The 57,671-nt window shown below is 75.6% G+C and carries 22 protein-coding genes (1 of these 22 running past the window's edge); 10 read left to right on the top strand and 12 right to left on the bottom strand.

What is annotated here, in order from left to right:
* Positions 1-10,920, bottom strand: partial view of an amino acid adenylation domain-containing protein gene (locus AB0E83_RS15470; protein ID WP_362110710.1) — the 5' portion only. It extends 1,908 nt beyond the left edge of the window; 10,920 of the gene's 12,828 nt are visible here — the first part of the coding sequence; the start codon lies at positions 10,918-10,920; its stop codon lies beyond the left edge, outside the window.
* 2 nt (positions 10,921-10,922) lie between these two features.
* Positions 10,923-18,749: an amino acid adenylation domain-containing protein gene (locus AB0E83_RS15465; RefSeq protein WP_362110707.1), complete on the bottom strand. Its 7,827-nt coding sequence runs from the start codon at positions 18,747-18,749 to the stop codon at positions 10,923-10,925.
* 452 nt (positions 18,750-19,201) lie between these two features.
* On the opposite strand from AB0E83_RS15465, the gene AB0E83_RS15460 reads away from it, so the two are divergent.
* From AB0E83_RS15460 to AB0E83_RS15445, 4 genes are all read left to right on the top strand, one after another.
* Complete coding sequence (locus tag AB0E83_RS15460; RefSeq protein ID WP_362110704.1) at positions 19,202-20,152, top strand: chlorinating enzyme; 951 nt, start codon at positions 19,202-19,204, stop codon at positions 20,150-20,152.
* 85 nt (positions 20,153-20,237) lie between these two features.
* Positions 20,238-21,473, top strand: a complete 1,236-nt coding sequence (locus tag AB0E83_RS15455) for a cytochrome P450 (protein ID WP_362110701.1) — start codon at positions 20,238-20,240, stop codon at positions 21,471-21,473.
* A 63-nt stretch (positions 21,474-21,536) separates the two neighbouring features.
* Positions 21,537-22,280, top strand: coding sequence for a glucose 1-dehydrogenase (locus tag AB0E83_RS15450; protein WP_362110698.1), 744 nt, complete (start codon positions 21,537-21,539; stop codon positions 22,278-22,280).
* 34 nt (positions 22,281-22,314) lie between these two features.
* Positions 22,315-23,430: an SIS domain-containing protein gene (locus AB0E83_RS15445; RefSeq protein ID WP_362110695.1), complete on the top strand. Its 1,116-nt coding sequence runs from the start codon at positions 22,315-22,317 to the stop codon at positions 23,428-23,430.
* 62 nt (positions 23,431-23,492) lie between these two features.
* Here AB0E83_RS15445 and AB0E83_RS15440 read toward each other — a convergent pair whose 3' ends face one another.
* From AB0E83_RS15440 to AB0E83_RS15420, 5 genes are all read right to left on the bottom strand, one after another.
* A complete protein-coding gene (locus AB0E83_RS15440) occupies positions 23,493-24,308 on the bottom strand; it encodes a TetR/AcrR family transcriptional regulator (protein WP_362110744.1) in 816 nt (271 codons plus the stop codon).
* A gap of 112 nt (positions 24,309-24,420) precedes the next feature.
* Complete coding sequence (locus tag AB0E83_RS15435) at positions 24,421-25,269, bottom strand: ABC transporter permease (protein ID WP_362110692.1); 849 nt, start codon at positions 25,267-25,269, stop codon at positions 24,421-24,423.
* Positions 25,266-26,183, bottom strand: a complete 918-nt coding sequence (locus AB0E83_RS15430; protein ID WP_362110741.1) for an ABC transporter ATP-binding protein — start codon at positions 26,181-26,183, stop codon at positions 25,266-25,268. Before AB0E83_RS15430 ends, AB0E83_RS15435 begins: the two co-directional genes overlap by 4 nt.
* 163 nt (positions 26,184-26,346) lie before the next feature.
* A complete protein-coding gene (locus AB0E83_RS15425) occupies positions 26,347-26,592 on the bottom strand; it encodes an acyl carrier protein (protein ID WP_362110689.1) in 246 nt (81 codons plus the stop codon).
* A gap of 44 nt (positions 26,593-26,636) precedes the next feature.
* Entirely contained in the window at positions 26,637-28,004 is a 1,368-nt protein-coding gene (locus tag AB0E83_RS15420) for a class I adenylate-forming enzyme family protein (RefSeq protein WP_362110687.1), read from the bottom strand.
* 252 nt (positions 28,005-28,256) lie between these two features.
* Between AB0E83_RS15420 and AB0E83_RS15415 the strand changes: the two genes are divergently transcribed.
* From AB0E83_RS15415 to AB0E83_RS15400, 4 genes are all read left to right on the top strand, one after another.
* The gene (locus AB0E83_RS15415) at positions 28,257-36,113 is read left to right on the top strand and encodes an amino acid adenylation domain-containing protein (RefSeq protein ID WP_362110684.1); all 7,857 of its coding nucleotides are present in this window, start codon (positions 28,257-28,259) and stop codon (positions 36,111-36,113) included.
* A complete protein-coding gene (locus AB0E83_RS15410) occupies positions 36,113-48,859 on the top strand; it encodes an amino acid adenylation domain-containing protein (protein WP_362110681.1) in 12,747 nt (4,248 codons plus the stop codon). Before AB0E83_RS15415 ends, AB0E83_RS15410 begins: the two co-directional genes overlap by 1 nt.
* Before the next feature lie 146 nt (positions 48,860-49,005).
* The gene (locus AB0E83_RS15405; RefSeq protein ID WP_362110678.1) at positions 49,006-49,887 is read left to right on the top strand and encodes a siderophore-interacting protein; all 882 of its coding nucleotides are present in this window, start codon (positions 49,006-49,008) and stop codon (positions 49,885-49,887) included.
* A gap of 559 nt (positions 49,888-50,446) precedes the next feature.
* Positions 50,447-51,082, top strand: a complete 636-nt coding sequence (locus AB0E83_RS15400; protein WP_362110675.1) for an LmbU family transcriptional regulator — start codon at positions 50,447-50,449, stop codon at positions 51,080-51,082.
* 57 nt (positions 51,083-51,139) lie between these two features.
* Here the strand turns inward: AB0E83_RS15400 and AB0E83_RS15395 are convergent, their stop codons facing one another.
* Genes AB0E83_RS15395 through AB0E83_RS15385 form a run of 3 tightly spaced genes read right to left on the bottom strand, consistent with a single transcriptional unit; the run spans position 51,140 to position 53,721 of the window.
* The gene (locus AB0E83_RS15395; protein WP_362110672.1) at positions 51,140-52,180 is read right to left on the bottom strand and encodes a methyltransferase; all 1,041 of its coding nucleotides are present in this window, start codon (positions 52,178-52,180) and stop codon (positions 51,140-51,142) included.
* A 54-nt stretch (positions 52,181-52,234) separates the two neighbouring features.
* The gene (locus AB0E83_RS15390; protein WP_362110669.1) at positions 52,235-53,086 is read right to left on the bottom strand and encodes a tryptophan 2,3-dioxygenase family protein; all 852 of its coding nucleotides are present in this window, start codon (positions 53,084-53,086) and stop codon (positions 52,235-52,237) included.
* The gene (locus AB0E83_RS15385; RefSeq protein ID WP_362110666.1) at positions 53,083-53,721 is read right to left on the bottom strand and encodes a DUF6875 domain-containing protein; all 639 of its coding nucleotides are present in this window, start codon (positions 53,719-53,721) and stop codon (positions 53,083-53,085) included. Before AB0E83_RS15385 ends, AB0E83_RS15390 begins: the two co-directional genes overlap by 4 nt.
* Positions 53,722-54,165: 444 nt before the next feature.
* On the opposite strand from AB0E83_RS15385, the gene AB0E83_RS15380 reads away from it, so the two are divergent.
* Positions 54,166-54,924, top strand: a complete 759-nt coding sequence (locus AB0E83_RS15380) for an alpha/beta fold hydrolase (RefSeq protein WP_362110663.1) — start codon at positions 54,166-54,168, stop codon at positions 54,922-54,924.
* Between the two features lie 25 nt (positions 54,925-54,949).
* Here the strand turns inward: AB0E83_RS15380 and ligD are convergent, their stop codons facing one another.
* On the bottom strand, positions 54,950-55,852 hold the full coding sequence (ligD, locus tag AB0E83_RS15375; RefSeq protein WP_362110660.1) for a non-homologous end-joining DNA ligase: 903 nt from the start codon (positions 55,850-55,852) through the stop codon (positions 54,950-54,952).
* Between the two features lie 281 nt (positions 55,853-56,133).
* Between ligD and AB0E83_RS15370 the strand changes: the two genes are divergently transcribed.
* Positions 56,134-56,772: an endonuclease gene (locus AB0E83_RS15370; protein WP_362110657.1), complete on the top strand. Its 639-nt coding sequence runs from the start codon at positions 56,134-56,136 to the stop codon at positions 56,770-56,772.
* 384 nt (positions 56,773-57,156) lie between these two features.
* On the opposite strand, the gene AB0E83_RS15365 is transcribed toward AB0E83_RS15370, so the two are convergent.
* A partial coding sequence (locus AB0E83_RS15365) for a helix-turn-helix domain-containing protein (protein ID WP_362110654.1) occupies positions 57,157-57,671 on the bottom strand: 515 nt, incomplete at its 5' end.

Raw genomic sequence — 57,671 nt, 5'->3', positions numbered from 1 at the left:
GTCGCCGACGAAGACGGAACCGCCGGGGGCGAGCAGCCGCAGGGCCGTGCCGAGGACGTCGGTCAGGTAGTCGGCGTTGGGGAAGTACTGGACCACCGAGTTGACGACGACCGTGTCGAAGCGGCCCTCGGGCAGACCGTCGAGTTCGTGCGCGGCGCGGGTCAGCAGCCGCACCCGAGGAGCCAGGGCGGGGTCGGCCGTCACCCGGCGGCGCAGCTCCTCGACGACGGTGGGCGAGAAGTCGGTGGCCACGTACTCCTCGGCGTCGGGGGCCAGGCGGGCGAGGAGCAGGCCGGTGCCGGCGCCGATCTCCAGGATCCGGCGGGGGTTCAGCTCGCGGACGCGCTCGACGGTCCGGTCGCGCCACTCGCGCATGGCGTGGCCGGCGATCTGCTGTCCGTCGTAGCTGCTGACCCAGCCGGTGAAGTCCTCGCCGAGGGCCGTGTCCCGCTCCTCGCTCCCTCCGCCCGCTCCGTCCCCTCCGCTCCCGGAGGCGTACAGGGAGTCGTGGACCTGGAGCCATTCGCCGACCTGTTCGGCCTCGGTGCGGCGGTCCCGTTCGGTGGCGCCGGGCACGACGTAGGCGACGAGCTGCGCCTCCTCGGCGAGGTCGCGGCGGAGCACCGCCGCGGCCTGCGCCACGCCGGGGTGGTCGAGCAGGACGGCCTCGACCTCCCCGGGTTCGATGCGGAAGCCGCGGAGCTTGACCTGCTGGTCGGCGCGGCCGGCGTACTCCAGGAGGTGGTCCGGCGTCCAGCGGGCGAGGTCGCCGGTGCGGTACATGCGCAGGCCGGGCGGGCCGAAGGGGCAGGCGACGAACCGTTCGGCGGTCGGTCCGGGGCGGTCCAGGTAGCCGCGGGCGACGCCGGTCCCGGCCAGGTACAGCTCGCCGACCACGCCGGGCGGTACGGGCCGCAGCGCGGCGTCGAGCACGTAGGTGCCCATGTTCCCCATCGGGCGTCCGATCGGCACCGAGGTGCCGAGGGACGCGGCGTCGGCGGCGGGCACGGGGTGGTAGCTGGCGAAGGTGGTCGCCTCGGTGGGGCCGTACCCGTCGACCACGAGGAGCCGGGGGTGCGCCTCCAGGAGCCGGCGCACGGCGGTGACGGAGACCGGTTCGCCGCCGGCCCAGACCTGTTCGACGCCGGCGAAGCACTCCGGCTCCAGGTCGGCCATCAGGTGGAAGAGCGAGCCGGTCAGCCACAGGGAGGTGATCCGCCGGCGGGTGATGACGTCGGCGAGGGTGTGGGCGTCGAGGTCGCCCGGCGGCGCCAGTTCGATCCGTCCGCCGGTGAGCAGCGGCACCCACAGTTCGTACGTCGACAGGTCGAAGGCGAGCGGCGAGTGGAGCAGCACCCGGCGCTGGGCCCCGCCGCGCCAGCAGGGGTCGGCGGCGAAGTCGGCGATGTTGCGGTGGGTGACGACCACGCCCTTGGGGCGTCCCGTCGAGCCGGAGGTGTACATGATGTACGCCGCGTCGTCGCCGTCGGTCCGCGCCCCGGGCGTCCCGGCCGCGGCGGGTGCGGCGCGCCGGTCCGGCCGCGGGTCGAGCACGAGCAGCGGGACGCCGTGGTCCTCCAGGCCCGCCCGGGAGGCGGGGTCCGTCAGGAGCAGCGTGCTGCCGGTCTCCGCGAGGACGAGGCGCTGCCGGGAGGCGGGGTAGCGGGAGTCGAGCGGGACGTAGGCCGCGCCCGCGCGCAGCACCGCCAGGAGGGCGGCGACCAGGGCGGGCGAGCGCTGCATGAGCAGGGCGACCGCGCTGCCGCGGGTGACGCCCCGGGCGGTCAGGTCGGCGGCCAGCCGGGCGGACCAGGCGTCGAGTTCGGCGTAGGTGAGGGTGGTGGTGTCGTCGGCGACGGCGACGGCGTCGGGGGTCGCGGCCGCCTGGGCGGCGAACAGGCCGGGCAGTCCGGCCGGCCGGGCGGGCAGGGCGGGGCCGGAGGCGGCGGCGAGCATCTCGTGCCGTTCGTGCTCGGCGAGCAGGTCGAGGCCGCTCACCGGCCGGTGCGGGCCGGCCACCGCCGCTTCCAGGAGCCGCACCCAGCGGGCGAAGAGGTCGCGGACGGTGGCGGCGTCGTAGAGGTCGTCGGCGAATTCGACGACGCCGGCGATGCCGTCGGCCGTCCCGTCCGCGCCGCGCTGTTCGGCGAGGCTGAAGAACAGGTCGAACTTGGCGGTCCCGGTGCGGCCCTGGGCGATCTCCGCGGTGAGGCCGGGGAGCCGGAAGGTGCCCCCGGAGGCGTTCTGGAGGGCGAACATCACGCCGAAGAAGGGGTGCCGGCCCAGGGAGCGGGGCGGGTTCAGCTTCTCGACCAGGTACTCGAACGGCACGTCCTGGTGGGCGTAGGCGGCCAGCGCGGTCTCGCGGACCCGGGCCACGACCTCCTCGAAGGCGGGGTCGTCGGACAGGTCGGTGCGCAGGACCAGCGTGTTGACGAAGAAGCCGATCAGTTCGTCCAGGGTCTGGTCGGTGCGTCCGGCGATGGGGCTGCCGGTGACGATGTCGGTTCCGGCGCCGAGCCGGTGCAGCAGGGCGGCCAGGCCGGCCTGGAGCACCATGAACAGGGTCGCGCCGGTCCGCCGCGCGAGGTCGGCGAGCCGTTCGTGGAGCGCGGCCGGGATCCGTACGGTGACGTAGTCGCCCCGGTAGGAGGCGACCGGCGGCCGGGGCCGGTCGGTGGGCAGTTCCAGGGCCGCCGGGGCGCCTGCCAGCTGGCGCGTCCAGTAGGCGAGCTGGCGGGCGAGGAGGCTGTCGGGGTCGTCGGGGTCGCCGAGCAGCTCCTTCTGCCACAGCGTGTAGTCGGCGTACTGGACGGGCAGTTCCGGCCAGTCGGGTTCGGTCCCGGCCGTGCGGGCCGCGTAGGCGCGGGCCAGGTCGGCGGCGAGCGGGCGGAGCGACCAGCCGTCCCCCGCGATGTGGTGCACCACCAGCAGCAGGACGTGCTCGTCGGGGGCGAGCCGGAACAGGTCGGCGCGGACCGGGGGTTCGGTGGCGAGGTCGAACGGGTGCCGCGCGGCCCGTTCGAGCGCGGCCGGCAGCTCCCGTTCGGTGACCGTCCGGTCGTGCAGGACGAGCTTCGCCGACTCGGGGGCGAGGACCGCCTGGCGGGGCACTCCCCCGTCGTCCGGGAAGACGGTGCGCAGGCTCTCGTGGCGGGCGACGACGTCGGTCAGCGCGGTCTGGAGGGCGGGGCGGTCCAGGGCGCCGGTCAGCCGCAGGCCGAGCGGGATGTTGTACATCCCGCCCATGCCCTCCATCTGGTGGATGAACCACAGGCGGCGCTGGGCGTACGAGAGCGGCAGCACGTCCGGGCGCGGCCGGCGCGTGAGGGCCGGGCGCGCCGCGCCGCCCTCGTCGAGCCGGGCGGCCACGCCGGCCGGGGTGGAGGCCTCGAACAGGACGCGGAGGGGCAGTTCGACGCCGAACATGGCGCGCAGCCGGGCGATGAGCCGGGTGGCGAGCAGCGAGTGGCCGCCGAGGTCGAAGAAGCCGTCGTGCACGCCGACCCGCGCGAGGCCGAGGACCTGGGCGAACAGATCGCACACGATGTGCTCCTGCGGGGTGCGCGCCTCGCGGGAGGAGCCGCTGACGACGACGTCCGGCGCGGGCAGCGCGGCGCGGTCCAGTTTGCGGTTGGGGGTCAGCGGGAGGGCGTTCAGGGGGACGAACGCCGACGGCACCATGGAGGCGGGGAGCCGTTCGCGCAGGTGCTCGCGGAGCCGGGCGACGAGGGCGCCGGGGTCGCGCGCGGTCAGCGGGCTGTTGGTGAAGGAGGACAGGGCGGCCCGGGAGGACGGGGCGACGGCGGGGCGGTAGAGGCCGGCCGGCGGCCCGGCCCCGGGGCGCGCGGCGGGGACGGCGGCGGGGTCGGCGAAGACGGCCTCCAGGGCGTGCGGGTCGGAGGCCGAGCAGGTGACCCACGCCCGGTAGCCGTGGGCGGCCGCCAGGTCGTACAGGTCCTCCGGCTCGACGCCCCCGGCTCCCCCGGTGTCCTCGGGGGCCGAGGCGGCGGGCGGGAGGGTGCCGTCCCGCAGGGCGCGGGCGAGGGCCGCCTCGGCGGCGGTCCTGGCGTTGGGGACGGCGGTGACGCGGACGGCCGCGGGCCGTTCGCCGGCGAGCAGCGCGGCCAGTCCGGCCGTGCCGTCGGCCGGCCAGGGCAGCCGCGCGGTCTCGGTGACGCCGTGGTCCGGGGCGCCCCGCTTGCGCAGGACGACGTCGTAGCGGTAGCGGGTCATCTCGTTGTGGGACCGGCCCCGTTTGACCTGGACGGTGTGGGCGGCCAGGTCGGGCAGCCGGTCCTGGAGCACCGTGAAGAAGTCGGGGTCGACCAGGAGCTCCTTCTCCAGGAGCACCGCGTGCTCGACGGCCCGGCGCAGTTCGTCGGGGTGGGTGCCGGCGCGTCCGCGGGCGGCCTGCACGCCGGTGGCGAAGGTGCGCTGCAGGCGCAGGTCGCGCACGTCGCCGAGGAAGACCGCGCCGCCGGGGGCGAGCAGCCGCAGGGCGCCGGCGAGGACGCGTTCGAGGTAGCCGGCGTGCGGGAAGTACTGGACCACCGAGTTGAGGACGACGACGTCGAAGTGGTCCTCGGGCAGTCCGTCGGTGTCGTGAGCCGGCCGCACCGACAGGCGGACCCGGCCGGCGAGTTCCGGGTCGGCGGCCACGTGGCCGCGCAGGGTGCCGATGACGGACGGGGAGATGTCCGTGCCCCAGTAGGTCTCGCAGCCGGCGGCGAGCCGGGACAGCAGCAGGCCGGTGCCGACGCCGATCTCCAGGACGCGCCGGGGCCGCAGTTCGCGGATGCGCTCCACCGTGCGGTCGCGCCACTCGCGCATCTGGTCGAGGGGCAGGGGCCGGCCGTCGTAGCTGCTGTTCCAGCTCGCGAAGTCCTCGCCGAAGGGCACCGGTTCCGAGGCGGCGTAGACCGAGTCGTACAGGTCGCGCCAGGCGTCGATCCGGTCGTTCTCGCGGCCGGTGTCCGGCGAGGCGCCGTCGGCGTCGGGGACGACGTAGGCCACCAGGCGGCGGTCGCCCGGCCGGTCCTCGCGGACGACGGCCGCCGCCCGGGCGACCTCGGGGTGGGCGGCGAGCACCGCCTCGACCTCGCCGAGTTCGATGCGGAAGCCGCGGAGCTTGACCTGGTGGTCGGCCCGGCCGGCGAACTCCAGGTGGCCGTCGGCGGTCCAGCGCACCAGGTCGCCGGTGCGGTACATGCGGGTGCCGGCGGGGCCGTACGGGTCCGCGGTGAAGCGTCCGGCGGTCAGGGACGGCCGGCCGAGGTAGCCGCGGGCCAGTCCGTCGCCGGCGAGGTACAGCTCGCCGAGCGTGCCGGGGGGCACCGGGCGCAGCTCCGCGTCCAGCACGTAGACGCGGGTGTTGCGGATCGGGCGGCCGATGACGGTGTCGGTCCGGTCGGTCAGGTCGGCCGCGGTGGACCAGATCGTCGTCTCGGTCGGGCCGTAGACGTCGAGGACCTGGCGGCCGGTCCCGCGCAGGCGGTCGGCGAGCGGGCCGGGCAGCGGTTCGCCGCCGACCAGCATGCGCAGGCCGCGCAGTGCTTCGAGGTCGTGCGCGGCGACCATCTCCCACCAGGACGGCGTCGCCTGGACGACGGTGACCCCGGTCCGCCGGATCAGTTCGGCCACGGCGGCGGGCCGGGAGACGGTCTCCTCGGGCGCGAGCACCACGCGCGCTCCGGAGGTCAGCGGCAGGAACAGCTCCAGGGCGGCGATGTCGAAGGCGATCGTGGTCACCGCGAGCAGGGCGTCCTCGGGGCCCGTCGGTACGAGGGCGCCCATGCCGAGCAGCAGGTTGGTCAGCGCGCCGTGCTCCACGACGACGCCCTTGGGGCGGCCGGTGGAGCCGGAGGTGAAGATGACGTAGGCCGCGTCCGCCGGTCCGGGCCGTGCGCCGGGGGCCCCGTCGGGCGCCTCGGCGACGGCGGCCCGCACCCGCGGGTCGTCCAGGGCCAGCCGGGTGCCGTCCCCGTCGGGCAGGTCCGCCAGCGTCGCCGTGGTGCCGACGACCAGCGCGGGCCGGGCCTCTCCCAGGATCAGGGCCGTCCGCGCGGGAGGGTGGGCCGGGTCGAGGGGGACGTGGGCGGCGCCGGTCTTGGCGATCGCCAGCAGCGTGACGACCAGGTCGGCCGTGCGCGGGAGGGTGACGGCGACCAGCCGGCCGGGCCCGGCGCCGTGCCGGGCGAGGACCCGGGCCAGCCGGTCCGACCGCTCGTGGAGCGCGCCGTAGGTCAGTTCCGTGTCGTCGGCGACGACCGCCGGGGCGTGCGGGGTGCGGGCGGCCTGTCGGGCGAACAGCTCGGTGAACGGGGGCCGTTCGCCGTCCGCGCGGGTCGCGTTGCGGTCGTGCAGCAGGGTGCGCCGCTCGGCCGCGTCGAGGACGTCGATCCGGCCGATCCGCTGGGAGGGGTCGGCGGCGGCCCGGGTGAGCAGCCGGGTCCACCGCTCGAACAGGACGCGCACGGTGTCCGGGTCGTACAGGTCGGTGGCGTACTCGACGGCGCCCTCGACGCCGGCCGGCGCGCCGGTGGCGTCCCGGTGCTCGGCCATGCTGAAGAACAGGTCGAACTTGGCGGTGCCGGTCCGGCCGGAGGAGACCTCGACCTCCAGGCCGGGGAGCCGGAAGTGCGCCTCGGGCGCGTTCTGGAGGGCGAACATCACCTGGAACAGGGGGTGGCGGCCCAGGGAGCGGGCCGGGTTCAGCACCTCCACCAGGTACTCGAAGGGCACGTCCTGGTGGGCGTAGGCGTCCAGCGCGGTGTCCCGCACCCGGCGGACCAGTTCCTCGAAGGTCGGCTCGCCGGAGGTGTCGGTGCGCAGCACCAGGGTGTTGACGAAGAAGCCCGCGAGGTCGTCGAGCGCCTGGTCGGTGCGGCCGGCGACGGGGCTGCCGACGGGGATGTCGTGGCCGGCGCCGAGCCGGGACAGCAGGGCCGCGAGGCCGGCCTGGAGCACCATGAAGAGGGTGGCGCCGCAGCGCCGGGCCAGGTCGTCCAGGGCGCGGTGCAGGTCGGCGTCCCATTCCACCGTCAGGTAGTCGCCCCGGTAGGAGGCGACGTCGGGGCGCGGCCGGTCGGCGGGGAGCGCCAGTTCGTCGGGGAGGCCGGCCAGCCGGTCGGTCCAGTGGGCGACCTGGCGGGCGAGGAGGCTGTCGGGGTCGTGCTGCTCGCCGAGGAGCTCGTTCTGCCACAGGGTGTAGTCGGCGTACTGGACCGGCAGTTCGTCCCGGTCGGGCGCGGTCCCGGCGGTGCGGGCGGCGTAGGCCCGGGCCAGGTCGGTGGCGACCGGGGCGAGCGACCAGCCGTCGCCGGCGATGTGGTGGACCACCAGCTGGAGCACGTGGTCGCGGGGGCCGGTGCGGAACAGGTGGGCGCGCAGCGGGGGTTCGGTCGTCAGGTCGATGGCGCAGCGGGCGCCGCGGCGCAGTGCTTCGGGCAGTTCGCCGTCGGTGACGGTGGTGGTGGTCAGCCGGGGCGCCGCCTCGTGCGGCGGCAGGATCCGCTGGCAGGGCACTCCGGCGGTCTCCGGGAAGACGGTCCGCAGGCTCTCGTGGCGGGCCACCAGGTCGGCGAGCGCCTGTTCGAGGGCCGCGTGGTCGAGTTCTCCGGTCAGCCGCAGCTGCATGGGGATGTTGTAGGTGGCGCCGGGCCCCTCCATCCGGTGGAGGAACCACAGCCTGCGCTGGGCGTGGGAGAGCGGCAGCACGTCCGGGCGCGGGCGGCGGGTCAGGGCGGGGCGGGCCGGGCCCGCCGTGCCGAGGAGGGCGGCCACCGCCTCGGGGGTGGAGGCCTCGAAGAGGTCGCGCAGGCCCAGCTCGACGTCGAAGGTGTGGCGCAGGCGGGCGGCCAGCCGGGTGGCGGTCAGCGAGTGGCCGCCGAGGTCGAAGAAGCTCTCGGTCACGCCGACCCGGGGCACTCCGAGGACCTGGGCGAACAGCTCGCAGACGATCTGCTCCTGCGGGGTGCGTCCGGTGCGCGCCAGGGCGGCGGTCCGCTCGGGGGCGGGCAGGGCGGCGCGGTCGAGCTTCCCGTTCGGGGTGAGCGGCAGCGCGTCCAGCGGGACGAACGCCGACGGCACCATGTACTCGGGGAGTTCGTCCTGGACGTGGCGGCGCAGTTCCTCCGCCGGCACGGTGGCCCCGGGGGCCGGGACGACGTATCCCACGAGGTGCTGTCGTCCGCCGTCCGTGCGGGGGACGACGGCCGCGCCGGCGACGGCGGGGTGGCGGGCGAGGACCGCCTCGACCTCTCCCGGCTCGACCCGGAAGCCCCGGATCTTGACCTGGTGGTCCGCGCGGCCCAGGTACTCCAGTTCGCCGTCCGCGGTCCAGCGGGCGAGGTCGCCGGTGCGGTACAGGCGCGCGCCGGGCGCGCCGAACGGGTCGGCGACGAACCGTCCGGCCGTGAGGCCCGGCCGGCGCAGGTAGCCGCGGGCCGGGGCCGCGCCGCCGAGGTAGAGCTCGCCCGGGGTGCCGGGCGGGGCGGGCCGCAGGTCGGCGGTGAGGACGTAGCACCGCGTGTGGGTGACGGGGCGGCCGATCGGGGGCGTCGCCGGCCAGTCGGCGGGCTCGGCGGGCAGGGTCGTGCCGGTGACGACGTGGGTCTCGGTGGGGCCGTAGTGGTTGTGCAGGCGGCGGCCGGGGACCCGGCCGAAGAAGGCCCGCAGGGTGTCCGACGGGGTCAGCGCCTCTCCGGCCTGGGCGACGTGGCGCAGCCGCGGCAGCTCCAGGTCCTGTTCGAGGGCGGCCTGGGCGACCGCGTCGAGGACGAGGTCGGGCGCGTAGAGCTCGGTGATCTCCATGGCGTCGAGCCAGGCGGCCAGGCGGGCCGCGTCCCGCCGGGTGCCGTCGTCCGGGAGGACGAGCGTCTTCCCGGCGAGCAGGGCCGACAGGATCTCCTGGGCGGAGACGTCGAAGCCGATCGCGGTGAACTGCGCGACCCGGCTGCCGACCCCTCCCCCGATGCGCCGGTGGTGCCAGCGCATCAGGTTGGCCAGGGGCGCCCCGGGCATGACGACGGCCTTGGGCGTGCCCGTCGAGCCCGAGGTGTACATGACGTAGGCCGGGTGGTCGCCGCTCAGCGGGGCGGTGCGGTCGGCGTCGGACAGGTCGCCGGGGTCCCGGGCCGCGAGGCGCGCGCGGGTGTCCGGCGCGTCCAGGAGGAGCCGGGGCGGTCCCCCGGGCAGCCGGCCGGCGAGGCCGCGGTCGGTGAGGAGCAGGTGCGGGGCGGCGTCGCGCAGCAGGAACCCGGTGCGGGCGGCCGGGAGGCCGGGGTCGACGGGGAGGTAGGCGGCGCCGGCCTTGAGCACGGCCAGGACCGCGGTCACCAGTTCGGGCGTGCGGGGCAGGGCGAGCGCGACGACGGTCTCCGGGCCGGCGCCGTGCGCGACGAGTTCGCGGGCGAGGCGGTTGGCCGAGGCGTTCAGCTCGGCGTAGGTGAGCCGGCGTCCGTCGCCGATCACGGCGGTGGCGGCGGGGTGGGCGGCGGCCTGCCGTTCGAACAGGCGGGGCAGGCGGGGGTCGGTGTCGTCCGGTGTGCCGTCGTCCGTGCCGGCCGGCGCGTTCCACCGGTCGAGGACGAGCCGCCGCTCGGCGTCGAGGAGCCCGTCGACCTCGCGGACCGGGCGGTCGGGGTCGTCGGCGAGGGTGCGCAGCACCTGGTGCAGCCGGTCCATGAGGGTCCGCGCGGTCGTCCGGTCGATCGCGTCGGCGCGGTGGTCGAGCCGCAGGTAGAGCTGTTCGCCGGGGGCGGCGAGCAGGGTGAGCGGGTAGTGGGTGGCGTCGCGGCTCGCGTCGAGGGCCAGCCGGAACCGGACGTCGCCGGCGTCGGCGCCGCGGTCGGTGAAGGGGTAGTTCTCGAAGACCACGGCGGTGTCGAAGAGGTCGGCGACCGGGGCCTCCCGCTGGATGCCGGTCAGGCCGAGGTGGTGGTGGTCGGCGAGCGCGGACTGCTCGGTCTGGAGCCGGGTCAGCAGGTCGCGCAGCGACTCGTGCGGGGCCCACCGCACGCGTACCGGGAGCATGGCGATGAACAGGCCGACCATCGTCTCGACGCCGGGCAGCTGGGGCGGCCGGCCGGAGGCGATCGCGCCGAAGACGACGTCCTGGCGGCCGGTCGTCCGGGCCAGCACGAGGCCCCAGGCGGCCTGCACCACGGTGTTGAGGGTGACGCCGAGGCCGCGGGCGGTGCGTTCCAGGGCGGCGGTGAGCGGGGCGTCGGCGGGCCGCACGAGGCGGTCGGGGAGGCGGGGCGAGCGGGGGTCGGCCGCGGAGATCCGGGTCGCGGTGTCGATCCCGGCGAGCGCCGTCCGCCAGGCCCGGCCGGCGGCTCGGCGGTCCTGGCGGCCGAGCCAGTCGAGGTACTCCTTGTACGGGGTGACGGGCGGCAGGGCGTCCGGGTCGCCGCCGGCTCGGTACAGCGTGAACAGCTCGCGCAGCAGGACCGGCGTGGACCAGCCGTCGATGACGATGTGGTGGCTGGTCACGACGAGCCGGTGGCGGTCGGGGCCGAGGCGGAGCAGGCGGAAGCGGATCAGCGGCGGCCGCGCCAGGTCGAACCGTTCGGCGTGGTCGGCCGCGGCCAGGCGGCCGGCCTCGGCGGCCCGCCGGCCGGGGGGCAGGCCGCCGAGGTCGGACTCGGTCCACGGCGGCCGCGCGGTCCGCGCCACGACCTGGAGCGAGCGGCCCGAGCGGGCCCGGCGGAAGCCGGTGCGCAGCACGGCGTGCCGGTCGACCAGGGTCCGGGCGCAGTCGCGCAGCAGCGGGGCGTCGAGCGGGCCCTCGACCTCGATCGTGTGCTGCACGGCGTACACGTCCGGTGCCGACCGGTCGTACTCGGTCTGGAACAGCAGCCCTTCCTGCATCGGGCTGAGCGGGAGGATGTCTTCCAGGGGGGACGGTTTCACCATGGTCACCACGCGGCTTCGACGTCGTCGATGTCGTTCTGGGTCAGGCCGGCCAGCGGGAAGTCGGAGGGGCTGTGCCCGCCGGCGCCGGGGGTCAGGGCGTGCCGGACGATGCCGTCGAGGGCCGTCCGCCACCGCGCGGCGAGGTCGGCGAGGTCGTCGTGCGACCACAGCCGCCTCGCTCCGCTCCAGGTGACCGTCAGCCGGGGTCCGGCGGGGCCGTCGTGCACGAGGGCGTGCACCTCCAGGCCGTGGGCGACGGGCAGGGCGGGGTCGGTGGTCGTCACCATGACCGCCTCGGGGGCCATGCCCCAGCCGGGTTCGCCGCCCAGCGGGGTGCCGGGGGCGGCGAACCGGCCGAGGTAGTTGAAGCCGATCTGCGGGGTGCCGAGGCGGGCCAGCACCTCGCGGCAGCCGGGCGCGAGGTGGCGCAGCAGCCCGAAGCCGATGCCGCCGTCCGGTGCGGCGCACGCCTGTTCCTTGACCCGTTTGACGGCGTCGCCGAGGCGCGGCGCGGCCGAGGTCACCTCGGCCCAGGAGATCGGGCCCGGGTCGATCCTGACCGGGTGGAGGGTGGTGAACCAGCCGAGCGTGCGGGAGACGTCGGCGCCGGGGACGACGTCCTCGCGGCCGTGGCCCTCGACGTCGACGAGGACGCCGCCGGCCGGGTCGTCGCCCTCCTCGCGGCGCCGGGCGGCCACCGCCAGTCCGAGCGCGGTCAGCATCAGGTCCTCGGCGCCGCAGTGGAAGGCGGCCGGGACGGTGGTCAGCAGGGGGCCGACGACGTCCTCGGGAAGCGTGGTGACGGTGTCGACGGTGTCGGCGGCGAGGTCGAGCCCGGGGTCGGCCGGCTTCGGCGTCAGCAGGGGGTCGGGGGCGGCGAGGACGTCCATCCAGGCGGGCAGTTCGGCCAGCCGGTGGGGCTGGGTCGCCTGGGCGGTGAGGCGCCGCGCCCAGTGGCGCAGCGGGGTGCCGGCCGGCGGGAGGTCCGGCGCGAGGCCGGCGGCCGCCCGGGTGCAGGCCCGCACCAGGTCGTCGGTGAGGACGCGCCAGGAGACCCCGTCGACGGCCAGGTGGTGGACGACGAGGAGGAGCCGGCCGGGCTCCCCGGGCCCCCGGTCGAACCAGACGAGCCGCGCGTTCCGTCCGGTGTGCGGGTCGAGCCGGTCGGCCGCCGCCTCGACCTCGGCGCGGGCCCGGTCGGCGAGGGCGTCCCCGTCCAGGCCGGTGGCGTCGACGCGGTGGACGGACGCGGTGTCGGGCGTCGCGCCGGGCGGGGGGATCTCCAGGGTCCAGGAGTCGTCGTCCTGGACGGTCAGCGTGAGGCGGAGCGCGTCGTGGGTGTCGGTGAGCGCGCGGGCGGCGGCCCCGAGGACGTCCTCGGAGAGGCCGGGCGGGCAGGTCAGCAGCAGCGACTGGGCGAAGCGGCGCACCGGGGCGCCGCGTTCGCGCAGCCAGTGGACGACGGGGGTGGCGGGGACGGGGCCGGTGGCGCCGTCGGTGTCGCCGTCCGCGGGGGCCTCGGGCGCGCCGGCGGTCCGGCTCAGCTCCGCCGCGGTCCGGTGCGCGAAGACGTCGCGCACGGTGAAGGCGAGTCCCTCGGCGCGGGCGGCGCTGACCAGCCGGATCGCGCAGATGCTGTCGCCGCCGAGGGCGAAGAAGTCGTCGTCGGCGCCGACCGCGTCCCGCCGCAGCACCTCGGCCATGAGCGAGCACAGCAGCCGCTCCGTCCGTCCGGCGGGGGCGCGGCCGCCCGTCCGGTCGGCGGCCGCGGGCAGGGCGGCGTGGTCCAGCTTGCCGTGCGCGGTCACCGGCAGGGCGTCGAGGAGGACGAACGCGTGCGGGACCAGGTACTGCGGCAGGCGGCGCCCGGCGAAGGCGCGCAGCGCGTCGGGGGTGGGCTCGGCGCCCTTCGCCGGGACGACGTGGGCGATCAGCCGGGGTTCCCCGCCGTCCTCGCGGCGGACCCCGGCGACGGCCTGGGCGACGGCGGGGTGGTCCCGCAGCACGGCCTCGATCTGACCGGGTTCGACGCGGAAGCCGCGGAGCTTGACCTGCCGGTCGGTGCGGCCCCGGTACTCCAGGGTGCCGTCCGGGGTCCGGCGGGCGAGGTCGCCGGTGCGGTACATGCGCTCCCCCGCCGGGCCGTACGGGTCGGCGACGAACCGCTCCGCGGTCTGTCCGGGCCGGCCGAGGTAGCCGCGGGCGACTCCGGCGCCGGCGAGGTACAGCTCGCCCGTGGCGCCCGGGGGCAGCGGTTGCAGTCCGGCGTCGAGGACGTAGGCGCGGGTGCCGGCGAGCGGGCGGCCGATCGGCACGGCGGGGGCGTCCGGGGCGAGGGCGCGCACGGCGTGGGCGGTGGCGAAGGTGGTGGTCTCGGTCGGGCCGTAGCCGTTGACGACGACGGTGTCCGGGCAGGCGGCGAGCACCCGCCGGACCGCCGACGGCGCGACCTCCTCGCCGCCCGCCCACACCTGGCGGACGCCGGTGAAGCAGTCGGGCCGGTACTCGGCGACGACGGCGAACAGGGCGGCGGTGAGCCACAGCACGTCCGGCCGGTGCCGGACGACGAGGTCCGCGTACTCCTCGGCGTCCAGGTCGTGGGCGGGCGCGACGATCAGCCGGCCGCCCCGGAGCAGCGGGGTCCAGATCTCGAAGGTCGAGGCGTCGAAGGCGGCGGGCGAGTGCAGGAGGACGGCGGGGCGGACCCCGTCGCCGACGGCCGGGTCGGTCGCCAGGGCGGCGACGTCGCGGTGGGTCACCACGATGCCCTTGGGCCGCCCCGTCGATCCGGAGGTGTACATGACGTACGCGGCGGAGAGCGGGTGCGGGGCGGGGAGCGGGTCCCGGGCCGCCGGTCCGGTCGCCGCGTCGAGGTCGTCCGGTGCCAGGCGGGGCGCCGCGGTGTCCGGCGGTTCGGGCGCGCCGGCGCCGGGGAGGGCGAGCACGGCGCGCGGCCGGGTCTCGTCGAGCATCGACGCGACCTGGGCGGCCGGGTAGCGCGGGTCGAGCGGTACGTAGGCGGCGCCGGCCTTCAGGACGGCGAGCAGCGCGACCACGTACTCGGGCGAGCGCGGCAGGGCCACGGCGACGGTGTCGCCGGGCCGGACGCCGTGCCCGGCCAGGGCGCTGGCCCACCGGTCGGAGCGGGCGTCGAGCTCGGCGTAGGTGAGCGCGCCGCCGTCCGCCGAGACGGCGGTCGCGGCCGGGGTGGCGGCGGCCTGCCGGGCGAAGAGGGCGGTGACGGTCGTCCCGGACGGGCCGGCGGTGGCGGCGGCCGGGGCCGACAGGTGGGCACGCTCCTCGGGGGCGAGGAGGTCGAGCCGGTCGACGGGGCGGTCGGGGTCGTCGGCGGCCGCGGCGAGCAGGCGCGCGAGCCGGTCGAAGAGGGCGCGCACGGTCTCCGGTTCGAACAGGTCGGCGGCGTACTCGACGTGGCCGTCGAGTCCGGCCGGGGTGCCGTCGGCCGCGTGCCGTTCGACCAGGTTGAGGAAGAGGTCGAACTTGGCGGTGCCGGTGCGGCCCAGTTCGGTGGAGACGGTGAGGCCGGGCAGGGTGAACTCGCCGGCGGGGTCGGTGTCCTGGAGGCCCAGCATCACCTGGAAGAGGGGGTGGCGGGCGAGCGACCGCTCGGGGGCGAGGACGTCCGTGAGGTACTCGAACGGCACGTCCTGGTGGGCGTAGGCGGCCAGGGCCGTCTCGCGGACCCGCTGGAGCAGTTCGGTGAAGGACGGGCGGCCGGACAGGTCGGTGCGCAGGACGAGGGTGTTCACGAAGGCGCCGACGACGTCGTCGAGCGCCTGGTCGAGGCGGCCGGCGACGGGGCTGCCGACGGCGACGTCGTGCCCGGCGCCGAGGCGGGAGAGCAGGGCCGCGAGGCCGGCGTGCAGCACCATGAACAGGCTGGCGCCCGAGGCCCGGCCCAGTTCGACGAGGCGGCGGTGGAGCGCGGCGTCGAGGGAGACGGTGAGGTGGTCGCCGGTGTGGGAGGCGACGGCGGGCCGGGGCCGGTCGGTGGGCAGTTCGGTCTGCTCGGGCAGTCCGGCCAGCTGTGCGCGCCAGTACGCCACCTGGGTCTCAAGGAGTCCGCCGCCGGAGCCGTCCGCGGCGAGCAGCTCGTTCTGCCAGAGCGTGTAGTCGCTGTAGCGCACGGGCGCCGGGGCGGTCCGCGGGGCGCGGCCGGCGGCGCGGGCGGCGTAGGCGCGGTCGAGGTCGCGGGCGATCAGCCGCATCGACAGCGCGTCGCAGGCGGAGTGGTGCAGGACCAGGAGGAGGACGTGGGCGTCGGCGCCGGTGGTGAACAGTTCGGCGCGCAGCGGGGGTTCGGTGGCGAGGTCGAAGGGGCGGCGGGCGCCCGCGGCGAGGCGTTCGCCGAGTTCCGCCCCGGTGACGGGGACCGCCCGCAGGGCGGGCGCGGCGGGCGGCAGCACCTCCTGGAGGAGGCGGCCGTCGCGGTACGGCAGGACGGTGCGCAGGCTCTCGTGACGGGCGAGGACGTCGCCGAGGGCGGCGCCGAGGGCGGTGACGTCCAGGGGGCCCTCGACGCGCAGGACCGAGGGGATGTTGTAGGCGCCGCCGGGGCCGCCCATCTGCTGGAGGAACCACATCCGGCGCTGGGTGGACGAGGCTTCCAGCTCGGCGGGCCGCTCGCGCCGGACCAGCGGCGGGCGGGCCAGTCCGGCGTCGTCCAGGGCCGCGGTCACCGCGCGCGGGGTGGGGTCGTCGAAGAGGACGCGCAGGTCCACCTCGACGGAGAACGTCGCCCGGATGCGGGTGATCAGCGCGGTGGCGAGCACGGAGTGGCCGCCGAGGTCGAAGAAGTCGTCATCGGGGCCGACCTCGGGCTCGTCGAGGACGAGCGCGAAGAGCGCGCGCATGACGTCGAGCCGGGAGGGGGATCCGTCGCCGGCGCGGACGGGGGCGGGGTCGGCGCCGGCCGGGCCGGCGGGCACGGGCATAGGGGTGGGGTCGGCGGGCGCGGCCAGGGCGGCGCGGTCGAGCTTGCCGTTGGCGGTGAGCGGCAGGGCGTCGGTCCGGACGATCCGGCCGGGCACCATGTACTCGGGCAGGCGGGCGCGGACCGCTTCCCTGAGCTCCTCCGGCGCGGGGTCGGCGCCGTCCTCGGCGACGACGAAGGCGACCAGGCGCCGGTCGTCCTCCCGTTCCTCGGTGAGGGCGACCGCGGCGAGCGCCACGCCGGGGCAGGCGGAGAGCGCGGCCTCGATCTCGCCGGGCTCGATGCGGAAGCCGCGGACCTTCAGCTGGTCGTCGGAGCGTCCGGCGAAGACCAGGCCGCCGGCCGGGTCGCGGCGGGCCAGGTCCCCGGTGCGGTACATGCGCTCCCCGGACCGCCCGTGCGGGTCGGCGACGAAGCGCTGCGCGGTGAGCCCCGGGCGGCCGAGGTAGCCGCGGGCCAGGCCGGGTCCGGAGACGTACATCTCGCCGACGGCGCCGGCCGGGACCGGCCGCAGCCGCTCGTCGAGGAGCCGGACCGTCAGGTCGGCGAGCGGGACGCCGATGACGCTGTCCGGGCCGTGCTCGGGGCCCAGTTCGAGGTGGGTGACGTGGACCGTGGTCTCGGTGATGCCGTACATGTTGACCAGCGCCGGGCCGGCGGCGCCGTGGCGGCGGCGCCAGTCGGCGAGGCGGTCCGGCCGGAGCGCCTCGCCGCCGAGGACGACGGTGCGCAGCCGCAGCCGGCGGCTCACCTCGGGCAGTTCCCGGTCGGCGGCCATGAGCTGGTGGAACGCCGAGGGCGTCTGGCTGAGCACGGTCACCCGCTCGTCGGCGAGCAGCCGCAGGAACCGCTGCGGGGCGCGGCTCACCTCGAAGGGGACGACGACCAGCCGGCCGCCGTGGAGCAGGGCGCCCCAGAGCTCCCAGACGGAGAAGTCGAAGGCGGCCGAGTGGAACAGCGTCCAGACGTCGTCGGGGCGGTGGCCGATCGGGCCGCGGGTGGCGGCGAAGAGGCGGACGACGTTCTCGTGGGTGGTGACGACGCCCTTCGGGCGGCCGGTGGAGCCCGACGTGTAGGTGAGGTACGCGGGGCAGCCGGGCTCCAGCGGCCGGAGCCGTTCGCCGGCGGTCAGGGGGCGCGGGTCGTGGCGGTCCGCCTCGGCGCGGTGGCCGGGGTCGTCGAGGAGCAGCCGGTCGCGGTCGGCGCCGACCCCGGTGGCGGTGGTGGTGATCAGCAGCCGGGGCGCCGCGTCGTCGAGCATGTACGCCAGGCGGGCGGGCGGGTAGTCGGGGTCGAGGGCGACGTAGGCCGCGCCGGCCTTGACCACGCCGAGCAGGGCGAGGACGAGGTCCGCGGAGCGGGGCAGGGCGACGGCGACGACGTCCTCGGGGCCGATGCCGCGGGCGGCGAGGACGCGGGCGAGCCGGTTCGACCGCTCGTCGAGTTCCCGGTACGTCCAGGTGGTGCCGTCCGCCGTGAGCGCCGGGGCGTCCGGGGTGGCGGCGGCCCGTGCGGCGAACAGCCCGGGGAGGGTGGCCGCGCCGGCCGGCTCCTCCCGGACCGGGGCCGAAGCCGGGGCCGGGGCCGGGCCGCCGACGTCGCCGACCGGCCGGGCCGGGTCGGCGGCGACGAGCGCCTCCAGGGTCGCGGTGAACGCGTCGCGGTGGTCGGCGAGGCCGAGGTCGTCGCGGCCGTTGACGTCGATCTGGAGGCCCTGGCCGTCCCGGCGGTCCCAGATCATGAAGAGCAGGTTGCCCACGAGGCCGGAGGAGAGGTTGCGCATCGTGCCGCGCGCCGCGCCGAACCGGAGGTCGTAGGGGTGGGACATGACGTTGACGACCGGCAGCAGGGAGGTGGGGTGGGCCGTGCCGAGGTCCCGCTGGAGGTCCACCCCGCGGTAGCGCTGGTGCGAGACGGCCGCGGCCATCTGCTCGGCCACGTGCTCCAGCAGGGCGGTGACGGTGGTGTCGGGGCGGACGGTGAGCGGCAGCGGCAGGACGTTGGCGAGGTTCGCGGGCGTCTGCCGGGAGAGCCGGCTCGTCCTGGCGGAGAGCGGGAAGGCGAGGAGGACGTTCTCGTCGCCGGTCCGCCGGTGGACGTGCAGCGCCACGGCGGCCGTGACGACGACCGGCCAGGGCACCCGGGCGCCGCGGGCGGCCTCGCGCACGGCGTCGAACCGCTCCTCGGGCAGCCGGCGCGACACGCCGCGGAAGCCGGCGGCCGCCCCCCGGGAGCCGCTGACGAGCGGGGAGGGGGCCGGCCGGTCGCCCAGCTGCCCGAGCCAGAAGTCGCGGTCCCGCCGGAAGTCCGGGGAGGAGCGGTACGCGTCCTCCTCGTCGGCGAGCGCGCGCAGCGTGCCGAACGGGTGCGGGCCGGGGTCGCGCCCCTCGGCGAGCGCCGTGTAGACCTCGGCGACCCGGCGCGAGACCAGGGCGGAGCCGTGGGCGTCCATCGCGATGTGGTGGTAGTTCTGGTACCACAGGTGCCGCTCGGGGCCGAGGCGCAGCACCGCGAAGCGGAAGAGCGGACCGTCGGCGAGGTCGGTCGGGCGGGCCAGTTCCCGCCGCATCCACGCGTCGGCCTCGGCCTGCGGGTCGGCGGCGCCGGAGAGGTCGACGACGCGCAGCTCCCAGGGGCGGTCCGGGTGGACGGTCTGGCCGACCCGGCCGCGGTCCTGGTGGAAGCGGCTGTGCACGGTGTCCAGGCCGGCGACGACCGACCGCAGCGCGCGCTCGAAGGTCTCCGTGTCGAACGCGCCCTGCACATCGACGTATTCGCCGACCTGGTACACCGAATTGCCCTCGCTCAGCCGCTGTTCGGCGAACCAGATCTCACGCTGCGCTGCCAGCAGGGGCAGCATTGTGTCGGCGTTCAACAAGATCGACGACCTCCGAGATTTCCTACTGGAAGCGCGGAACCACCCGGCAGCCGAATCGTCCGGCGCATCGGGCCGGTGCGGGCGGGCCGGGAAATGAACCATCGGTACGTGGAATTCGCTCCGGCCGAACGTAACGGCGCCCCGGGCCCCGTACAAGCCCGGCGATCGCATGGGGGAAATGGCCGTCGGCCGGCCGCGTCGCGCCCCGAGGAGCAGGTCATCCGGGGTGCGGGGCGGGGGTCACGGTGTCCCGCCGGCGGGACAGGGCGGCGCCCTTGCCGGACGGCGGGCGCGTCGACAATGCTTTGGTCGCTCGGCGCCGTTCCGGTCACGCGGAACGCCGAGCGCATTCGGGACGTCGGAACTCCGCCCCTTCCGCCACGGCTTCGCCAGACGCGTCCCGCAATCGTCCGCCAGCAATTCGAGGACGCATCCGGAGAGAATCCAGAATGACACTTGACACGCAGTGGCAGCTCTCGGAGACCGAGCTCGAGTCCTTCCACGAGAACGGCTACATCGGGCCGCTGACGATCTACACCCCGGAAGAGATGGACGCGCTGTGGCGCCAGGCCCGCCGTGAGGTCCTCGACCGCTCGCACGCGGCCTACCCGGTCGACGAGGCGATGTCCGGCGCGACCAACATCGCGAACTACGACCGCCACCTCGACGTCGACCTGCTCATGAGGCACGTGTGCAACCGGAAGATCACCGATCGGGTCGCGTCCATCCTCGGGCCCGACGTGCTGTGCTGGCGCACGGAGTTCTTCCCGAAGTACCCCGGTGACGAGGGCACCGACTGGCACCAGGCGGACACCTTCGCCAACGCCAGCGGCAAGCCGCAGATCCTGTGGCCCGGCGAGACCGAGACCGAGTTCGGCAAGGGCACGCTCACGGTGTGGACGGCGTTCACCGACGCCACCCGGGAGAACGGCTGCCTCCAGGTCATCCCCGGCTCGCACCACCGGATGAACTACGACGAGACCAAGCGGATGACCTACGACACCGCGAAGATCAACTCCCGGGTCAAGGACGGCGTCCCGCGCGGCTTCTTCGGCTACGACTACCGCGAGCTCCAGATCGACCCGGACTGGAAGCCGTCCGAGGAGGACGCCTTCGACCTGGTGATGGAGCGCGGCCAGTGCGTGATCTTCTGGTCGACCCTGATGCACGCCTCGCTGCCCAACGTGACGGCGAAGAGCCACCGGATGGGCTTCGCCACCCGCTATGCCCCGACCAGCGTGCGGGTCTACCCGGACACCGACCGGGTGGAGGAGTACGGCGGCAGCATCCCGCTCGACCGGTGGGGCGCGGTCCTCGTCAGCGGCGAGGACCGCGCGGGCCACAACAAGTTCCTGCGCGAGTCGCTGCGCGGCACCCCGATCTCCGAGTTCCTGAGCTGAGCCGGCCGACCGGAGGGGCGCCCCCGCGGGCACGCCTCCGGTCCGCCCGTGCCGCGCACCCCCGCACCTGGAGGAGAGCACCCGCATGACCGTCACCCCGACCCCCGTCACCCCGCCGATCGTCATGGGGAGCGCGGAGTTCGCCGCCGATCCGGCCGCCCACTACACCTGGCTGCGGGAGAACGCCCCGCTGGGGCGGGTCCGGCTGGACTTCGGCGCCTTCGCCCAGGACGTCTGGGTGGTCTCCCGCTACGCGGACTGCAAGGCGATGCTCACCGACCCCCGTCTGCTGCGGTCCCCGTACGGGGCCCCGCCCGGCGTGGAGGTCCCCGAGCACATCCGCCTGGTCAGCTCCGCCCTGGACATGAAGGACGGCGACGAGCACCGCCGGCTGCGGTCCCTGGTGGCCGCCCCCTTCACGCCCAAGCGCGTCGAACGCCTCGGCGAGCAGGTCCGGGTGCTCGCCGGACGGCGTCTGGACGAGCTCGGCCGGGACCGGACCGGCGGCCCGATCGACCTGCGACAGGACTTCGCGCTCCCCGTGACGTACACGGTCATCGCCGACCTGGTCGGGGTCGACGGGCGGGACCGCGTCCGCTTCCAGCAGGGCGTCACGGCGCTGATGAGCGGTTTCAGCGGCTCCCGGGAGGACTGGGAGGAGCAGGTGCGCGACCTCGTCGACGTCACCCGCGGCCTGGTCGCCCGCAAGCGGGCCGAGCCCGGCGACGACCTCGTCACCGGGCTGATCGAGGCCGAGGAGGCGGGCGACCGGCTGGACGACACCGAGCTGGTGGCCATGGTGTTCAGCCTGGTGACGGCGGGGTACGAGACGACCTACAACCTGATCACGAACGCGGTGGCCGCCCTCCTGGACCACCCGGACCAGCTCGCCCTGCTGCGCGCCGCGCCCGGGGACGGGGCGCTGTGGCGGTCGGCGGTCGACGAGGTGGCGCGCTATCTGCCGCCGATCACCGGCACCCGGCCGGCCACCGCGGTCGAGGACATCGAGTGGCACGGGCAGAAGGTGCCCGCGGGCGGCTCGGTGCTGCCGCTGCTCGGGGCCGCCAACCGGGACCCGGAGGTGTTCGAGGATCCGGAGCGCTTCGACGTCACCCGCTCCCCCAACCCGCACCTCGGCTTCGGCCACGGGGTGCACTTCTGCCTGGGCGCCAACCTGGCCCGGATGGAGGCCCGGGTGGCGCTCCAGGTGCTGTTCGAGCGGCACCCGGACCTCTCGCTCGCCGTCGACCGCGGCGAACTCGCCCTGGAGCCGATGCCGTTGTGGACCCGCTTCCGCGAACTGCCGGTCGTCCTGAAATGACCGGGGCGGGGGATCCGTACGTCCGGCCGCCCGCCGACACGCCGAGGAGACGGTGAGAGGACCATGCCGAACCGCACCGCTGTCGTCACCGGAGGAACCAAGGGGATCGGGGTCGCGCTCAGCCGGCGGCTGGCCCGGCTCGGCCACCACGTCGTCGCGGTGTACCGCTCCGACAAGGCCGCCGCGGACCTGCTGGCCGAGGAGCTCGGCGACCGGGTCGAGACCGTCCGCCTGGACGTGGCGGACCCGGAGGCGGTGACCGCCTTCGCCGCGCGGGTGCTGTCCGAGCACGGCGCGCCCCGCGTCCTGGTCAACAACGCCGGCCGCAACATCGACGGGCCGTTCCTGCGGATGGCGGACGAGGACTGGCGGCAGGTGATCGACGCCAACCTGTCCGGCCCGTTCTACCTGACCAAGGCGTTCGCCCCCGCCATGCTCGCCCTGGAGGGCGGCGCCAGTGTCGTGAACGTCGGGTCGACCACCGCGATCCGGCCCCGGCTGAACGGCGTCAACTACTGCGCGAGCAAGGCGGGACTGCTGCACCTCACCAAGTGCCTCGCGCTGGAGCTGGCCCCGGCCGTCAGGGTCAACTGCCTGATCCCGGGGATGATCGACACCGAGGAGATGCGCACCCGGTACCGGGTCGCCGATCCGGTGGCGCGCGCCGAGCTGCTCGCCGAGATCCCGCAGGGGCGGATCGGCTCGCCCGAGGAGATGGCGGACGCCCTGGAGTTCCTGGTCGGCGACGGGGCCCGCTACATCACCGGCCAGAAACTCATCGTCGACGGCGGCCAGTTCATGTGGTAGCGGCCGTCGCCCTGTTGGAGAGAGAAGAGCCCTCATGTTCGCACGCCTCGACCGGTACGCCGACTTCCTCGGCACCAGGTACCGCTCCGACTTCCTCAAGTCCGGCGAGTACTCCCTCGCCGAGGTCACCCCCGAACTGCGCGAGCGCATCGAGAGCGGGCAGTTCCACCGCATCGTCTTCTCCGGGATGGGCTGCTCCGCCATCGTCTCCGATGTGATCGGGACGTTCCTCAACGCCTCGGGGGCGGGGGTGGAGGTCCTGGTCTTCAACGACTACGACTTCCCCTACCTGGTCCCGCGGTCGGTGGTCGAGGACGAGGGGACGCTGTTCGTCCTCAGCTCCTACAGCGGCCACTCGGAGGAGCCGGTGCGGGTCTTCCACCAGCTGGCCGGCCGCTACCACCGCACCCTGCTGCTGACCTCCGGCGGCCGGCTGGCCGAGCTGGGCCGGCGGGCCGGGGTGTCGGTGGCGCGGTGGGAGCTGAGCGCGCCGGACCGGGAGTACCCGCTCTTCCACGTCGGCCAGTACTTCGCGATCCTGCTCGACATGTTCCCGCGGCTCGGCCTGATCAAGGACGACCACCGGGCGGAGGTCGCGGCCCTGACGGGCCATCTGGCCGGGGACTTCACCCCGGCGCTGGAGGAGCTGGCCCGCACGGCCGCGCTGCGCTCCCAGGACGCCAACATCATCATGCTGGCGTCGCCGAAGTGGTACATGAGCCTGCTGAAGCTGGCCAAGATGCACTTCAACGAGATGGCGATGGCGCCGGCGACCCGGAACTTCTTCCACGAGTTCTGCCACAGCGAGGTCGCCACGCTCTCCGACCCGGACCGCCGGCACAGCGTCCTGCTGTTCCGGGACGCCGACGACGACGCCTACACGCGGCGGAAGACGGACAACCTCGTCCGGCTGCTCACCCGGGAGATCCCGCAGAACCGGAACGTCACGGTGACCGAGTACACGCTCGACCAGCCGACGTTCATGCGGAAGTACTTCACCGCGCTGGAGTTCGTCCAGCACACGGCGCTGCACCTGGGCCGCTTCTACGACACCGAGTCCCGCGACCTGATCTCCGAGTCCGCCGGCAACCCGTGGTACCACACGAGTTCCATCCTGGCCGAGGCCGCGACGGCGAGGACGCCGGGCTGACGGCCCGGGAGCGCGGTGCCCGCCGGTCCGGACCGCTCCGGACCGGCGGGCGCCGCGCGGTCTCACGGCGTCCGGGGCGCGTCCGGCGCGGTGCGGCGGACGAGGGCCTCGATCCCGTCGAGCAGGACCGCGAGGCCGGCGTCGAAGGTCTCGGTCGCCTCCCGCTCCAGGTAGGGCCCCTCCGGGTCGGGCGGGGCCGTCGCGGCCTCCGTGGCGAGCCGGACGACCATCGGGAAGCGGTCGGCGAAGTCGGGCACGACCTCCTCGAAGGCCGCGGAGCGGGCGGCCCACCAGTCCTCGTCGGAGACGCCGGTGGCGCCGGCCGCCTGGCGGAAGTCGACGACCGTCTGCGCGGCGCCCCGGACGTGGTTGATGAGCGTCCCGACGATCCGCCGCAGCACCCGCGCGCTCAGCCCGGTGGCGAAGAGGATCCGCAGGACGGTCTCGAGGACGGCGTTGTCGTTCGGCCCGAGGACCGGGCGGGCCTGGGAGACCTGGAGGGTCCACGGGTGGCGCAGGCAGAAGGCCCAGTAGTCGTGGGTCCAGGCGGAGAGGGCGGCGCGCCAGCCGTCGGCGAGGTCGTAGTCGGTGGGCAGTTCGGCGAGGGCGCGGTCGTACATGAGGTCGACCAGTTCGTCCTTGCTGGGCACGTAGGTGTACAGCGCCATTCCGGTCCGTCCGACGCGCCGGCCCACCTCGCGCATGGAGACCGCGGAGATCCCGGAGGCGTCGGCGACGGCGATCCCGGCGTCCACGATCGCGTCGACGGTCAGTCCGGGCCGGGGGCCCGGACCGCTCCGGGGGGCCGCCTCACCGGGGGTGCGCCACAGGAGGGCCAGGGAACGTCGGAAATCCCCCTGGCCGGCGAAAACGACCACCACGATCCTTTCGAACGGTACGGAACTGAACGGCCATGACCTTACCGCACGGCCCTCGGGGGCCGGCCGCGGAGCGGGGCCGCCGAAAGGCGTGAAGGCCCCGCTCCGGTTTTCACTGCATGGCCGCTTTACGGCGTTCCTCGACGGCCGATCCGGATTCCTTGCGCGCCATTCGGCGCAGGACGACGGGGGCCAGCAGAAGGCCGAGCGCGGCCCATGCGCCGAGTGCGCAGAACGTCTCGACGTACCGCCAGGAATTCCCGATCTCCACGGCGGCGAACTCGTCCGGCAGCAATGCGGCGCGCATTCCGAGCCCGAGCCAGTAGACGGGGAAGACCTGGGCGGTCAGCTGGAGCCATTCCGGCGCCTCGGTGATCGGGAAGAAAATGCCCGAGATGCCGAAGAGCGCCAGGAGCGGGAACATGACGACGCCGATGTTGCGCGGACTGGTGAGCACCGAGCCCAGGACGGCGCCGATCGGCATCGTCGCGAGCATCCCGAGCACGAGCACCCAGGCCAGCGTGAGCCAGGCCCCGACGCCGTCCAGGCGCACCCCGTCGAAGAGCAGGACGCCGGGCACCAGGAGCAGGGCGGTGGTGATCAGGGTGGTCGCCGCCGAGTGGACGATCTTGCCGACGAGGTAGGCGACCATGCCGTTGGGCGCGGCCTTCGCCCGCAGCAGGGTGCCGTCCTCGCGTTCCATCAGCAGGTTGAAGGCCACCGCCTGGAAGCCGTTGAAGGCGAGGGTCAGGCCGAGCAGGCCGGCCAGGGTGGTGGAGCCGAGGGAGAAGCCGGTGCCGCCGATGTCGGAGCCGCGCCGGAGCAGGGCGACGACGAGCAGGACGACCGGGATGAACAGCATGCCGAGGACGTCCTGGACGCTGGCGAGCGACTGGCGGGTCTCGATCCGGCCCGCCGCCAGTCCGCTGCGGACGGCGGTCGCGGTCGCGGTCACGCTCATGACGACACCTCCGCCACCCGCTCGTCGGCGGTCCGGGGGCCGCCGAGCGCCGTCGGGAGCCCGGTGTCGGCGCCGCCGGACTCGGCGGCGTGCACCATGGCCAGGTAGGTGTCCTCCAGGGTGGCCCGGCGGACCTCCAGCTTGTCGACGCCGTCGCCGTGGGCGGCGAACAGGTCGCGGACGAACCGGGTCGGGGTCCTGGTCGTGGCGGTGAACCGTTCGCCGTCGCGGACCCAGCGCACCTCGGCGCCGGTCTCCACCCGGCGGGCCAGTTCCTCGGGGACGGCGTCGGCCACGATCCGCCCCTTGGCCAGGATCACGATGCGGTCGGCCAGCTTCTCGGCCTCGTCGAGGTCGTGGGTGGTCAGCAGGATCGTGGTGCCCTCGTCCTCGGCGAGCCGGCGCACCAGCGCGTGGAACTCCTGGCGCGCCTCCGGGTCGAAGCCCACGGTCGGCTCGTCGAGGAAGAGCACCTCGGGGCGGCCGACGATGCCGATCGCCACGTCGAGCCGGCGCCGCTGGCCGCCGGAGAGCTGTCCGACGCGGCGGCCGGCCTGCCCGGCGAGGCCGACGGCGTCGAGGAGTTCGTCCACGTCGCGCGGACGGGTGGTCCGCTCGGTGGAGTAGGGGGCGTACAGGGAGCCGTAGTGGGCCAGGAACTCGCGGACCGGCCACTTCGCGTGGTCCCGCCAGGACTGGAGGACCACTCCCAGGCGGGCCCGCCACCCCTCGTCGCCGTGGGCCGGGTCGGTGCCGAGGACCCGCACCTCGCCGGCGGAGCGCAGCCGGAAGCCCTCCAGGATCTCGATGGTCGTGGTCTTGCCCGCGCCGTTGGGGCCGAGCAGGGCGACGACCTCGCCCCGGGCGACCCGGAAGTCCACTCCGTGCAGGACGGCCGTGGACCCGTAGTTCATGCGCAGGTCGGTGACCTCGATGGCGGGCTCTGCCGCCTCGTTGGCACGCAACGTCACTCCCCTCCTTCCGCTATCTCATTACAGCGTAAAACGTTAGCACGCCGCCCCTCCCCGGACCGGCCGTTCGCCGGTCCCGGAAGGGGCGGAAGGGGGTGCGGCCAGGTCAGCGGGCCACGTGCTCGGGAAAGCGTTCGAGCAGGTACGCGTGGATCTCGTCGACCGAGCTCAGCGTCTGGAGCTCCTCGAACCGGGGGTCGAGCCGGATGCCGTACCGGTCCTCCAGCGCCGCCTGGAGGGCGACCAGGGTGAAGGAGTCCATGACGAACTCCGCGTCGTCGCCGACGTCGTCGGTCAGGGCCAACGAGCGGCTCCGGGAGAGGATCTCCCGGATCTCGGTCCTGCTGATCACTGGCGTTCTCCTCCGGGTGGGAACAGGGGCGGAACCGGGTCGGGTCACAGGGCGGCGCGGAGCGCCTCCCGGTCGCGGACCAGCTTCCCGGTCTTGTTGCGCGGGAGGGCGGGGGCGGTGAAGAAGCGCTTGGGGACCTTGACGGCGGCCAGCCGCTCCCGGCACCAGGCGATCAGCTCGCCCGTCTCCGGCGCCGCCTCGCCCCCCACGTACGCCTCGATCGCCTCGTGGTGGAGCACCACCGCCTCCCCGACCGCGGGGTGCGCCCGCAGCACGGCCTCGACCTCGGCGAGGTCGACCTTGAGGCCGCCGATGGTCACGAGGGAGTCCAGCCGGCCGAGGATGCTCAGCTCGCCGGTGACGTCGTCCGCGGTGAAGCGGTCGAAGGTGCGCAGCCACCCGTCGGCGTACCGGTCGGGCCGGTCCTCGCCCACGTACGGCGACCGGTCCAGGCGCACGTACAGCTCCTGGCCGACGATCTTCGTCTCGACGCCGGGCACCGCGGAGCCCAGCACCGGCGGGCGCGGCCCGTGCAGCCCGGCCGCGAGCAGGCCCGTCTCGGTCACGCCGTACACCTGGCCGATCCGGACCCCGTACCTGCGGTGGAACTCCTCGTACACCTCCACGGGCAGCCGCTCGCCGCCGGTGACGGCGAGCCGGAGCGCGGGCAGCGGGGGCACCTCGGGGGTCCTGGCGAGCAGTTCGAAGTGGGCCGGCACCCCGTAGACCGCCATCGCCCCGGTCTCCCGGGCCGCCCGCAGCACCCCGGCGGGCGTGGGCAGCGGCGGCAGCACCACGGTCGCGCCCTGCCGCAGGGCGTGCAGGACGCCGGTGACCAGGCCCATCGTGTGCACGAGGGAGTTGAGCAGCACCACGCGGTCGCCGGCGCCGGGCAGCTCCGGCAGGGCGGCGTGACGGTCGAGTTCGGCGAGGAGCGAGGCGGGGGTGCGGCCGATCACCTTGGGCCGGCCGGTGGAACCGGAGCTGAACTGCACGAGGCAGGCGTCGGAGGCGGCGGGGCGGCCGGAGGGCCGGACGGCGACGCGGAAGGGGACCTCCTCCTCGAAGCCGGTCGCCGGCCCGGTGTGCTCGTCGGAGTCGATCACGTACTGGGGCCGGACCAGCTCGACCAGGGGCCCGTACTCGGCGGGGGTCGCCCGGAAGTCGACCAGGACGACCTGCGCGCCCCGGCTCCACAGCGCGAGCAGCACCCGCAGATACGTGAGGCTCGGCCTCATCCGGAGCAGGACGGTACTGTTCTCGCCCATTCCGTGGTCGCGGAAGGTGCTGGCGAGTCCGGCCACCGCGGACCGCAGTTCGGATCTGAATTCCGAAGTGCTCGAAACGACCCAGGGATGCCGGTCCGCACCGGCACCCAGCAATGATTCACCCCACCAGGACGCAATTGCCATGACGCTCCCTCACCGGCTGGAAGAATCGGGAAGTTAGCAGGGTGACCATGGGTGCGCCAGGCCGGAATTCACTGTCCCGCCGGCGGGACAGCCGCCGCTCTCCGCGGCCCTGCTCACGCCATTGACTCCGGGAACCGCCGTGTTAGGTTCGGGCGGTGCCCGGACAGCGAAAACCGGCTCGCACAAGAACCGTTTGCATTCTTCCCGCCGAATACGGAAATCAGGCGGCGCTACGCAACCGGAGGCTGAAGATTGTCTGGTCGTGAGCCCGAGGGTGCGATTCTGCCCCTGTCGGCCGCACAGCGTGAGATCTGGTTCGCCGAACAGCGCCTCGCATCGGCGAACAGCGTCTACCGGGTCGGGGAGTACGTGCGGATCGACGGTCCGGTCGACACCGCCCTCTTCGAGGAGGCGCTGCGGCGGACGGTCGGCGAGACCGACGCGCTGCACGTCCGCTTCGCCGAGTCCGGCGACGAGGCCCGGCAGACCGTACGGCCCGTGACCGACTGGCCGCTCCCGCGCGTCGACGTCTCCGGCCGGCCGGACCCGTCGGCGGCGGCGACCGCGTGGATGCGCGAGGACCTCCGCGAGCCCATGGACCTCGCCCGCGGGCCGCTCTTCCGGCACGCCCTGATCCGGCTCGGGGGCGACCGCCACATCTGGTACCACAGCTACCACCACATCGTCATGGACGCGTTCGGCGCCCAGCTCGTCGCCCGGCGGGTGGCGGCGGTCTACACCGCGCTCGCCGAGGGGCGGCCGTGCGCACCGTCGCCGTTCGGCTCGCTGCGCCGGCTGGTCCACAGCGACGCCGTCTACCGCTCCTCCGGGCAGTTCGCCCGCGACCGGGCCTTCTGGACCGGCCTGTTCGCCGACCGGCCGCACACGCCCCGGCTGGTGGTGCCGTCCCGGAGCACGCCGGACGAGCTGCTGCGCAGCACCACCCGGCTCGGCCAGGACCGGCTGGACCGCATCCGGGAGACCACCCGCCGGGCCAGGGTGCCCTGGTCCCAGCTGGCGATCGCGGCGGCCGCCGCGTACGTGCACCGGACGACGGGCGCCGACGACGTGGTGGTGGGCCTGCCCGTCGCCGCGCGCACGGACGTCGTGGTGCGCCAGACCCCCGGCATGACCTCCAACGTCCTGCCGCTGCGGGTGCCGGTGCGGCCGGACGCGAGCGTCGGCGGACTGCTGCGCGCGGTGAGCGACCGGGTCCGCGACGTGGTGGCCCACCAGCGCTACCGGGGCGAGGACGTGCACCGGGACCTCGCGCCGGCGGACGCGGCCGCCGGGCGGTACGCGCCGCTGGTCAACGTCATGTCGTTCGACTACGACCTGCGGTTCGGCGCGCACCCCGCGACCGTGCACAACCTGTCCTCCGGCCTGGTGGGCGACCTGGCGATCGCCGTGTGGGACCGGCGGGACGGCTCCGGCCTCCAGATCGACCTGACCGCCCACCCCGAGGTCTGCGACCCGCGGACGCTGGCGGCCCACCGGGACCGGTTCGTCACCCTGCTGGACGCGATGGCCGACGCCGACCCCGACTCCCCGGCCGGCCGGATCGACCTGCTGTCCGCGACGGAGCGCCGCACCCTCCTGCCGCCCCCGGCCGCCGCGGCCCCGGCGCGCCGCGCCACCCTGCCGGAGCTCTTCCGGGAGCGGGCCGCGGCCCGCCCGGACGCGCCCGCCGTCTCGCTGGACGGCACCCGGCTGACGTACGGGGAGCTGGACGCCCGGGCCGACCGGCTCGCGCGGCTGCTGGCCGCCCGGGGCGCCGGTCCGGAGAAGATCGTCGCGGTGGCCCTGCCCCGCTCCGTCGAGCTGGTCGTCGCCCTGCTCGCCGTCACCAGGTCGGGCGCGGCCTACCTGCCGCTGGACCCGGCCTATCCGGCCTCCCGGCTGGCGTTCATGCTGGAGGACTCCGCCCCCGTCCTGGTGGTCACCGACCGGGACACCGCCCCGTCGCTGCCGGCCGGCGCGCCCGTGCTCGTCCTGGACGACACCGCCGCGGCGGACCCGCCCGGCGCGCGGGCGGCGGCCGGCCCCGCCGGCGGGGAGCCGGTCCGCCCGCCGGCGCCCGACCACCCCGCGTACGTCATCTACACCTCGGGGTCCACCGGCCGCCCCAAGGGCGTCGTCGTCACCCACCACAACGTGACCCGGCTCTTCGACGCCACCCGGGAGCGGTTCGCCTTCGGCGAGCGGGAGGTGTGGGCCCTGTTCCACTCCGCCGCGTTCGACTTCTCCACCTGGGAGATCTGGGGGGCGCTGCTGCACGGGGGCCGCCTGGTCGTCGTGCCGTACGACGTCAGCCGCACGCCGGCGCGGCTGCTGCGGCTGCTGGTGGACGAGGGCGTGACCGTGCTCAACCAGACGCCGTCCGCCTTCTACCAGCTGATGCAGGCCGACCGCGAGGAACCCGCGCTCGGCGACCGGCTCGCCCTGCGCACGGTCGTCTTCGGCGGCGAGGCGCTGCGCCCCGACCGGCTGCGCCCCTGGTACGAGCGCCACCCGGACACCGCGCCGGAACTGGTCAACATGTACGGGATCACCGAGACCACCGTGCACGTCACCCGGCTCGACCTGGACCGCGAGCGGGTGGCCGGCACGGAGACGAGCGCCATCGGCACCGCCCTGGACGACCTGCGCGCCTACGTCCTGGACCGGGGGCTGCGGCCCGTGCCGCCCGGCGTGGCCGGCGAGCTCCACGTGGCCGGCCCCGGACTGGCCCGCGGCTACCTGGGCCGCCCGGGGCTGACCGGGCAGCGCTTCGTCGCCGACCCCTACGGGCCGCCGGGCACCCGGATGTACCGCACCGGGGACGTGGCCCGCTGGTCCCCCGACGGGACGCTGGAGTACCTGGGCCGCTCCGACGACCAGGTGAAGGTCCGCGGCTTCCGCATCGAGCCCGGCGAGGTCGAGGCGGTCCTCGCCGAGCACGGGGACGTCGCCCAGGTGGCCGTGCTGGTGCGCCGGGACCGGCTCGACGACGACCGGCTGGTCGCCTACGTGGTGCCCGCCGCGGGGGCCGGGGCGCGGCCGGAGGAGCTGCGCGCCTTCGCCCGCGACCGGCTGCCGGAGCACATGGTGCCGTCCTCCGTGGTCCCGCTCGACCGGCTCCCCCTCACCCCGAACGGCAAGCTGGACCGGGCCGCGCTGCCCGCCCCCGGCCGGGCCGCGGCGCGCGGCCCGCACCGGCCGGCCCGGAACCCGCGCGAACAGCTCGTGTGCGACCTGTTCGCCGAGGTCCTCGGCACGGAGCGGATCGGGGTCGACGACAACTTCTTCGACCTGGGCGGCCATTCGGTGCTGGCCACCCGGCTGACCGCCCGGCTGCGCACCGCGTACGGCGTGGAACTGAGCCTGCGCGCCCTGTTCGAGGCGGCGACGCCGGCCGCCCTCGCCCGGCTCCTCGACGACGCGGCACCGGCCCGGCCGCCGCTGACCCGGCGCGCCCGCCCGCGGCCGCTGCCGCTCTCCTTCGCGCAGCGGCGGCTGTGGTTCCTGGACCGGCTGGACGGGGCGGCCGCCGCGTACAACACCCCGTTCGTGCTGCGGCTGTCCGGCCCGCTGGACCGGGCCGCGCTGCGGGCCGCGCTCGGCGACGTCCTGGCCCGGCACGAGAGCCTGCGCACCGTCGTACGGGAACACGACGGCGTCCCGCACCAGGTGGTGCTGGAGGAGGTCGAGACGCCCCTCACCGAGCACGACGGCGACCCGGCGGAGGTGTCCGGCCCGATGGCCGCGGCGGCCCGCCGCCGCTTCGACCTCGCCACCGAACCGCCCGTGCGGGCCGAGCTGTTCGCCCTCGCGCCCGACGAGCACGTGCTGCTGCTCGTCCTGCACCACATCGCCGCGGACGGCTGGTCGATCGGTCCGCTCTCCCGGGACCTGGCGGCCGCCTACGCCGCCCGGTGCCGGGGCGAGCGGCCCGAACTGCCCGAACCGCCCGTGCAGTACGCCGACTACACCCTGTGGCAGCGCGAGCTGCTCGGCGACCCGGAGGACGCCGGCAGCGTGTTCGCCGCCCAGGTCGCCTACTGGCGGCGGCAGCTGGAGGGGCTGCCGGAGTGTCTCGACCTGCCCACCGACCGTCCCCGGCCCGCCATCGCCTCGCACCGGGGCGACCACCTCGCGGCCGAGATCGGCGCGGACCTGCACCGCCGGCTCCTCGAAACGGCCCGCGCCGCGAACGCCAGCCTCTTCATGGTGCTCATGGCGGGGCTCGCGGCCCTGCTGTCCCGGCTCGGCGCCGGCACCGACATCCCCGTCGGCACGCCGGTCGCCGGGCGCACCGACGAGGCGCTCGACGACCTGGTGGGGCTCTTCGTCAACACCCAGGTGATCCGCACCGACACCTCCGGCGACCCGTCCTTCGCCGAACTGGTCGCCCGGGTGCGGGAGACCGCGCTGGCCGCCCACGCCCACCAGGACGTGCCCTTCGAGCACCTGGTGGACGTCCTCGGCCCGTCGCGCTCCCTCTCCCACCACCCGCTCTTCCAGGTCGTGCTGGCGCTCCAGAACGCCGGCGACACCTCGTTCGAGCTGCCCGGCCTCCGGGTCCGCTCGGAGCTGGGCCGCACCGGCACCGCCAAGTTCGACCTGTTCCTCAGCGTCACCGAGGAGCACGACGCCGACGGGCGGCCCGCCGGGATCCACGGGCTCGTCGAGTACGCCGACGACCTGTTCGACCCGGAGTCGGCGCGGACCCTGTGGGACCGCTGGGTACGGCTCCTGGACGCCGCGGCCGCCGACCCCGACGCCCCCGTCTCCGGCATCGACCTGCTGACGCCGGCGCAGCGGGAGCGGATCCTGCGCCGGGGGACCGGCCCCGACCAGCCCGTCCCGGAGCTGGCGCTGCCCGCGCTGTTCGAGGCGCGCGTCGCGGCGGACCCGGACGCGGTGGCGCTGGTCGCCGGGGAGACCGAGCTGACCCGCGCGGAGCTGAACGCCCGGGCCAACCGGCTCGCCCACCTGCTGCGGGCCCGCGGCGTCCGGCGGGGCGACGCGGTCGCGCTGCGCCTGGAGCGCTCCGCCGACCTGGTGACGGCGATCCTGGCGGTGCTCAAGGCGGGCGGCGCCTACGTCCCCCTCGATCCGCGGGCCCCGGCGGCGCGGACCGCGGCGATCGTGCGCGACACCCGGCCGGTGCTGCTGCTCACCACGGCGGACGCGCCCGCGGTCGACGGCGTCCCCCGCCTCCTCCTCGACGACCCGGCGACGGTCGCCGGGCGGGCGGCCGCGCCGGCGGGCGACCCCCGTCTCCCGGCGTCGCCCGACGACGTCGCCTACGTCATGTACACCTCGGGGTCGACCGGCCGGCCCAAGGGGATCGCCGTCACCCACGCCAACGTCGCCGCGCTCGCCTCGGACCCCTGCTGGTCCGGGCCCGCGCAGGCCCGCGTCCTGTTCCACTCCCCGCCGGCGTTCGACGCGTCCACCTACGAGCTGTGGGTGCCGCTGCTGCGCGGCGGCCGGGTGGTGGTGGCACCCCCCGGCGACCTGGACGTGCCGGCGCTGGCCGGGCTGATCACCGGCTCGGGGGTCACCGGCCTGTGGCTGACCGCCGCGCTGTTCGACGTGATGGCCGAGCACGACCCCGGCTGCTTCGCCGGGGTGCGGGAGGTGTGGGCGGGCGGCGAGGCGCTGTCCCCCGCCGCCGTCGGCCGGGTGCTGGCCGCCTGTCCCGGGACGATGGTGGTCAACGGCTACGGCCCCACGGAGACCACCACCTTCGCCACCGCCCACCCGGTGCGCGCGCTCGCGCCGGCCGCCCCCGGCGTGCCCATCGGCCGGCCGCTGGCCGGTACCCGCGCCCTCGTCCTGGACGCCGGTCTGCGCCCGGTGCCCGAGGGGGTCGTCGGCGAGCTGTACCTCGCCGGGACGGGGCTCGCCCGCGGCTACCTCGGACAGCCCGGCCCGACCGCGGCGCGGTTCGTCGCCGACCCGTCCGGGCCGTCCGGCGCCCGCATGTACCGCACCGGCGACCTGGCGCGCTGGAACGCCTCCGGCGAGCTGGAGTTCGCGGGGCGCTCGGACGACCAGGTCAAGATCCGGGGGTTCCGGATCGAGCCGGGCGAGGTCGAGGCGGTGCTCACCGGGCATCCGGAGGTGGCCCGCGCCGTCGTGCTCGCCCGCCCGGACCGCGCCGGCGGGGTGCGGCTGGTCGCCTACCCGGTGACGGAGGCCGACCCGGCCGCGCTGCGCGCCTACGCCGCCGAGCGGCTGCCCGACTACATGGTCCCCGCGGCCGTCGTCCCGCTCTCCGCGCTGCCCCTGACGCCCAACGGCAAGGTGGACCGGGCCGCCCTGCCGGAGCCCGCCCTGCCGGTGACGGACCGCCGGGAACCCGGCACCCCGCGCGAGAAGCTGCTGTGCGAGCTGTTCTCCGGGGTCCTCGGCCTGGACCGGGTCGGCGCCGACGACGACTTCTTCGTCCTCGGGGGCGACAGCATCCTCTCGATCCGGCTGGTCTCCCAGGCCCGCGCCGCCGGTCTGGACGCCGGGGTGCGGGACGTCTTCGAGCACCGGACGGCCGCGCGCCTGGCGGAGGCGGTCGGCGAGCTGACGGCCCCGGACGGGGCCGGCGAGGAGCCGGGCTCCGGCGACGGACTCGTCCCGCCCACCCCGATCATGTGCTGGCTCCAGGACCGCGGCGGCCCGGTCGACCGGTTCTCCCAGTCCCTGCTGCTGCGGGCGCCCCGCCGGCCGGACCGGGAGCGGCTCACCGCCGCCGTCGGCGCGCTGCTCGAACGGCACGACGCGCTGCGCGCCCGCCTGACGCGGGAGCCGGGCACGGACCGCTGGGCCCTGGACGTCCGCCCCGCGGGCGAGGCCGACCCGGCGGCCCTGGTGCGCGTGGTACGCCTGCCGGCCGCCGGCACGGACGACACGGCGGAGCCGGCCGACGGCGCCCTGCGCGCGGCCGTCGAGCGGGAGGCCGAGGCCGCGACGGGCCGGCTCTCCCCCCGGGACGGGCGGATGGCCCAGTTCGTCTGGCTGGACGCCGGGCCCGGCCGGGAGGGCCGGCTGCTGATGGTGATCCACCACCTCGCGGTCGACGGGGTCTCCTGGCGCATCCTGGTGCCGGACCTGCTCGCCGCGCTGGACGACGGGACCGCCCCGCCCCCCGTCGGTACCTCCCTGCGCACCTGGTCGCGGGCGCTGCACGCGCGGGCCCGGCACTCCGGCACGGTGGGCGAACTGGCCTGGTGGACCCGGACCCTGCGGGAACCGGACCCCCCGCTGACCGCGCGCCCCCTCGACCCGGCCCGGGACGTGACCGGCACCGCCGCCCACTTCACCGCCACCCTGCCGCCCGACGTCACCGAACCCCTCCTCACCGGTGTGCCGGCCGCGTTCCGCGCCGGCGTCCAGGACGTGCTGCTGACCGCGCTCTCCCTGGCCCTCGGGCACTTCCGCCGCGAGCGGGGCCTCGGCGAGGGCGGCGCCGTCCTCGTCGACGTGGAGGGGCACGGCCGCGACGACGACGGGGCCGACCTCTCCCGCACGGTGGGCTGGTTCACCACCCTGTACCCGGTCCGGCTCGACCCCGGCGCGCACGCGTGGGAGGACGTGACCGCCGGCGCCGGCGGCACGGGCGCCGCGCTCAAACGCGTCAAGGAACAGATGCGCGCCGTCCCCGCGCACGGCCGGGGGTACGGCCTGCTGCGCCACCTGAACCCCGGCACCGCGGCGGAGCTCGCCGCCGCCGCCGTCCCGCAGATCGGCTTCAACTACCTGGGCCGGTTCCCGGCGCCCGGCACCCCGCTCGTCCGGGAGCACCCCGAGTGGCGGGTGGCCGGCGAGATCGGCCTGGTCGGCGGCGCCGACGCCGGCCTCCCCCTGGCCCACGGCCTGGAGGTCGACGCGGCGGTGCGCGACCACCCGGACGGGCCGCGCCTGACGGCCGCCTGGCGGTGGGCGCCGGGGATGTGGCCCGAGGCCGACGCCCGGGCCGTCGCGGAGTACTGGTTCCAGGCCCTGCGCGGCCTGGCACGGCACGGAACCGAGCAGGGGGGCGGCGGCCTCACCCCGTCGGACTTCCCGCTCGTCGGACTCGCCCAGCACGACGTCGAACAGCTCGAGGACATGTGGAGGACTCGGTAATGACCCGCGGCAATCTGGTCGACATCCTCCCGCTGACACCGATGCAGGAGGGCATGCTCTTCCACGCGCTGTACGACGCGGACGGCCCCGACGTGTACATGGTGCAGCAGGTCTTCGACCTCACCGGCCCGCTGGACGCGCCGCGGCTGCGGGCCGCGGCGCAGGCCCTGGTCGCCCGGCACCCCAATCTGCGCGCCGCCTTCCCCCAGGTGACGGACGGCCGGCCGGTGCAGGTGATCCCGGCCGAGGTGACCGTGCCGTGGACCGAGACGGACCTGAGCGGGCTGCCGGAGGCGGAGGCGCGCGCGGAGCTGGACCGGCTGGGCCGCGAGGACCACCGGCGCCGCTTCGACCTGGCGCGTCCCCCGCTGCTGCGGTTCACCCTGGTCCGGCTCGCGGCGGAGCGGCACTGCCTGCTGCTGACCAGCCATCACATCCTGCTCGACGGCTGGTCGACGCCGATCGTGGTGCGGGAGCTGTTCGCCCTGTACGCCCGGGGCGCGGACGCGGCCGGCCTGCCGAGGGTGACGCCGTTCCGGGACTTCCTGGCCTGGCTGGGCCGCCAGGACCGGGCGGCGGCCGAGGAGGCGTGGCGGCGGGAGCTGGCCGGCGTGGACCAGGCGACCCGGCTGGCCCCGGCCGATCCGGCGCGCGCCCCCCGGCTGCCCGAGCGGGTGGTGACCGAACTGCCGGAGGAGCTGACCGAGGCGCTGCGGGCGCGCGCGCAGGGGCTCGGGGTGACGGTGAACACCCTGCTCCAGGCCGCGTGGGGGCTGGTGCTGAGCCGGGCGACCGGACAGCGGGACGTGGTGTTCGGCGCCGTGGTCTCCGGCCGCACCCCGCGGCTGCCCGGCGTCGAGTCGATGGTGGGGCTCTTCATCAACATCGTCCCGGTGCGGGTGCGGGTCGCGCCGGACCGGCCGCTGGCGGAGCTGATCGGCGAGGTGCAGCGCGCCCAGTCCGCGCTGGCCGACCACCACCACCTGGGGCTCTCGGACATCCAGCGGGCGGCGGGCCTGCCGGAGCTGTTCGACACGATGATGGTCTTCGAGAACTACCCGTGGGACGGGTCCGCCCGGGACGCCGCCGATCCGGACACCGGGCTGCGGGTCGTCCCGGCCCTGGAGCGGGGCCGGGACGCCACCCACTACCCGCTCACCCTCGTCGCCGCCCCGGGCCGGCGGCTCTACCTGCGGCTGGACCACCGCGACGACCTGTTCGACCGGGCGGCCGCGCGGGCGCTCCTGGACCGGCTGCGCCTGGTCCTCACCGCCGTCGCCGAGGACCCCGGCACGCTCACCGGCCGGGTCGACGTGACCGGCCCCGAGGAGCGGCGGCTGGTCCTGGAGACCTGGAACGACACCCGGCGCGACGGCGAACTGCCGCTGCTGCCCGACTGGTTCCAGACGCAGGTCGCCGCCACCCCGGACGCGCCCGCCGTCCTCTTCGGCGACGAGACCCTCTCGTACGCGGAGCTGAACCGGCGCGCCAACCGGCTCGCGCACGCCCTGATCCGGCGCGGGGTCGGACCGGAGAGCACCGTCGCGCTCGCCCTGCCGCGTTCGCCCGCGCACGTCGTCGCGCTGCTGGCCGTCGTCAAGGCGGGCGCCGCCCATCTGCCGCTCGACCCGGACCATCCGGCGGCGCGGATCCGGTACGTGCTCGCGGACGCCCGTCCGGCCGTCGTGCTCACCGACTCCGGGACCCGGTCCGCGGTGCCGGCCGACGACCCGGCGCCGCTGCTGGTCCTGGACGACCCGGACACCGCCGCCCTGATCGCGGGGGGCCCGGACACCGACCCCTCCCCCGCGGAGCGGACGGGGCCGCTGGCCCTCGCGAGCCCGGCGTACGTCATCTACACCTCGGGCTCGACGGGCCGGCCGAAGGCGGTGCAGATGACCGGCCTCGGCGTGGCGAACATGCTGCGCTGGCACCACGGCCAGCTCGGCGGCGGGCCCGGCACCCGGACCGCGCAGTTCACCGCGATCAGCTTCGACGTGTCGGTGCAGGAGGTCCTCTCCGCGCTGCTGTTCGGCAAGACGCTGGTGGTGCCGGACGAGGACACCCGCCGCGACCCGCGGCGCTTCGCCGCCTGGCTCACCGCGCACCGGGTGAACGAGATCTTCGCCCCCAGCACCGTCCTGGAGTCCCTCGCCGAGGCGGCCGGCGAGGCGGGGCTGCGCGTGCCGTCGCTGGAGCAGATCGCGCAGGCCGGCGAGGCGCTCCCCCTCAGCCGGCGGCTGCGCGACTTCCACGGGCACGCCCCGCGCCTGCTGCACAACCACTACGGGCCCACCGAGGCCCAGGTCCTCACCGCCCACACCCTGCCCGGCGACCCCGCGGCCTGGCCCGCCGCCGCGCCGCTGGGCCGGCCCGTCGACAACGTGCGGGTCTACCTCCTGGACGACGCCCTGCGGCCGGTGCCGCCCGGCGCCGCGGGCGAGCTGTACACCAACACCCCCGGCCTGGCCCGCGGTTACCTGCGCCGGCCCGGTCTGACCTCCCAGCGGTTCGTCGCCGACCCCTACGGCCGGCCCGGCGACCGCATGTACCGGACCGGCGACCTCGCCCGCTGGACGCCGGACGGGCACCTGGAGTTCCTGGGCCGCGCCGACGACCAGCTCAAGGTCCGCGGCTTCCGCATCGAACCCGGCGAGATCGAGGCGGCCCTGACCGAGCACCCCGAGGTGGCGCAGGCCGCCGTCCTGGTGCGCCAGGACCGGCCGGGCGACCAGCGGCTGGTCGCCTACGCGGTGCCCGTCGCGGACCGCGCGCCGGAGCCGCACGTCCTGCGCGGCTTCCTGCGCGACCGGCTGCCCGACTACATGGTGCCCGCGGCCGTCGTGCTCCTCCCCGTCCTCCCCCTGACCCCCAACGGCAAGCTCGACCGCGCGGCCCTGCCCGCGCCGGACCTCGGCCGGGCCGGGACCGGCCGGGATCCGCACACGCCGCAGGAGCAGATCCTGTGCGATCTGTTCGCGCAGGTCCTGGGGCTGCCCCGGGTCGGCGCCGACGACGACTTCTTCGACCTCGGCGGCCACTCGCTGCTCGCCACCCGGCTCGCCGCCCGGATCCGTGCCACCTTCGGTGCCGAGACCGGGGTGCGCGCCGTCTTCGAGGCCCGCACCCCGGCCGGGCTCGCGCAGCGGCTGGACGACGGCGGTCCGGCCCGCCCGGCCCTGGTCCGGCGGGAGCGCCCGGAGGTGCTGCCGCTGTCGTTCGCGCAGCGCCGGCTGTGGTTCCTGCACCAGCTGGAGGGGCCGAGCGCGACGTACAACATCCCGCTGGCACTGCGCTTCACCGGGGCCCTCGACCACGCCGCCCTGCGGGCCGCCCTCGGGGACGTCGTCGCCCGCCACGAGAGCCTGCGGACCGTCTTCCCGGAGAGCGGGGGCGTCCCCGTCCAGCGGGTCCTCGGCCCCGAGCGGGCCGTCCCGCCGCTGCCCGTCACCCCGGCCACCGGGGAGAGCCTGCCGGGGCTGCTCACCGCGGCGGCCCGGCACGCCTTCCGGCTGGACACCGAGTGCCCGGTGCGGGCCGAGCTGTTCGCGCTCGCGCCCGACGACCACGTGCTGCTGCTGGTGCTGCACCACATCGCCGGCGACGGCTGGTCGCTGAGCCCGCTGGCGGCCGACCTCACCCGCGCCTACGCGGCCCGCGCCGAGGGGCGGGAGCCCGTCTGGCGGCCCCTGCCGGTCCAGTACGCCGACTACACCCTGTGGCAGAACGAGCTGCTCGGCGAGGACGGCGACGACGACAGCCTGCTGGCCCGGCAGGTCGCCCACTGGCGGACCGTCCTGGAGGATCTGCCCGAGCAGGTGACGCTACCGGGCGACCGGCCGCGTCCGGCGGCCGCCTCGTACGCCGGCGACTACGTCGAGGTGGGGCTGGACGCGGAACTGCACCGCGCGCTGGCCGAGCTGGCCCGGCGCGAGGGCACCACGGTCTTCATGGTGCTCCAGGCCGGGCTGGCCGCCCTGATGACCCGGATGGGCTGCGGCACGGACATCCCGATCGGCAGTCCGATCGCCGGCCGCACCGACCAGGCCATGGACGACCTGATCGGTTTCTTCGTCAACACCCTGGTGCTGCGCACCGACACCTCCGGCGACCCGACCTTCACCCAGCTGCTGCGGCGGGTGCGGGACACGGCGCTGGACGCCTACGCCCACCAGGACGTGCCGTTCGAGTACCTGGTGGAGCGGCTCAACCCGGCCCGCTCGCTGGCCCACCACCCGCTGTTCCAGGTGATGCTGGCGCTGCAGAACGCGCCGGAGGGCCGGTTCGAGCTGCCCGGCCTGGAGGTCGCCGTCTCCCAGGCGCGCACCGGCACCGCCAAGTTCGACCTGTTCTTCAGCCTGGTGGAGCGCCGGACGGCGGACGGGGCGCCGGACGGCATCGAGGGCGCGGTGGAGTACGCCGGCGACCTGTACGACCCGGACACGGTCCGCGCCCTGTTCACGCGCTGGCGGCGGCTGCTGGCGGCCGTCGCGGACGCCCCGGACCGGCCGGTCTCGGACGTGGACGTGCTGACGGCCGCCGAGCGGGAGCGGGTGCTGCGCGGCTGGAACGACACCGCGGTGCCGGTCCCGCCGCGGACGCTGCCGGAGCTGCTGGAGGAGCGGGCGGCGGCGACGCCGGACGCCGTCGCGGTGGTGGCCGACGGCGCCGCGCTCACCTACCGGGAGCTGGACGAGCGGGCGAACCGGCTGGCCGGGGAGATCCTGGCGCGCGGCGGCGGACCGGGCACGGTGGTCGCCCTGGCGCTGCCGCGCACCGAGGAGCTGCCCGTCGCGCTGCTGGCGGTGCTGCGGTCCGGCGCGGCCTACCTGCCGCTCGACACCGAGTACCCGGCGTCCCGGCTGGAGTTCATGGTCCGCGACGCCCGGCCCGCGGTGCTGCTGACCACCCGGGCCGCCGGCGGGCCCGTGCCCGGCGCCGGGGACGGCGGCCCGGCGCGGATCGTGCTGGACGACCCGGCGACGGCCGAGGCCCTGCGGGCGCGTCCGGCCGTCCCGCCGCGGGTCCGCGTCGCGCCGGGGCAGCCGGCGTACGTCCTCTACACCTCGGGGTCGACCGGCACCCCCAAGGGCGTGGTCGTCCCGCACGGGGCGCTGGCGAACTTCCTGCACGCGACGGGACGGCTGGTGCCGCTCGCCCCGGAGGACCGGCTGCTGGCCGTCACCACGGTCTCGTTCGACATCGCCGCCCTGGAGATCTGGCTGCCGCTGCTGCGGGGCGCCCGGGTCGTCCTCGCCCCCCGGGACGTCGTGCGCCGGCCGGCGGCGCTGCTGGAGTGGGTGTCCGCGCACGGCGTCACCGTCATGCAGGCGACGCCGTCGCTGTGGCAGACCCTGGTGGCGCACGACCCGGCGCCGCTGCGGGGCCTGCGGATCCTCACCGGCGGGGAGGCGCTGCCCGAGCGGCTGGCGGCGGACCTGGCCGGGGCGGGCGAGGTGCTGAACCTGTACGGGCCGACCGAGACGACGATCTGGTCGACCGCGAGCCGGGAGACGGGCGCCCGGCCCCCGCTGATCGGCACGCCGGTCGACAACACCCGGGCGTACGTGCTCGACGCGCGGCTGCGGCCGGTGCCGCCCGGCGTCGTCGGGGAGCTGTACCTCGCCGGGGCCGGCCTGGCCCAGGGCTACCTGCGCCGCGCGGGCCTGACGGCCTCCCGTTTCGTGGCCTGCCGGCACGGGGCGCCGGGCGAGCGGATGTACCGCACCGGCGACCTCGTCCGCTGGACCGCGGACGGCGAACTGGAGTACCTGGGCCGCTCCGACGACCAGGTCAAGCTGCGCGGCTTCCGGATCGAGCCCGGGGAGGTCGCCCGCGTCCTCGACGGGCAGCCCGGGGTGCGGCAGGCCGCCGTCACCGTGCGCGAGGACCGGCCCGGCGACCGGCGGCTGGTGGCGTACGTGGTGCCCGGCGACGCGCCGGAGGCGCGCGAGGAGGGCGCCGAGCGGCACCAGCTGGAGGACTGGCGGCAGCTGTACGACTCCGTGTACGCGGGGGCCGCCGAGGCGCCGTTCGGCGAGGACTTCGCCAGCTGGAACAGCAGCTACACCGGTGAGCCCATCCCGCTGGAGGAGATGCGGGAGTGGCGGGACCACACGGCGCGGCGGATCCTCGCCCTCCGGCCGCGCCGGGTCCTGGAACTCGGCGTGGGCACGGGCCTGCTGCTGTCCCGGATCGCGCCGCACTGCGCGGAGTACTGGGGCACCGACTTCTCCGCGCACGTCATCGGGGAGCTGGGCCGGCACGTGGCGGCCGACGCGGCGCTGCGCGAGCGGGTCACGCTGCGGGTGCAGGCGGCGCACGATCCGGACGGGCTGCCCGCCGGGCACTTCGACACGATCGTGCTGAACTCCGTCGTCCAGTACTTCCCCGGCGCCGACCACCTGACCGAGGTCCTCACCGCCGCGGCCCGCCTGCTGGCGCCGGGCGGCACCCTGTTCGTCGGCGACGTGCGCAACGTGCGGCTGCTGCGGGCGCTGCGGGCCGGCGTCCACGCGCACCGGACGTCCGGCGCGCCGGACCCCGCCGCGCTGCGCCGCGCGGTCGAGCACGACCTCATGACGGAGAAGGAACTCCTCGTCGACCCGGACTACTTCACCGCGCTCGCCGCGCGCCTGCCCGAGCTCGGCGGGGTGGGCGTGGCGCTGAAGGAGGGCTCCTGGGACAACGAGCTGAGCCGCTACCGGTACGACGTGACGCTGCACCACCGGGACGCGCCCACGACCGGGGTCGCGGACGCCCCCGCGGTGCCCTGGGAGGAGCTCGGGGACCCGGCGGCCGTCCGCCGCCTCCTCGCCGGGCGGCGCCCGGAGCGGCTGCGGCTGACCGGGGTCCCCCACGACCGGATCGCGGCCGAGCTGGCGCTGGTCGAGGCGATGCGCACCGGGGAGGCCCCGGTGGTGCCCGCGCCCGCCGTGGACCTGGCGGAACTGCACCGGCTGGGCGCGGAGCTGGGCTACCGCACGGCGGCGGCCTGGTCGGCGCGTCCGGATCTCGTCGACTTCGTGCTGGCGCGCGGGGATGCCCCGCTCACCGGCACCTGCCCGCCGGTGACCGCGCCCGGTCCGCGCACCCGGCTGTCGGCCCTCACCAGCGACCCGATGGTGCCGCGCACCAGCGGGTCGCTGATGGCCCGGCTGCGCCGGCACGTGGAGCGGACGCTGCCCGCCTCGATGGTGCCGAGCGCGTTCGTGCCGGTCAGCGCGCTGCCGCTGACCGCCAACGGCAAGCTGGACCGGGCCGCGCTGCCCGCGCCGACGCTGACCGCGGGCGGCACCGGCCGCGATCCGCGCACCCCGCAGGAGCAGATCGTGTGCGATCTGTTCGCGCAGGTCCTGGGGCTGCCCCGGGTGGGCGCCGACGACAGCTTCTTCGAGCTGGGCGGGCACTCCCTGCTCGCCACCCGGCTGATCGCCGCGATCCGCGCCACCTTCGGCGTGGAGATCGCCCTGCGGGCGCTGTTCGAGAACGCCACCCCGGCGGCGGTGGCCGCCCGGGTGGACACGGCGGCGCCGAGCCGGCTGCGGCTCGCCCGCCGGGACCGGCCCGAGCGGCTGCCGCTGTCGTTCGCGCAGCGCAGGCTGTGGTTCATCCACGCGATGGAGGGGCCGAGCGCCACGTACAACATCCCGCTCGCGCTGCGCCTGACCGGCTTCCTGGACCGGGAGGCGCTGCGGGCGGCCCTGGCCGACGTGGTGACGCGTCACGAGAGCCTGCGCACGGTCTTCCCGGAGAGCGGCGGGGTGCCGTGGCAGCGGGTGCTGGACCCGGCGGAGGCGGCCCCCGTCGTGGAGGCGGTGGAGACCGGGCGCGAGGAGCTGTCCGCGCGGCTGGACGCCGCCGCCCGCGAGGGCTTCGACCTGGCCTCCGAACCTCCCCTGCGGGTGCGGCTGTTCGCGCTGTCGGCCGAGGAGCACGTGCTGCTGCTCGTGGTGCACCACATCGCCGGTGACGGCTGGTCGCTGAATCCGCTCGCCCGCGACCTGGCCGGGGCGTACGAGGCGCGGTGCCGGGGCGAGGCCCCGTCGTGGGCGCCGCTGCCGGTGCAGTACGCCGACTACACGCTGTGGCAGAACGAGCTGCTGGGCGACCGGGGGGACGCGGACAGCCTCTTCGCCACCCAGCTCGACCACTGGGTGCGGCGGCTGCGCACCCTGCCGGAGGAGCTGCGGCTGCCCACCGACCGGCCGCGGCCGGCCGTGGCGTCCTACCGGGGCGACTACGTCCGGGTCGGCATCGACGCGGAGCTGCACCGGCGGATCGCGGAGCTGGCCCGGGAGTCCGGCGCGACGGTGTTCATGGTGCTCCAGGCCGGGCTCGCGGCGCTGCTGTCCCGGCTGAGCGGCAGCGAGGACGTCCCGATCGGCAGCCCGATCGCGGGCCGCACCGACCAGGAACTCGACGATCTGGTGGGCTTTTTCGTCAACACGCTGGTGCTGCGCACCGACACCTCGGGCCGGCCGAGCTTCCGGGAGCTGATCGCCCGGGTGCGGGACACCGCGCTGGCCGCCTACGCCCACCAGGACGTGCCCTTCGAGTACCTGGTGGAGCGGCTCAACCCGCCGCGCTCGCTCGGCCGGCACCCGCTGTTCCAGACGATGCTGGCGCTGCAGAACGCGCCCGCCGGTTCCTTCCAGCTGCCCGGGCTGCGCGTCGACATCGAGCCGGGGCGCACCGGTTCGGCCAAGTTCGACCTGTTCTTCAGCCTGTCGGAGCACCTCGACGGCACGGGCGGCGCGCAGGGCATCAGCGGTGTGGTCGAGTACGCGAGCGATCTGTACGACGCCGCCACGGTGACCGGTCTGTTCGACCGCTGGGTGCGGCTGCTGTCGTCGCTGGTGGCGGCGCCGCACCGGACGATCGGGTCGGCCGATCTGCTCACCGCGCGGGAGAGCCTGCTGCTGGAGCGGCGCAACGCCACCGACCGGCCGGTGGCCGAGGCCGGTCTGCCGGAGCTGTTCGACGCGCGGGCGGCCGAGCGTCCCGACGCGCCGGCCCTGGTGCACGGCGACCGCGAGACCGGCTACGGCGCGCTGCGCGAGGCCGCCGAGGAGGTGGCGGCGGTGCTGGCGCGGCACGGGGTGCGCCGGGCGGACGCGGTGGCGCTGCTGATGCCCCGCTCCCCCGGCCTGGTCGCCGCGGTCCTCGGCGTCCTGAAGGCGGGGGCCGCCTACGTGCCCCTGGACCCGCGCCATCCGGCGGCCCGGACCCGCGCGGTGCTGGCCGAGACCGGGGCCCGGGTCCTGGTCACCGACCGCGCCCCGGCGCCGGGTTCGCTCCCCGGGGGCACGGCGGTCGTCGTCCTCGGCACGGAGCTGGGCGACGGCTTCGTGCCGGAGCCCGGCCCGGCGGGGGGCGTGTCCGTCGCTCAGGCGGACCGCCCGGGCCCGGAGGACCTGGCGTACATCATGTACACCTCCGGCTCCACGGGCCGCCCCAAGGGCATCGGGGTCACCCACCGCAACGTGGCCGAGCTGGCGGCCGACCCGTGCTGGCGCACCGGGGCCCAGCGGCGGGTGCTGCTGCACTCGTCGCCAGCGTTCGACGCGTCGACGTACGAGCTGTGGGTGCCGCTGCTCACCGGCGGCACCGTGGTGATCGGGCCGGACGGCGAGCTCGACCTGCACGCGCTCGCCGACACGGTCGTGCGGCAGCGGGTCACCGGTCTGTGGCTGACCAGTTCGCTGTTCACGCTGGTGGCCGAGAGCGTGCCCCGGTGCCTGGCCGGGGTGGGGCAGGTGTGGACGGGCGGCGAGGCGGTGTCGCCGCACGCGGTGCGCGCGGTGCTGGCGGCCTGCCCCGGCCTCGTGGTCGTCAACGGCTACGGGCCGACCGAGACGACGACCTTCGCCGCGAGCGGTCCGGTCGAGGCACTGCCCGAGGGCGCCACGTCGGTGCCGATCGGGCGGCCGATGGCCAACACCCGGCTGTACGTGCTGGACCGGGAGCTGCGTCCGGTCCCGCCCGGGGTGGTCGGCGAGCTGTACATCGCCGGCACCGGTCTCGCCCGCGGCTATCCGGGCCGGCCGGAGCTCACCGCGCCGCAGTTCGTGGCCGACCCGTTCGGCAAGCCGGGCGCGCGCATGTACCGGACCGGGGACCTGGTGCGGTGGACGGCGGACGGCGCGCTGGACTACGTGGGGCGCGGCGACGACCAGGTCAAGCTGCGCGGCTTCCGGATCGAGCCGGGCGAGGTGGAGAGCGTGCTGCTGCGCCACCCCGGCGTGGGGCAGGCGGCGGTGCTGGTCCGCGAGGACCGGCCGGGCGATCCACGGCTGGTGGCCTACGTGGTCGCCGACCCGGAGGCCGCGGGGCACGACGAGGCGGCCGAGCGGGACCAGGTGCGGGACTGGCAGGGGGTCTACGAGTCCCTGTACGCCGCGCCGACGGCCGCCTTCGGCGAGGACTTCTCCGGCTGGAACAGCAGCTACACCGGTGAGCCCATCCCCCTGGAGGAGATGCGGGAGTGGCGCCGCGAGACGGTCGCCCGCGTCCGCCGGCTGCGGCCCCGCCGGGTGCTGGAGATCGGCGCCGGCACGGGCCTGCTGCTCTCGCGCCTCGCGCCGGAGGCCGAGGAGTACTGGGCCACGGACTTCTCCCCCGCGGTCGTCGCGACGCTGCGCCGGCACGTGGCGGAGGATCCGGGGCTGCGCGACCGGGTGCGGCTGCGGGTCCTGGCCGCCGACGACACCGGGGACCTGCCCGAGGGGCACTTCGACACCGTGGTGCTCAACTCGATCGTGCAGTACTTCCCGAGCGCCGGGTACCTGCTGGGGGTGATCGGGTCGGCCCTGCGGCTGCTGGCGCCGGGCGGCGCCCTCTTCCTGGGCGACCTGCGCGACCTGCGGCTGCACCGCATGCTCACCTCCGCGGCGCAGGCGGCCGGGGTGCACGACCGGCACGACCGGGCGAGCCTGCGGCAGGCCGTCGAGCGCGCCCTGGCGCGGGAGGAGGAACTGCTCGTCGCCCCCGAGCTGTTCACCGTGCTGGGCGAGCACGTCGAGGGGGTGGCCGGCGCCCGCGTGGAGGTGAAGCGGGGCGCCTTCGCCAACGAGCTGACGCGGTACCGCTACGACGTGACGCTCTTCAAGGAGGGCGGCGCGCCGCTCGTCTCGGCGCGCGAGGTGCCCGTCGTCGCCTGGGACGGCGCGGCGGGGCCGGACGGTCTGGAGGAGGTGCTGCGCCGGGCGGGGACGCCGCTGCGGGTCACGGGGGTGCCGAACGGGCGCCTCGCCGCGGACGCGGCGGTCGAGGCGGCGGTCCACGGGCACGATCCGGAGCCTGCGGACGACGCCCCCGCCGTCGCGGTCTTCGACGAGCTGGCCGACCGGCTCGGCTGCGCGGCGCACGTGACCTGGTCGGCCGAACCGGGCCGCCTGGACGTGGTGTTCACCGGCCCGGAGTCGGACGGCCCGGTGGTGGACCTGTACCGGCCGCGGTCCCCGCTGGACGGCGGTGCGCCGCCGGCCCGCTGGGTGCGGGCGCCGCTGACCCCGGGGGCGGCGGGCGCGCTGGTGGGCGGCGTGCTCGACCACGCCCGGCTGCACCTGCCGGAGTACATGGTTCCCAGCGCGGTGGTGCCGCTCAGCCGGCTGCCGCTGACCCGCAACGGCAAGCTGGACCGCGCGGCGCTGCCCGCTCCCGAGCTCGGTTCCGGGTCCGACGGCCGTGCTCCGCGGCTGCCGCAGGAGGAGCTGATGTGCGAGCTGTTCGCCGAGGTGCTCGGGCTGCCCCGGGTGCGGGTGGACGACGACTTCTTCCGTCTGGGCGGGCACTCGCTCCTGGCGGCCCGGCTGAAGGCCCGGATCCGGACGGCCTTCGGGGTGGACGTGGGGCTGCGCGCGCTGTTCGAGACGCCGACCCCGGCGGGCATGGCGGGGCGGCTGCGGGACGGCGACCCGGGCGACGGCTACGAGGTGCTGCTGCCGCTGCGTCCCCGGGGCGACCGGGAGGCGCTGTTCTGCGTGCATCCCGGCGGCGGGATCAGCTGGTCGTACGCCGGCCTGCTGCGGCACCTCGACCCCGAACGGCCGGTCTACGGACTCCAGGCGCGCGGTCTGGGCAAGCCGGAGCCCCGTCCGGAGACGCTGGAGGCGATGGCGGCCGACTACGCCGACGAGATCCAGCGGGTCCAGCCCGCGGGCCCCTACCACCTGCTCGGCTGGTCGTTCGGCGGGGTCGCCGCCTACGCGGTGGCCGTGGAGCTGCGGCGGCGCGGGGAGGAGGTGGGCGTGCTCGCCGTCGTGGACGCCTGTCCGGGCTGGAAGGGGCTGACCCACGACGACGTGCCCGAGCTGGACGAGGAGGACCTGCACGAGCACCTCACCTACCTGGTGGGGCTGGTCGACGAGTCGTTCGCGCTCGGCGAGGGGGAGCGGCTGACCTTCGCGCGCACCCGGGAGATCCTGCGGGAGCGGGGCAGCGCGCTGGCGAACCTCGGGGAGGAGCAGCTGCGGGCGATCATGGAGATCTCCGCCAACAACACCCGTCTGCTCGTCGACTACGCCCCCGAGCGCCTGGCCGGCGACCTGCTGCTGCTGACCGCCGCGGACCAGCAGGACCCGGCGGTGACGTACCGGGCGTGGACGCCGTGGGTGGAGGGGCGGATCGAGCGGCACGACCTGCCGGGCGGGCACGGCACCCTGCTGAACCGGGAGCCCTCGCTGGAGGCGATCGGTCGGCTGGTCGGGGAGAAACTGGCCGCGTACGCCGGCGGCCGGGAGTGAGCGGTGGCGTCCCGTGATTCTGCGCGGCTAGCTCCTTATGCCGTAAAGTGTTACCGCACCAGGGTGAGGGCCGACGTCGCGGCCGGGCCGGAGGCACCGGCCGGGCGCCGCCCCCCGCCACCCGCCCCGAACGCGCGAAGGAACCCATGAACAGCTTGCCCATCTGGCTCCTGCACGTCAGTCGGACCGAGCGGATCACCCCTCACATGGCACGCGTCACCCTCACCGGCGACGACCTCCGGGGCTTCTCCCTCACGGAACCCGACCAGCAGGTCAAGCTCTACTTCCCGCGGCCCGGGCAGTCCCGGCCGCTCCTGCCGGAGGTCGACGGGACCACCGACCTCATGTCGTGGTACCAGGCCTTCAACGCCGTCCCGGAGGACGAGCGGCCGTGGATGCGCAGCTACACGATCCGCGCGCACGATCCGGCCACCGACTCCCTCACCTTCGACTTCGTCCTGCACCGGCACGCCGGGCCGGCCACCCGGTGGGCCATGGCGGCCGAGGTGGGGGACTGTCTGGGCGTCTTCGGGCCCAGCGCCTACTTCGCGCGCCCCAAGCCGCTGTCCGCCTCGCTCGCGGAGGCCGACTGGGTGCTGCTGGCGGGTGACGACACCGCGCTCCCCGGGATGGCCACCATCCTGGAGAGCCTGCCGGCCGGCAAGCGGGCGCTGGTCCTCGCCGAGGTCCAGGAGGCCGCCGACGAGCAGCCCTTCCGCACCGCGGCCGATCTGACCACGACGTGGCTGCACCGCGGCGCGGCCGAGCCGGGGCAGAGCGAGGCGCTGGCCGACGCGCTGCGCGCCGCCTCGCTGCCCGAGGGCGAGGGGTTCGCCTGGATCGCCGGCGAGGCCGGTCTGGTGCGCCGGATGCGGCGGCACCTGGTGGACGACCGGTCCATGCCCAAGAGCCGGATCGAGTTCTCCGGTTGCTGGCGCCTGAAGCTCACCCAGGACGACGCCCCCACCCCGGAGGACCTCGCCGAGGCGCAGGAGCGCCTGGCGGAGGCGCAGGCCCAGACCTCCTGACCCTCCGCTCCCCGACCGGGACGCGCCGCCCGCCGGCGCGTCCCGGTCGCACGTCCGCCGCCCCGTCAAGAGCGCGGATCGCTATCAGGCCAACCGATCAACGCCCCGTACGGAAGAACGGGATTCCTTGCTACGCTCGCACCCGTCTTCGAGAATGATCCGATAATATGTGCGTGGCATAGCCGCTCCGCATCGTCACCGGCCGCGGGGGCGACGCGATTCACCGGCCCCTTTTCGCCTCGCCGGAACTTCATGGGGGTGTTTCCTTTGACGTCGAGAACCGCGGGAAATCAGGCCCCCCGAAGAAACCTCGGCCTTTAGCGGCCCTTTCCCGGCCAGCCGCCTCCGCCCACCCCCCGCCCCCTCCCCTCCCCCCGCCCCCCACGAAGAACCACCCGTCCGCGTCCGGCGCCGTTCCCGGCGCCCGGCCGCTCCGGCGCACGACCGCGGTCACCGCCCGGCGCCCCGTCGGCGCTTCGTCGCGTCCGTCACCGGAACCACCTCAACCACGCGGCTTCTGGACCCCAGAGGCATGACCAACGCCGGAAGAGAGGTTCGTATGCAGCACTCCGTCGACCCCACTCAGCGGAGCCGCCCGCGCACCAGCGCGCCCCTTCGGAGGAACGATGGAGGGCGACCGGGCAAGGAGATCCTCACGACGCGCGTCGGGCTGAGGATCCCCGAGGCCCTCACCTTCGAACGCTGGCAGAACGTCGGTTCGCAGATCTCCCGCATCGTCGACTCCTCGTCCTGGTGCCTCGGCGACTGGCTGGTGTACGGACAGGAGGAGTTCTCGGACCGGTACCTGCGGGCGATCGAGGCCTGCGGCCTGGACTACCAGACGCTGCGCAACTACGCCTGGGTGGCCCGCAAGTTCGAGCTGGGCCGGCGCCGCGAGACCCTGAGCTTCCAGCACCACGCCGAAGTGAGCTCCCTGCCCCCCGGCGAGCAGGACAAGTGGCTCGACCTGGCGGAGGAGTTCAACTGGTCGCGCAACGAGCTGCGGCGCAACATCCGTTCCCACCGGCAGGGCGAAGGCGGAGGGGAACCGCCGAAGGACTACCTGCCGAAGCTCAGCGCCCCGGCCGAGCGGGTGCAGCGGTGGCGCAAGGCCGCCGAGCTCTCCGGCGACAAGTTCGAGCAGTGGGTGCTCCGGGCCCTCGACGAGGCGGCGCTGGCCAGTCTTCCGGGGTGACGCCGAGGGGGCGGGTGAGGCGGACCCCGTCCGCCTCACCCGCCCCCTCGGCCGCCGCTACTTCCAGGCGCGCAGCACGCCGTGCGGCGTCCACGTCCCGCCCGGCAGCCGCTCGACCCGCTGGAACCCGGCGGCGCGCAGCCACTCCTCGTACTGTCCCCAGTGGTAGAGGGTGCTGTCCGGCGCGGGCAGCGTGGCGAAGTAGACGTTGTCGAGCGCTGCGTACAGCGGCCCGTCCCCGGTGTCGTCGGAGAAGGCGTTGAAGACGAGCACCTGTCCGCCCGGCGGCAGGCAGTCGAACGCCTTGCGCAGCAGGGCCGCGTTCTGCTCGGGCGACCAGATGACGAGCTGGTTGGCGAAGAGCACGCAGTCGTGGCCCGCCGGGAAGTCGTCGGCGAAGATGTCGCCCGCCCGCACCGAGATGCGGTCCTCCAGCCCGCGTTCGGCGATCCTGCGCCCGGCGATGTCGAGGGCCCCGGGCATGTCGACCACCGTGAAGGACGTCCCCGGGTTCGCCTCGGCCAGCGCGATCGCGTTCACCCCGTCGCCGCCGCCGACGTCCAGCACCCGCTCCACCCCGGCCAGGTCGGCCCGGTCCACCAGGATCGGGTTGGACAGCCGCGACCACGAGCGCATGCAGCGGTAGAAGAGCGCCTCCAGCTCCGGCCGGGACGCCAGCCGGTGGTACAGGTCGTCGCCCTCGCCGGGGATGCTGCGCAGGCCGACGTTGGTGTTCTGCCGCAGCGACTCCACCAGGTCGGCGGCGGCCGGCATGGTGATCCGCTCCTCGAACTGCACGATGTCCTCGATGATGCTCCACGTCCCGTCGGAGAACATCGAGTCGATCAGGTCGGCGTTCCGGTAGCGGCGGTTGCGGCGGACGGTCAGGCCGAGCGAGGTGGTGCCCAGCAGCAGGATCTGCGCCGCCCTCGGCTCCAGCTTCAGGGCGGCGCACACCTGCTCCGCGGTCAGCGGGCCCTCCTCGGACAGCCGGGTGAACAGGCCCAGCTCGCACCCGGCGTGCAGCAGGTGGAAGGCGGAGGCGCCGAAGAGGATCCGGGTCAGGTCTTCGTGGTCCACGGGACCGGCTTGGGCCATGGTGGGCTCCCTCGTGGGTGGGTGATCGGTGGATGGCGGCGGGGCGGCCCGGCCCTACAGGAGCGAGCGCACGGACCACAGTTCGGGGAAGAAGCGGTGGCCGGCGATGCCCTCCAGCCACGCCACGCCGTCGGTGCCGCCCGTGCCGGGCTTGCCCCCGAGCACGCGCTGCACCACCGTCAGGTGCGTGTAGCGCCAGCGGGCGAAGGAGTCGGCGACGTCGGTCAGCGCCTCCCCGAGGAGGAACAGCGAGCCGTACCGGGCGCCGTCGTCGTACACCGCACGCCACGCCCGCTCGACGCTGTCGTGGGGTGCGTACGGCTCCTCGCGCGGGCGCGTGAGCACGGCGTCCGCGACGGGCAGGCCGCGCCGGCGCAGCAGGGCCAGCACGGCGTCGTACAGGCTCGGTTCGCGCAGCTGCCGGGCCACCGCCTCCTGGCTCGACGCGCCGCGGTGCGGCCCGACCATCCGCGGGTCCTTGTTCCCGAGGAGGAACTCCAGCCGCCGGTAGGAGGCGGACTGGAACCCCGAGGCCGTGCCCAGGACGTCGCGGAACTCGGCGAACTCGCCCGGCGTCATCGCGCTGAAGAAGTCCCACGACGACAGCGCCGTCGCCTGCACCCGGCCGGCCCGGCGCAGCACCCACAGGGCGGCGTCCACGTCGTCGTCGGCCAGCCGGTCGCGGGCCTCCGTGAACTCGGCGTGCAGCAGCTTGAAGAGGAGCTCCATGACCTGGCTCATGATGATGAAGCCGGGCTCGGTGGCCGCCGTCGTGCGCGGGCGCTGGAGCGCCAGCAGGGCGTCCATCTCCGCGTACTCGGCGTAGGCCGTCGGGGGCGCGTCCGCCGCGCCGCCGTAGGGACAGCGCGCCGCCGCGCCGTCCCGCCCGTCCCGCGCGGCGCTCATGCCGTCCCTCCGGGGCCGTGCAGGGCCAGGGCCTTGTGGTACAGCGTGGTGAGCAGCGGGCCGATGCCGGCCGGCCGGGAGCGGTACCGCTCGCCGAACCGGCGGTGGTACTGGGCGAACCAGTCCGCCCGTTCGCCGAGGAAGAGGATGTCGTGCACCGCCATCGCCCTGACCGCGACCAGCGGCACCGGGGACCGGCTGACCTTGAAGGCCGGGTTGCGGGCCGCGGGTTCGTCGCAGTCCGGGTGGAACTGGCCGATCATCAGGCCGCGTTCCACGCTCTCGCTCTTGACCCGCGCGTGTGCCTCGTCCAGCAGCGCGTAGGCCTCGGGCCGCAGGTCCGGCAGCACGACGAGCAGCGAGCGCAGGGCCGGGTTCGACGTCCGCCGGCCGGACCGCTCGAACTCGTCGAGCCCGCAGCGGATGACCTCGGTGAGCAGCCGGACGCCGGCGGCGGGGCCGACCAGCCGCACGACCGTCTCGACCGCGCCGGCCCGCCGGGCGGGGGCCACGAACGGACACACCGCGCCGGACCGGCCGATCTGCTCGTGGGGCTGGGTGACATAGGAGTCCAGCCATTCGTCGACGCTGTCGAGGGCTTTCCCGACGTCGACTGCCAACACATCGATTGACATTACTGTCGATTTCCCTCCGACGGCACCATCAAGAAATGGACGCAGGCGTCAGCCGACTTTTTCCACACCGACCGATTGGCTCGCAAAACCATATCGACGGCCGGAAAGGAGGACCAAGAAAGGAATGTCCGCCCGCTTCTCCGGGGCGCCGGGCGGAAATACGGGGGTGTCCCGCCGGCGGGACACGGGGGCTTTCCCGGTCCGTCCCGCGGCCGGCCGGGGCGGGGACCGGCCGCGCACGGGTGCGCTCCGCGCCGCCCGGCGGGCAGTCTTGCGTGGCCCGTTCCCGCGCCCGGGCCCGCTCCGGCCGCACGGCGCCGCGGTGTCGAGCGGCCCGGCGGTCCCGCCCGCCCGGACGGCGGGGAGGGGGTGTACCGCACGCGCGGGACGAGAGCACCGCCATGCGGCGCCCGCCCGGGCCCGAAGAACCTCGGAGGACACGTGATGTTTCCGGTCGATCCCTGGATCCGCGGTTTCGGTCTCGCGCCGGCCGCGTCCGTGCGGCTCCTGTGCTTCCCCCACGCCGGGGGCGCCGCCGGCTACTACCGTCCGATGGCGGCGGCGCTCGCCCCGGACGTCGACGTCCTCGCCGTCCAGTACCCGGGCCGGCAGGACCGCTTCCGGGAACGGCCCGCCGACACCGTCGGCGAACTGGCCGACCGGGCGGCGGACGCGGTGCGTCCGCTCCTGGACGAGCCGCTGTCCTTCTTCGGCCACAGCATGGGCGCCGCCGTGGCCTACGAGGTGGCTCTCCGGCTCCAGGCCCGGGGGCACCGGCCGCGCCACCTCTTCGTCTCCGGGCAGAGCACCCCCTCGGCACCGCGGGACCGCGGCGTCCACTCCCTCTCCGACGGCCGGCTGGCCGCGGAGCTGGGGCGCCTGGGCGCGACGGACCCGGCCATCCTCGCCCACCGCGAACTGCTCGACGTCCTGCTCCCCGTCATCCGGGCCGACTACCGGGCCATCGAGACGTACCGGCGGGACGACGAACCCCTCCTCGACTGCCCGGTGGTGGCCCTCGCCGGCGCCGACGACCCGTACGTCCCGGTCGCGGAGGTCGCCGCCTGGTCCCGGCTCGCCCCCCGCGGCTTCGCGTTCCACGAACTGCCCGGCGGTCACTTCTTCCTGGACTCCGAGCGCGCCCGCGTCTGCGCGCTCCTGCGCGGCCACCTCTCCCTCCGGCCCGCGGCGCACCGCCCCTGATCCGCCCCGGCGGGCCGGGCGGTCCTCAGAGCTTCGCCAGCCGCCCCCGGGCAGGGTTCAGGGAACGGCCGCGCCCCGGCTCCTCCTTCCAGGGGTCGTCCTCCTCCAGGCGTTCGCCGACGGTGGCGAGCGTCCAGCGCCGGCCGGTGAGGTCGGGGGCGTCCAGTTCGCTCCAGCTCAGCGGCACGGCGACCGGGGCGCCGGGCAGGGCGCGGACGGCGTAGGGCGGGACGGCGGTCTGACCGTAGCCGTTGCGCTGGACGTCGAGGTAGAGCCGTCCCCCGCGGGCCTGCTTGCGCGGGGCGGTGGTGAGCTCCTCCGGATACCGGCCGGCGAGCACCTCGGCCACGTCGTGGGCGAACGCGCGGACGTCGTCGAACGGGGCACGGCGGTCGAGCGGGACCACGACGTGCAGGCCGCGGGAGCCGGTGGTCATCAGCGCGGCGGGCAGGGCGAGCTCGTCGAGCAGCTCGCGCAGCCGCCCGGCGGCCCGCCGGACCGGTTCGAAGTCGTCGCCGGGCGGGTCGAGGTCGAAGACCAGCCGGTCGGGGTGGTCGGGCCGGTCGGCCTTGGAGAGCCAGCGGTGCGGGGTGATGCACGCCTGGCCGGCCAGGTAGAGCAGGGTGGCCAGGTCGTCGCAGACCGGGTAGGTGACGGTGCCGCCCGCCTTGGGCAGCTCGCAGCGGTGGACCCAGTCCGGGAAGTGGCCGGGGACGTCCTTCTGCATGAAGCGGCCGCCGCCGACGCCGTCGGGGTGGCGCTCCAGCATCAGCGGGCGTCCGCGCAGGTGCGGCAGGATGCGCGGGCCGACCCGGCGGTAGTGGTCGGCGAGGTCGGCCTTGGTGATGCCGTCGTCGGGGAAGAGTTCCTTCCCGGCCCGTTTGATCTCGACGGTCCGGCCGCTCGCGCGGATGGCGGTGGTGGTCATGGCGTGCCTCGCTCGCGGGTGACGTCGGTGGGCCGTTCGCCGTCGCGCAGGCCCAGGGGGGCGGGGCGGGGCGGCCGCCCGCCCGGTGAAGCCGGTCCGGGCACGGCCGTCCCTCCTCTCGGCTCCCTCGTCTACCCCGCGGGGCCCGGGCGACACGTGCGGTGTGACGGCGGGGAGACGGGGCAGCCGCCGTGACGGGGGCGTACGGGGGCCGGGGCGTACGAGGACAAAGCGGCCGGTACGGAGACGAGGTGCCGGTACGGAGGCGAGGTGACCGGACGATGACGGTCGACGCGATCACGTCCAGGCTCCTGTCCGCCTACGGGCGGACGTACGCGCGGGAGGCCGGCATCACGCTGCGCGACGAGCCCGCGCCGCTGTACCGGCTGCTGGTGCTCACGGTGCTCTGCTCGATCCGGATCGGGGCCGGCACGGCCACCGCGGCCGCGCGGGAGCTGTTCCGGGCGGGGTTCCGGACCCCCCGCGCGATGGCCGGCTCCGCCTGGCAGGACCGGGTGGACGCCCTGGGCCGGGCCCATTACGTGCGGTACGACGAGAGCACCGCCACGGCCCTCGGCGACGGGGCGCGGCTGGTGCTTGACCGCTGGCGCGGCGACCTCCGCCGGATGCGGGAGGAGGCCGGCGGCGACACGGACGCGCTGCGCGGACTGCTGCGGGAGGTCCCCCGGATCGGCCCGGTCGGCGCGGGCATCTTCTGCCGGGAGGCGCAGGCGGTCTGGCCGGAGCTGCGCCCGTTCTTCGACGAGCGGGCCTGCGAGGCGGCGAAGGAGCTCGGCCTGCCGCACACGCCTCGCGGGCTCGGGGAACTGGTGGCCCCGGAGGACCAGGCGCGGCTCGCCGCCGCGCTCGTCCGGGTCCGTCTGTCGAAGGGCGCGGCGGAGGAGGTCCGGGCCGCGTGAGGACGCCGGGGCGGGAGCTCCCGGCGCGCCCCTCTTCCCGGCCGTGACGGGCGGCCGGGCGTCCAACACCGGGGTCGCGGGCCTGAAACGCCCGGCAGCGGATCCGGCCGGCCGGAGCGGACGTACGGGCCGTCCGCCCGGAACCCGCTCTCCGCGCGGGTGGTCACCGCCGGCGGGCGGATCCTCCGCGCCGCCCGGGGAGTTCGCGCCGAAGGACCGCTGCGACCCCGAGACGTTTTCACCCTCAACCATCTCATTCCGCCCAGCGGTCAGGGTCCTTCCGGGCGAACTCCCCTGCCGGGCAGGGGAGGTGACGTGCCGGAGCGCCGCGTTCCGGCCCCGCGTCCCGGGAGGGGCGCGGGGCCCCGTGCTCCCCCGCCGGGGTCAGTCGCGGGTGACCGCCGGCGACAGGGCGTGCAGGCGGAGCGCCAGTTGTATCTCCAGGGCGCGGGAGGGGGACTGCCAGTCCGGGCCGAGGAGCCGGCCGACGCGTTCGAGGCGCTGGGCGACCGTGTTGACGTGGACGTGGAGGTCGTCCTTGGTGCGGGCCGGGCTCATGCCGCTGGCGAAGTAGGCGTCGAGGGTGCGCACCAGTTCGGTGCCGCGGCGCGCGTCGTAGGCGACGACCTGGCCGATCGTGCGGTCCACGAAGCCGCCGATGTCCCGCCCGTCGGCGAGCAGCAGGCCCAGGAAGCCGAGGTCCTCGGCCGCCGCGCCCTCGCCCGCGCGGTGCAGCAGCCGGAGCGCGTCGAGGCACCGGCGGGCCTCCCGGTACGCGCCCGCCACCCGGTCGGGGTGGTCGAGCGGGTCCGGTACGGGCGCGGAGGCGCCGACGGTGACGGGTTCGCGCAGGGCGCCGCCCAGGTGGCGGGCGGTCTGGCGGGCCAGTTCGGCGGCGT

The organism is Streptomyces sp. NPDC035033 (assembly GCF_040636735.1).
GTDB lineage: Bacteria > Actinomycetota > Actinomycetes > Streptomycetales > Streptomycetaceae > Streptomyces.
Note: the sequence above shows the minus strand (reverse complement) of the source record. Positions and strands in the feature narration are given on the sequence as shown.

Excerpts from the sequence above, each read along its gene's own strand:
- AB0E83_RS15420 (WP_362110687.1), bottom strand. The coding sequence starts at position 28,004 with ATGGCAATTGCGTCCTGGTGGGGTGAATCATTGCTGGGTGCCGGTGCG.
- AB0E83_RS15390 (WP_362110669.1), bottom strand. The coding sequence starts at position 53,086 with ATGAGCGCCGCGCGGGACGGGCGGGACGGCGCGGCGGCGCGCTGTCCC.
- AB0E83_RS15455 (WP_362110701.1), top strand. The coding sequence starts at position 20,238 with ATGACCGTCACCCCGACCCCCGTCACCCCGCCGATCGTCATGGGGAGC.
- AB0E83_RS15380 (WP_362110663.1), top strand. The coding sequence starts at position 54,166 with ATGTTTCCGGTCGATCCCTGGATCCGCGGTTTCGGTCTCGCGCCGGCC.
- AB0E83_RS15405 (WP_362110678.1), top strand. The coding sequence starts at position 49,006 with ATGAACAGCTTGCCCATCTGGCTCCTGCACGTCAGTCGGACCGAGCGG.
- AB0E83_RS15460 (WP_362110704.1), top strand. The coding sequence starts at position 19,202 with ATGACACTTGACACGCAGTGGCAGCTCTCGGAGACCGAGCTCGAGTCC.
- AB0E83_RS15410 (WP_362110681.1), top strand. The coding sequence starts at position 36,113 with ATGACCCGCGGCAATCTGGTCGACATCCTCCCGCTGACACCGATGCAG.
- AB0E83_RS15430 (WP_362110741.1), bottom strand. The coding sequence starts at position 26,183 with ATGAACTACGGGTCCACGGCCGTCCTGCACGGAGTGGACTTCCGGGTC.
- AB0E83_RS15445 (WP_362110695.1), top strand. The coding sequence starts at position 22,315 with ATGTTCGCACGCCTCGACCGGTACGCCGACTTCCTCGGCACCAGGTAC.
- AB0E83_RS15435 (WP_362110692.1), bottom strand. The coding sequence starts at position 25,269 with ATGAGCGTGACCGCGACCGCGACCGCCGTCCGCAGCGGACTGGCGGCG.
- AB0E83_RS15370 (WP_362110657.1), top strand. The coding sequence starts at position 56,134 with ATGACGGTCGACGCGATCACGTCCAGGCTCCTGTCCGCCTACGGGCGG.
- ligD (WP_362110660.1), bottom strand. The coding sequence starts at position 55,852 with ATGACCACCACCGCCATCCGCGCGAGCGGCCGGACCGTCGAGATCAAA.
- AB0E83_RS15450 (WP_362110698.1), top strand. The coding sequence starts at position 21,537 with ATGCCGAACCGCACCGCTGTCGTCACCGGAGGAACCAAGGGGATCGGG.
- AB0E83_RS15385 (WP_362110666.1), bottom strand. The coding sequence starts at position 53,721 with ATGTCAATCGATGTGTTGGCAGTCGACGTCGGGAAAGCCCTCGACAGC.
- AB0E83_RS15400 (WP_362110675.1), top strand. The coding sequence starts at position 50,447 with ATGCAGCACTCCGTCGACCCCACTCAGCGGAGCCGCCCGCGCACCAGC.
- AB0E83_RS15395 (WP_362110672.1), bottom strand. The coding sequence starts at position 52,180 with ATGGCCCAAGCCGGTCCCGTGGACCACGAAGACCTGACCCGGATCCTC.